Source organism: Hamadaea sp. NPDC051192, from assembly GCF_040682475.1.
In the GTDB taxonomy this organism is placed as follows: domain Bacteria; phylum Actinomycetota; class Actinomycetes; order Mycobacteriales; family Micromonosporaceae; genus Hamadaea; species Hamadaea flava.
In genome coordinates, this window is the sequence record NZ_JBFBAZ010000013.1 from 1 (window position 1) to 57,671 (window position 57,671).

Annotated in this window: 38 protein-coding genes and 1 pseudogene (1 of these 39 running past the window's edge); 16 read left to right on the forward strand and 23 right to left on the reverse strand. The window is 69.5% G+C overall.

Going from position 1 to position 57,671, the window contains the following annotated elements:
• From AB0M47_RS08150 to AB0M47_RS08165, 4 genes and pseudogenes are all read left to right on the forward strand, one after another.
• A pseudogene (locus AB0M47_RS08150) lies at positions 1–448 on the forward strand (hypothetical protein); the annotation flags it as partial.
• Positions 449–609: 161 nt separating this feature from the next.
• Positions 610–3,510, forward strand: a complete 2,901-nt coding sequence (locus AB0M47_RS08155) for an AAA family ATPase (protein ID WP_363410325.1) — start codon at positions 610–612, stop codon at positions 3,508–3,510.
• Between the two features lie 283 nt (positions 3,511–3,793).
• A complete protein-coding gene (locus AB0M47_RS08160) occupies positions 3,794–6,310 on the forward strand; it encodes a carboxypeptidase regulatory-like domain-containing protein (protein ID WP_363410328.1) in 2,517 nt (838 codons plus the stop codon).
• A complete protein-coding gene (locus AB0M47_RS08165) occupies positions 6,307–9,054 on the forward strand; it encodes a hypothetical protein (RefSeq protein ID WP_363410331.1) in 2,748 nt (915 codons plus the stop codon). Before AB0M47_RS08160 ends, AB0M47_RS08165 begins: the two co-directional genes overlap by 4 nt.
• A gap of 115 nt (positions 9,055–9,169) precedes the next feature.
• Here the strand turns inward: AB0M47_RS08165 and AB0M47_RS08170 are convergent, their stop codons facing one another.
• From AB0M47_RS08170 to AB0M47_RS08205, 8 genes are all read right to left on the reverse strand, one after another.
• Positions 9,170–11,047: a DUF2075 domain-containing protein gene (locus tag AB0M47_RS08170; protein ID WP_363410334.1), complete on the reverse strand. Its 1,878-nt coding sequence runs from the start codon at positions 11,045–11,047 to the stop codon at positions 9,170–9,172.
• 110 nt (positions 11,048–11,157) lie between these two features.
• Positions 11,158–11,514, reverse strand: coding sequence for a nucleotide pyrophosphohydrolase (locus AB0M47_RS08175; protein ID WP_363410337.1), 357 nt, complete (start codon positions 11,512–11,514; stop codon positions 11,158–11,160).
• Positions 11,515–11,653: 139 nt separating this feature from the next.
• On the reverse strand, positions 11,654–13,369 hold the full coding sequence (locus AB0M47_RS08180; protein WP_363410340.1) for a hypothetical protein: 1,716 nt from the start codon (positions 13,367–13,369) through the stop codon (positions 11,654–11,656).
• On the reverse strand, positions 13,366–16,785 hold the full coding sequence (locus AB0M47_RS08185; protein WP_363410343.1) for a DUF5682 family protein: 3,420 nt from the start codon (positions 16,783–16,785) through the stop codon (positions 13,366–13,368). The genes AB0M47_RS08180 and AB0M47_RS08185 overlap by 4 nt, the downstream gene beginning before the upstream one ends.
• Positions 16,778–17,926 (reverse strand): AAA family ATPase, encoded by a 1,149-nt coding sequence (locus tag AB0M47_RS08190; protein ID WP_363410346.1) that lies wholly within the window; start codon positions 17,924–17,926, stop codon positions 16,778–16,780. The genes AB0M47_RS08185 and AB0M47_RS08190 overlap by 8 nt, the downstream gene beginning before the upstream one ends.
• Complete coding sequence (locus AB0M47_RS08195) at positions 17,923–22,641, reverse strand: hypothetical protein (RefSeq protein WP_363410349.1); 4,719 nt, start codon at positions 22,639–22,641, stop codon at positions 17,923–17,925. The genes AB0M47_RS08190 and AB0M47_RS08195 overlap by 4 nt, the downstream gene beginning before the upstream one ends.
• Positions 22,638–23,504, reverse strand: coding sequence for a DUF4132 domain-containing protein (locus AB0M47_RS08200; RefSeq protein ID WP_363410352.1), 867 nt, complete (start codon positions 23,502–23,504; stop codon positions 22,638–22,640). Before AB0M47_RS08200 ends, AB0M47_RS08195 begins: the two co-directional genes overlap by 4 nt.
• A gap of 105 nt (positions 23,505–23,609) precedes the next feature.
• Complete coding sequence (locus AB0M47_RS08205) at positions 23,610–24,380, reverse strand: phytanoyl-CoA dioxygenase family protein (RefSeq protein ID WP_363410580.1); 771 nt, start codon at positions 24,378–24,380, stop codon at positions 23,610–23,612.
• Positions 24,381–24,443: 63 nt separating this feature from the next.
• Between AB0M47_RS08205 and AB0M47_RS08210 the strand changes: the two genes are divergently transcribed.
• Entirely contained in the window at positions 24,444–25,013 is a 570-nt protein-coding gene (locus AB0M47_RS08210) for a GNAT family protein (RefSeq protein WP_363410354.1), read from the forward strand.
• Between the two features lie 132 nt (positions 25,014–25,145).
• Here AB0M47_RS08210 and AB0M47_RS08215 read toward each other — a convergent pair whose 3' ends face one another.
• Positions 25,146–25,913, reverse strand: a complete 768-nt coding sequence (locus AB0M47_RS08215) for an alpha/beta hydrolase (protein WP_363410357.1) — start codon at positions 25,911–25,913, stop codon at positions 25,146–25,148.
• Positions 25,910–26,497 (reverse strand): TetR/AcrR family transcriptional regulator, encoded by a 588-nt coding sequence (locus tag AB0M47_RS08220; protein WP_363410360.1) that lies wholly within the window; start codon positions 26,495–26,497, stop codon positions 25,910–25,912. Before AB0M47_RS08220 ends, AB0M47_RS08215 begins: the two co-directional genes overlap by 4 nt.
• On the opposite strand from AB0M47_RS08220, the gene AB0M47_RS08225 reads away from it, so the two are divergent.
• The 5 genes from AB0M47_RS08225 to AB0M47_RS08245 all read left to right on the forward strand — a co-directional run bounded on the left by AB0M47_RS08225 (position 26,457) and on the right by AB0M47_RS08245 (position 36,301).
• Positions 26,457–27,545, forward strand: a complete 1,089-nt coding sequence (locus AB0M47_RS08225) for a hypothetical protein (RefSeq protein WP_363410363.1) — start codon at positions 26,457–26,459, stop codon at positions 27,543–27,545. The genes AB0M47_RS08220 and AB0M47_RS08225 overlap by 41 nt on opposite strands.
• A gap of 41 nt (positions 27,546–27,586) precedes the next feature.
• Positions 27,587–27,991 carry a peptidase inhibitor family I36 protein gene (locus tag AB0M47_RS08230; protein WP_363410366.1) on the forward strand — a complete coding sequence of 135 codons (405 nt, stop codon included), beginning with the start codon at positions 27,587–27,589 and terminating at the stop codon, positions 27,989–27,991.
• A 39-nt stretch (positions 27,992–28,030) separates the two neighbouring features.
• Complete coding sequence (locus tag AB0M47_RS08235) at positions 28,031–31,984, forward strand: SGNH/GDSL hydrolase family protein (protein ID WP_363410369.1); 3,954 nt, start codon at positions 28,031–28,033, stop codon at positions 31,982–31,984.
• A 132-nt stretch (positions 31,985–32,116) separates the two neighbouring features.
• The gene (locus AB0M47_RS08240) at positions 32,117–35,197 is read left to right on the forward strand and encodes a BTAD domain-containing putative transcriptional regulator (protein ID WP_363410372.1); all 3,081 of its coding nucleotides are present in this window, start codon (positions 32,117–32,119) and stop codon (positions 35,195–35,197) included.
• Positions 35,198–35,293: 96 nt separating this feature from the next.
• Positions 35,294–36,301 (forward strand): hypothetical protein, encoded by a 1,008-nt coding sequence (locus AB0M47_RS08245; RefSeq protein WP_363410375.1) that lies wholly within the window; start codon positions 35,294–35,296, stop codon positions 36,299–36,301.
• Between the two features lie 42 nt (positions 36,302–36,343).
• Here the strand turns inward: AB0M47_RS08245 and AB0M47_RS08250 are convergent, their stop codons facing one another.
• Both AB0M47_RS08250 and AB0M47_RS08255 read right to left on the reverse strand, forming a co-directional pair.
• Positions 36,344–36,613: a hypothetical protein gene (locus AB0M47_RS08250; RefSeq protein WP_363410378.1), complete on the reverse strand. Its 270-nt coding sequence runs from the start codon at positions 36,611–36,613 to the stop codon at positions 36,344–36,346.
• Between the two features lie 10 nt (positions 36,614–36,623).
• Positions 36,624–37,358: a TetR/AcrR family transcriptional regulator gene (locus tag AB0M47_RS08255; RefSeq protein WP_363410381.1), complete on the reverse strand. Its 735-nt coding sequence runs from the start codon at positions 37,356–37,358 to the stop codon at positions 36,624–36,626.
• Between the two features lie 62 nt (positions 37,359–37,420).
• On the opposite strand from AB0M47_RS08255, the gene AB0M47_RS08260 reads away from it, so the two are divergent.
• Positions 37,421–37,867, forward strand: a complete 447-nt coding sequence (locus tag AB0M47_RS08260; RefSeq protein ID WP_363410384.1) for a VOC family protein — start codon at positions 37,421–37,423, stop codon at positions 37,865–37,867.
• Between the two features lie 136 nt (positions 37,868–38,003).
• On the opposite strand, the gene AB0M47_RS08265 is transcribed toward AB0M47_RS08260, so the two are convergent.
• A complete protein-coding gene (locus tag AB0M47_RS08265; protein WP_363410387.1) occupies positions 38,004–38,234 on the reverse strand; it encodes a hypothetical protein in 231 nt (76 codons plus the stop codon).
• A 55-nt stretch (positions 38,235–38,289) separates the two neighbouring features.
• Positions 38,290–39,849 carry a nucleotidyl transferase AbiEii/AbiGii toxin family protein gene (locus tag AB0M47_RS08270; RefSeq protein ID WP_363410390.1) on the reverse strand — a complete coding sequence of 520 codons (1,560 nt, stop codon included), beginning with the start codon at positions 39,847–39,849 and terminating at the stop codon, positions 38,290–38,292.
• Positions 39,850–40,064: 215 nt separating this feature from the next.
• Here AB0M47_RS08270 and AB0M47_RS08275 point away from each other — a divergent pair, with 215 nt between their 5' ends.
• Genes AB0M47_RS08275 through AB0M47_RS08285 form a run of 3 tightly spaced genes read left to right on the forward strand, consistent with a single transcriptional unit; the run spans position 40,065 to position 43,170 of the window.
• A complete protein-coding gene (locus AB0M47_RS08275; RefSeq protein WP_363410392.1) occupies positions 40,065–41,942 on the forward strand; it encodes a glycoside hydrolase family 15 protein in 1,878 nt (625 codons plus the stop codon).
• Between the two features lie 48 nt (positions 41,943–41,990).
• Positions 41,991–42,602, forward strand: coding sequence for a hypothetical protein (locus AB0M47_RS08280; protein WP_363410395.1), 612 nt, complete (start codon positions 41,991–41,993; stop codon positions 42,600–42,602).
• Positions 42,603–42,639: 37 nt separating this feature from the next.
• A complete protein-coding gene (locus AB0M47_RS08285) occupies positions 42,640–43,170 on the forward strand; it encodes a hypothetical protein (RefSeq protein ID WP_363410397.1) in 531 nt (176 codons plus the stop codon).
• Positions 43,171–43,228: 58 nt separating this feature from the next.
• Here the strand turns inward: AB0M47_RS08285 and AB0M47_RS08290 are convergent, their stop codons facing one another.
• From AB0M47_RS08290 to AB0M47_RS08325, 8 genes are all read right to left on the reverse strand, one after another.
• Positions 43,229–45,019 carry a 5'-nucleotidase C-terminal domain-containing protein gene (locus AB0M47_RS08290; protein WP_363410400.1) on the reverse strand — a complete coding sequence of 597 codons (1,791 nt, stop codon included), beginning with the start codon at positions 45,017–45,019 and terminating at the stop codon, positions 43,229–43,231.
• Positions 45,020–45,140: 121 nt separating this feature from the next.
• Positions 45,141–45,374: a hypothetical protein gene (locus tag AB0M47_RS08295; RefSeq protein WP_363410403.1), complete on the reverse strand. Its 234-nt coding sequence runs from the start codon at positions 45,372–45,374 to the stop codon at positions 45,141–45,143.
• Positions 45,375–45,381: 7 nt separating this feature from the next.
• On the reverse strand, positions 45,382–47,118 hold the full coding sequence (locus AB0M47_RS08300; RefSeq protein ID WP_363410406.1) for a cation:proton antiporter: 1,737 nt from the start codon (positions 47,116–47,118) through the stop codon (positions 45,382–45,384).
• Positions 47,119–47,160: 42 nt separating this feature from the next.
• The gene (locus AB0M47_RS08305; RefSeq protein WP_363410409.1) at positions 47,161–48,738 is read right to left on the reverse strand and encodes a GMC family oxidoreductase; all 1,578 of its coding nucleotides are present in this window, start codon (positions 48,736–48,738) and stop codon (positions 47,161–47,163) included.
• Positions 48,735–50,705 carry a glycoside hydrolase family 15 protein gene (locus AB0M47_RS08310; RefSeq protein ID WP_363410412.1) on the reverse strand — a complete coding sequence of 657 codons (1,971 nt, stop codon included), beginning with the start codon at positions 50,703–50,705 and terminating at the stop codon, positions 48,735–48,737. Before AB0M47_RS08310 ends, AB0M47_RS08305 begins: the two co-directional genes overlap by 4 nt.
• Positions 50,702–52,102 carry a glucose-6-phosphate dehydrogenase gene (gene zwf / locus AB0M47_RS08315; protein ID WP_363410415.1) on the reverse strand — a complete coding sequence of 467 codons (1,401 nt, stop codon included), beginning with the start codon at positions 52,100–52,102 and terminating at the stop codon, positions 50,702–50,704. The genes AB0M47_RS08310 and zwf overlap by 4 nt, the downstream gene beginning before the upstream one ends.
• Before the next feature lie 3 nt (positions 52,103–52,105).
• Positions 52,106–53,404, reverse strand: coding sequence for an NAD(P)/FAD-dependent oxidoreductase (locus tag AB0M47_RS08320; protein WP_363410418.1), 1,299 nt, complete (start codon positions 53,402–53,404; stop codon positions 52,106–52,108).
• A gap of 91 nt (positions 53,405–53,495) precedes the next feature.
• A complete protein-coding gene (locus AB0M47_RS08325; RefSeq protein WP_363410421.1) occupies positions 53,496–54,146 on the reverse strand; it encodes a hypothetical protein in 651 nt (216 codons plus the stop codon).
• A gap of 71 nt (positions 54,147–54,217) precedes the next feature.
• Between AB0M47_RS08325 and AB0M47_RS08330 the strand changes: the two genes are divergently transcribed.
• Complete coding sequence (locus tag AB0M47_RS08330; protein WP_363410424.1) at positions 54,218–55,609, forward strand: cytochrome ubiquinol oxidase subunit I; 1,392 nt, start codon at positions 54,218–54,220, stop codon at positions 55,607–55,609.
• Positions 55,610–55,616: 7 nt separating this feature from the next.
• Positions 55,617–56,627, forward strand: a complete 1,011-nt coding sequence (gene cydB, locus AB0M47_RS08335; protein ID WP_363410427.1) for a cytochrome d ubiquinol oxidase subunit II — start codon at positions 55,617–55,619, stop codon at positions 56,625–56,627.
• Positions 56,628–56,638: 11 nt separating this feature from the next.
• Here cydB and AB0M47_RS08340 read toward each other — a convergent pair whose 3' ends face one another.
• A protein-coding gene (locus tag AB0M47_RS08340) for a tetratricopeptide repeat protein (protein WP_363410430.1) crosses the window boundary here: on the reverse strand, positions 56,639–57,671 show its 3' portion. The gene runs 689 nt beyond the window's last position; the window shows 1,033 of its 1,722 coding nt (coding positions 690–1,722); its start codon lies beyond the right edge, outside the window — the gene reads right to left on this strand; its stop codon occupies positions 56,639–56,641.

Sequence of the window (57,671 nt, forward strand, 5' to 3'; positions counted from 1 at the left end):
CACCCCCGGCTCCCGCATCACCGCCGCCATCCCCGCCATCACCCTCCTCCTGGCCATCGAAGTCCTCTCCCGCCAAGGCAAACCCAAACCCGAACCAACCACCCCCAGCCGATCCCGCAAACGGCCGACCGGACAACCCCCGGCCACCACCCCACCCGACCGGCCACGAGCCGCCAGCCGACCCACCGCCACCACCACCCCGACCCCACCACACACCCACGGCCAACCCCCGGCCACAAATACGCCACCAACAGCACCGCCACCCCCCAACGGCCACCCGCCCTCCTCCACAGCCCCGTCGCCCCGCCGGCGGCCACTACCGGTCAACACCGCAACCAAAGTGGCCAACCTCCTCGCCGACAACCCCCACGCCGACACCACCACCGTGGCCACCCAACTCGGCATCTCCACCCGCACCGCCCGCCGACACCTCGCCGCCCTGCGATGAAGCTCCAAGGCATACGTTGACCTAGCCGTCCGGCGACCGCGTTGGCCGGGCCTCGATCGGAGCAGTCACCGAACCAAGGACAACCGCCAGGCGCACGGAAGCTCGTCTGCGAGTGGCCGGGGGCTTCCGTTGACGGTGATCAAAGGGCAAGCTGGTGGATCATGGCCGGCTCCCACCCGATCGCCGCGCCCCGGCTCGTCGGCCGCGACCGCGAGCTGGCGGCGCTGCAGGCGTTCATCCACGGTGACGCCCCGCGCGGCGAGGCGTTGGGCGGCTCGGGCGTCGCACTGGTCGAAGGCGAGGCGGGAGTGGGTAAGTCCCGGCTGATCCGGGCTGCCCTCCCGACGTACAGACCGGAGGAGGAACACGGGCGGTACAGACAGGATGGGCCGCGCGTGCTGCACGCGGTCTGCCCGCCCTTCCGGGAACCGCTGACCCTTGGCACCATTGTGGACGCCCTCCGGCAAGCGGTCGACACCCCGCAAGGCCTGGAACTGACGCCACTCGCCGGCGCGCTGCGGCCCGTATTTCCCGAGTGGACGGATCATCTGCCGCCCGCGCCGGAGCCGGTCGCGGATCCGTCCGCGGCGCGACACCGGATGCTGCGTGCGCTGGCCGAGCTGCTGGCGGCGTTGGGCGTACGGGTGCTGGTGGTCGAGGACGTGCACTGGGCCGATCCGGCCACACTGGAATTCCTGGTGTTCTTGGCCGCTCGACCGGCCGCCGAGGTCGCGCTGGTCGTCAGCTATCGGCCCGAGGACGTGCCCCCAGACTCGCTACTGCGGCGGCTGTCCGCGCGCGCTACGCTGCGGCTCGAACTCGCGCCGCTCAACATCGCCGACACCGCCCGGCTGATCTCGTCGATGCTCGGCGGGGAACCCATCTCGCACCGTTTCGCCTCGTTCGTGCATGAGCGTACGGAGGGGGTGCCGCTGTCGGTCGAGGAAGCGGTCCGGCTCATGCACGCGCGCTCCGACCTCGTGCGCCGTGACGGCCGGTGGGTCCGGCGCCGGCTCACCGGCATCGCGGTGTCCGCGACGGTCCGGGACGCGGTCGGCGAGCGCGTCGACCGGCTCGATCCACAAGCTCGCCAGCTCTTGTACGCGGCAGCGGTGCTGTCGGCGTCCGCTACGGAGGTCGTCCTGACGCAGGTCGCTGGGCTGTCCGAGGAGGCTGCTCTCGACGCGACGCTGGCGGCGATGGACTCCGGCCTGCTGGTGGCCGACGAGCGGGGGCGGCTCGCGCACCGGCATGAACTCGCGGCGCGGGCGGTGCACGACGCGATTGCGATCCCGTGGCGTCGCCGCGCTCATGCCCGGGCCGCACAGCTGCTCGAATCCGTCGAGCCGCAGCCGTTGCTCCGCCTGGCCCGCCACCATCGCGAAGCCGGTGACGTCGCCTCCTGGTGCCAGTACGCCGAGCGGGCCGCGGCGCGTACGCTCGCCGCCGGTGACGAGGACGGAGCGGTAGGGCTCCTGCTCGACCTGCTGCTGCACGCGGAACTTGAGGTGCCGGTGGTGCTCCGGCTTGCCCGGATGATCCCGTTGAGCAGCGTCGCCGATCCGGCCCGCTACCGGGAGCTGGCTCGCGTACTGCAGAAAGGAGAAGGCGCTGACGCGGCGGGTGACCGGGCGGAGGCGCTGGCGTTGTCCGGCGAGGTGCTGTTCTACCTGCAGGAGTACGACGCGGGGCGGGCGGCCCTGGAGGCCGCGATGCCGGGGCTGGTGGATCGGCCGGCCGAGGCGGCGCGGGCGATGATGCTGCTGGCCCGGCCGCGTGGGCGCGGTGTGCCGGCGGACGCGCACCGGCGCTGGCTGGAGCGAGCGGCGCCGCTGACCCACGCGTTGGCGCCACCGGACCGGCTGCGGCTGGTGATCGCGAGCGTGACCGCGCGGCTGACCTTGGGCGACCCGGTGGGTTGGGCGGCTGCGGCCGAGATTCCCGACGCTCCGGCGACGCCCGATCTCGCGTCGCTGGTGACCGCCGGACAGCTCAACCTCGGCCACGCCGCTCTCACCTGGGGCCGGTACGCCGACGCCCGCGCCCGCCTCGAGCGCGCCCGAACGCTCGCGGAGCAGCACGAGCATCTGCTGCTGCACGACATGATCGTCACGACGCGGGCGCACGTGGACTGGTTCACCGGCGAGGACTGGGCGGGTCTGCTGCCCCGGGTGGTCGCGTTGGCCGGCGATCCGGCGTTGCAGCCCCTCACCCGCAGCGAGGCGACCGTCGTGATCGGACAGCTGACAGCGGCCACGGGCGATCCGGCGGCCGCGCGGGCGCAGTTCGCGGTGGCGATCGAGCTGGCCGAGCAGGCGGGCGCCGTCGATCATCTGGTCGAGCCGATGGCTGCCACCGCGCGGCTGCTGCTGCGTGCGGGGGAGGTCGGCGAGGCGGTGCGGATCTCCGGCGAGGCCGCGGAGATGATCGAGGACAAGGGGCTGTGGCTGTGGGCTGCCGAGCTGCTCCCCGTACGCCTGGACGCCCTGCTCGCCGCCGGCCGATTCGTCGACGCCGAGCGGCTGCTAGGGGAGTACGCGGCCGGGATTCCCGACGACGCCCCGGCCCAGGCGGCAGCGCTTCGCCTCGGCGAGGCGATCCTGCGACCCGATCCCGATGCGTTCGCCGCCGCTGCTGACGCGTACGCGATCGCAGCGCGGCCCTATGACGCATTGCTGGCCCGGGAACGGCAAGCACTCTGCCTCCTCGATCACCAGCGTGTGGCGCTGCTGGCCGAAACAGCAGAGGGCTTGCGCGCGCTGGGGGCGTCGACCGATGCCGCCCGGCTGCGGGAGACCGCCTCGGCTGTCACGCGAAAGACCCCGGTCGAACCGCGCCGGCGCGGGCGGCCCGGGTACGGGGATCGGCTGTCGCCGCGCGAAGTGGAGGTCGTCCGGCTGGTGGCGGCCGGGCAGACGAACCCGCAGATCGCCGAGGCGCTCACGCTGTCAGTGAAGACGGTCGGCGGGCACATCGAGTCGGCGATGCGCAAACTGCGGGTGTCGTCGCGTACGGCGCTGGCGGTCGCGGCCGTCGAACGAGATCTTCTCGGACCAGCGTAGGGCGGTCCGCGCCCAATTTTTCCGGGGCAGTAGCGGAATTAAACCCGGCATCTGCCGTCTCGTCACCTGCGGCGCACAAGCCAAGACTCAGTGCGTGAGCACCGACGACGAACCGGCACACGGTTCACCGCCACCACTCGCCGACGCCTCTGCCCCCACGCCGCCCGTATCGGAACCCCCTGCGTCTGATGTGGATTCCGCGGACCAGGGCGGGCACGACGACGAGTACGAGCCCCTGTGACGGCTGACCACCCCCTCGACGGCTGACGAAAGGCGTACCCCCATGTCACCACCCCTCTCCGCGCGGCGATGGATCGTCACCGCGCTGACCCTGACCCTCGCCCTCACCTCGGCGGCGGCCTCCGCCATCGCCACCGCTGCACCCGGCGGGACCCACGGAACCGCGGGCCTGTCCGCTGACCCGAGCGTGCGCGACCGCTACACCCCGGCCGACTGCAACCAGCGCACCGCCCCGCGGACCGCGCAGTGCTACGCCATGGTGCTCACCGGCACCGACCACAGCCTGCGGGCCGCCGCAGCCGACGGCCCGCCCGCGACCGCGCTCGGGCCGGCGGACATCCGCGACGCGTACAAGCTGCCCGACGCAGGGCAGGGGCAGACCGTGGCGATCGTCGACGCGCTCGGCAACTCCCACGCCGAGGAAGACCTCGCCGTGTTCCGGGCGCACTACGGGCTGCCCGCGTGCACCACCGCCAACGGCTGCTTCCGCAAGGTCGACCAGCGCGGCGGGACGGCGTACCCGCCGGACGACCCTGGCTGGGGGCTGGAGACCGCGCTCGACCTCGACGCCGTCTCGGCCGCCTGCCCGAACTGCCACATCCTGCTCGTCGAAGGCGACAGCGCCTCGGTCGACGACCTCGCCGCCGCTGTGGACACCGCCGTACGCATGGGCGCCGGTTTCGTGTCCAACTCGTACGGCGTACCGGGGGAGTTCGGCGAAGAGCTGCAGATCGACGAGCACTACACGCACCCGGGGACGGTCATCACCGCGTCCACGGGGGACACCGGCTACGTCGTGAACTACCCGGCGTCCAGCCCGGCCGTCGTCGCGGTCGGCGGAACCAGCCTGACCCGTGACGACTCCGCGCGCGGCTGGCACGAGGCCGCGTGGGGCAGCCCCGCCGGCGGCCCCGGAGCCGGGTCGGGCTGCTCGATCTACGAGCCGAGGCCCGCGTACCAGAACGGTGTGAACACGGGATGCGACCAGCGTGCGATCGCCGACATCTCGGCCGTCGCGGACCCGGCGACGGGTCTGGGGGTCTTCGACACGACGAACGGCGGCTGGCTGCAGGTCGGCGGGACGAGCCTGTCGGCGCCGCTGACAGCGGCCATGTACGCACTCGCCGGCCGCCCGGCCGCCGACAGCGACCCGGTGACGTTCCCCTACCACGACCCGCAGCAGTCGGCGCACCTGTTCGACGTGACCGACGGCGTGGTGGCCGACTGCGGTACGCAGCTGTGCCAGGCGGGGCCGGGCTGGGACGGGCCGACCGGCCTGGGCAGTCCGAACGGCGTCGGCGCGCTGTCCGGCGGACCGCACGGGCGCATCGCCGGCCGCGTGACGGACGGGGACGGCAAGCCGCTCCCGGGCGCCACCGTGAAAGCCGACCCCGGCGCGTACGCGACCACGACCGCGGACGACGGCACCTACGCGATCGACGGAGCGCTCGTCGGCTCCTACACGCTGACCTTCGACAAGTACGGCTACGGCGCGGTCACCGGCCAGAAGGTGACCGTCGCGGAAGGACAGACGGTGACCGCGGACGCGCAGCTGCGTCCAGTCGACAGCAGCATGCTCGCCGGAACCGTCCTGGACGGCAGCGGCCACGGCTGGCCCGTCTACGCGCGGATCACGATCGACGGCTACCCCGGCGGTGCCGTCTACACCGACCCGTTCACCGGCGCGTACACGGTCCGGCTCGTCAACGACCGGGACTACACCGTCCACGTGGCAGCCGTCTACCCCGGCTACACCGCTGATGCGGCTCCGGTGCACCTGGGCGGTGCCGACCTGCGCCACGACGTCCGCATCTCCGCCGACCTGACGGCCTGCACGGCCCCGGGCTACCGGTGGAACGGCTACGAGACGGGCTTCGCGAACCGTTCCGGCTGGAAGTCGCAGGGCTGGGTGTTCGACAACCCGGCCGACCGGTCGCCTCCGCCCGGCGGCGACGACACCTTCGCGCTCGCGTCGGGCAGCGGGGACGCGTACCTGACGTCTCCGGCCGTGAACCTGGCCGGGCAGTCCGCGCCGGAACTGCGGTTCGACAGCGCGTACTACGCCAAGGCCGTCCGGCAGCACGCCACCGTCGACCTCAGCGTCGACAACGGCCGCCGATGGATGACCGTCTGGCGCGCCGCCGACACCAACGTGCTCGGGGCGCAGACCGTGGCCCTGCCACAGGCCGCCGGGCGTACACAGGTCAAGGTCCGGTTCCACTACGAGGCGCGCGACGGCTGGTGGTGGGGCGTCGACGACGTCTTCCTCGGTACGCACTCCTGCGTCGCCGCATCGGGCGGCCTGATCGCCGGAGTCGTGCAGAACACCGGCCAGTCCGGAATCGACAACGCGACCATCGCCGGGCCGACCAGCCGGGCGCTGAGCGCGGCGTCCGACGATCCGGCGGTGCCGCACGGCTTCTACTGGCTCTTCGCGAACGGCACGGGAACCTACACGGCCGGCGCGCAGGGCTACACGACGGTGTCGGGCCCGGTCACGGCCGCGCCGGACAAGGTCACCCGCAAGGACTGGACGCTCACGGAAGGAGCGGCCCGATGAACCACCGCAGACAATCCATGAGGAGGGTGGGCGTCGCGCTTGTGGCGTCGGCGATGCTGGCGAGCGTCACCTCCGCCACGATCAGCGGCACCCCCGCCGCAGCCGCCCGATCCGGTGCGCCGCAACAGTTCACGGCCGCGCAGGCCGGAACCGCCCAGCCGGTCACCGTACCGCTCATCACCGGCGACTCCGTGCGGCTGAGTGCCGCCGGCAAGCCGACCGCAGCCGGAGGACGGGTCACCGCCACCGCCCAGCCGCGTCCAGGCGGCCCCACGATCAAGATCACCGCGACCGGGTCGGCCGGCGGCGTACAGCGGATCAGCGCGCTGCCCGCCGACGTCGCCCGGCTCGGCGCGGCGGTCGACCCAGGGCTGTTCGACGTCACCTGGCTCGCCGACCACGGCTACGCGGCCAAGGACGCCCGCCTCCCCGTGGTCGTCCAATACGCCAGCACCGCCAACCCGAACACCAACTTCCCGGGTGCGACGATCGCCAAGACCAACGCCGACCACACCGCCGAACTCGCCCTCGACCTGGGTCAGGCCGCTTCCTTCTGGTCCGCGGTCGCGCCCGGCGGGCGACTCGGCTCCGGCATCGCGCGCGTCTGGCTCAAAGATCACATCCTCGGGTACGCGACCAGTCCCGCGTACACCGCGACCTATCCCGTGACGGTGACCGTGCATCTGGCGGCCGACAAGGACCACCAGGTCTTCGCCTGCAACGCCGTCCGGACCACGATGTGCGTGATGGGCGTGAACCTCATGGGCATCACCGGCCCGGCCGCCGGTCAGGCCTTCACGGCCAACCTGCTCGGCTGCGCCGACATCGATCCGTGCACCACCTACGGGCTGCAGGCCAACGTGCCGTCAGGCACCTACTGGATCAGCGGCTGGGTGTCGTTCTACCACGACGCGTACGACCAGAACGTCCTGCTGGAGAAGCCGGAGGTGACGGTCGCGGGCGCCACGGACGTGGCCTTCGAGGTGGCCCAGGCCCGGCCGATATCGGTGCAGACGCCCCGGCCGTCCTCCACCTACAACGCGATGCTGCAGGACGCCCGTACGCTGCCGGACGGCCGCTACGCCTCCGACCTGATGTTCAGCTCGTACGGCAACCACCAGTACTGGGTGACGCCGTCCGACCGGGTCTCGACCGGGCAGTTCCGGCTCGAACTCGGCTGGGTGGGCGGGGTGACGCCGGTGACCATGGCGATCGCCGGCAAGGGCGGCCAGGCCCTGCACGCGATGTATCCGTCGTACGCCACCTTCCCCGGCTACCCGATGTACCGGCTGGCCACTCGCGGAACGGCCGGCGTGGTCGCGGCGGGGGAGGGGACCGAGGCCGACTTCGCCAAGGTCAACGCCCGCGGCAAGCTCGTCCTGCTGACCGTCGCCAACAGCACCGGCCTGCAGTGCTTCGGCGGTTCGCTGGGCGCGGTGATGGACTGGCAACTGCAGAACGCCATCCGCGCCGGTGCCGTCGGCGTCCTCATGGACCCGGAGACGCCGTCGGCGACGCCAGGGGAGTTCTGCGCCCTGCCGCTCCGCGGTGACTGGATCATCGGTCAGGACCCGACTCCGCCGATGCCGTTCGTCTCGGTGACGCCGTCCGACGCGGCCGCCCTGCGGGCCCGGCTGGCGAAAGGCGCCGTCAGCGTCGCGTACACCGACGGCGGCACGGCCACCGAGATCTACGACCTGAAGTTCTACGAGCAGGGCGAGATCCCGGCCGACCAGCGGTTGACCGTCCGGTCCGCCGACCTGACCCCGACCAAGGCCGTGTACCGGACCGACACCGCGCAGGACGTGCTGGACAGCCGGGTCACCTCGGCCTTCCAGCCCAACGAGTTCCTCACCGGCGGCGTCGCCGAGCCGTTCGCCGCACCCACGACCCGGACCGAGTACACCGGACCGATCTCCCCTGAACTCGTGCACCGCGACGAGCTTCAGAGCCCCGGCATGTACCAGAGTTCCCTGCGGGTGTACGCCGACACCAACCGGCGTACGCAGGAATGGGCAGCCCGCCCGTTCGTCCCCGGCAGCCCCGCCGAGGTCCCGGACGTGCTCGCCGCCCAGCCGGGCAGCTGGGGAACGACGCTGAACCCGGTGCAGCTGTGCTCCTACTGCCGCCAGGGGAACACGTTCTATCCCATCGGCTACATGGAATCCGACCGCTCCCTGTCCAGCGGCCTCTACGGCTACGACGCCGACTCGGCGCACCTCTACCGCAACGGCGTCGAAGTGCCCCAGGGCTCGGTCGCCGGCCTGGTCGCGTACACGCTGCCGTCGGAGAGCTCGGCGTACCGGCTGGCGACCGACTATCGCCTGTCGTCCTACGGCGAGGTGCACACCCAGTGGGACTTCACGTCGGCCGCCCCCGCGGCGGACCGGCCGGGCGCGGGCTCGATCTGCATCGGCACCCTCGTGTCAGAGTCGACCGACCCGTGCGCCGCTGATCCGCTCGTGTTCGTCGCGTACCACTTCGGTGACACGCCGGCGCGAGGCTTCACGGTCGAGGCGTACCACCAGGACCCGCAGGCACCCCGGATCACCGGAGTGCAGGTCTGGACGAGCACCGACGACGGCGCACACTGGACGTCGGCGACCGTGCGCAGCACCCAGGGCGGATACGCCGTCACGCCGCACGTGACAGGGACGGGTGCGCTGAGCGTACGCGTCGTGGCGGTGGACGCGGCCGGCAACCGCGTCGACCAGACGGTTCTGCAGGCGGTCCGCCTTTCCTGACCGTGTTCTGAGCGCCTCATGATCCGCTTGGATCAGGGAGATCTCTCCTTGATCCAAGCGGATCATGGGCTCTCGGTGCGGTCGAGCGGGACGAAATGGCTATCGTCGCGAGGACTCACCGAAGAAGCGAATGGAAGAACTTCTGAGTCTCTGGGTCCACCGCGTACACGTAGGTGCCTATCATCCCGCGCGTGAGCAGCACCTTGTATGTGTTCCGGATGAGCTGATCGGCCTCCGCGTCGGTGACACTCCGCTTGGCGATCGCCGGATCACGGGATTCTTTGCGCTGGGTGACCAACCGGCCATGCCGGGCAACCAGATCCGGGCCGATGATGACACCGTTCCAGTCGTACTCGAAACCCTGAGCTGTGTAGATGCATCCCACCTGGCCGAACCCGCCGTCGGCGGTGGACCAGAGCGCAGAGGGCGGCGCGTCGCCGACGGAGCGGTCGTTCTTGACGTTCCAGGGCCGGGACCAGCTGCCGATCCGTACATCCGGAACGAGGGTGTCGTCCTTGCGCGGGTCACTCCATGGCCAGCAGTAGCCAGCCGTCATGCGGGCACCGTATCCGCGACCAAGTTCGGTGCCGAGGGTGTGCTCCAGCTCGGTGGGACTGTCGGCGAGGCGTACCTCGAAGCGCTCGTCGGCTGTCCACTGTTCTGGCCCGCCGTCGGCCAGGCCGAGCAGGCGGTTGACCCACACCTCGTAACGGCGGCTGCCGCCGCAGCGGAATTGAGCGTCCAAGTCGACCTGCTCGACGGGCAGCCCGAGAGACTCCGCGTGACCGCGAATCGCCGACACCGTGCCGATTTCGCCGGGGCGTACAACTTGGTGTTCGTCGAGCAGGAAGACCGGCACCCGCGCCGCCGCTATCAGCTCGTCGATCTGCGGGCGGTCGGACCGCAGATCCCGCCGGGTGAACCGGCTGGTCGAGACCTGCCGGATGCGATGCGCTTCATCGCAGATCAGGACGTCCAGGTCGTTGCGCTCGGCGCTCATGAAGTCGTTGAAGTACTTGAACAGGCCCTTGACCCGCGTGGAGCCCTTGCCCACGTGCTGTCGCATGGTCAGCGTGAAGGACCGCGACCCGGTCGCGTGCAACGCGTGGCGGTTCTGCCGGTATAGCTCGCCCAGTACGGAGAGGGCGATCGCGCTCTTGCCGCTGCCAGGTCCGCCGGTGACGATCACGACCTGCTTGCTGTCCGCGCGCCGCGCCTTCTCCACCGCGGTTCGCACCAGCTCGTACGCATAACGTTGCTCATCGAGCAGGATGAACTGTTCCCGGTTCTTGATCTCGTCGGCGGCGACTGCCATGAGTTGTCTCGACGGGCGCACCGCGCTGGACAACAGACGATCCGCGGCCTCGTCACCGGGCTCCTGCGCGAACCGTTCCTTGAGGTACTCGAGGAATTCGTGTCGGCGGGTCTTGCTGAACAGGCGGACGCGGGGATGGTCTGCGCTCGACCGCAGATCGGCGACGTCTCGGTCGGCCGCATTGTGCAGGTACGCCACCCCCGCGACCGCATCTGCGTGGTGTTCGAGGGACGTCACGAAGTCGGTCAGGTAGTCGCAGTAGCCGGCCACCTGGGTGAGCGGGTTCAGTCGGCGCCCGTCTCCGCGAACGCCGTCGACCAGGGCGAGCTCCGGATTGTCCTCGTCAACCTCAGCGCGACTCCACTGCTTCAGTTCGACGATGAGAAACGAGTCCGCCCCCGTACGCCGATCGACTCCGGCGAGTACGACATCGGCCCGCTTGCTCGTCAGCGGCAGCTGATACTCGATCAGCATCTCCAGGTCGCCGAGCCCGGCGTCGACCAGGTCACCGGCCAGGACCGGAAGGCTGCGATCCCAGGACCGCACCTCGGACTCCGACGGACGACGCAACGTCGTCCTGCTTACATGCTCAGCGATCAACTCGCTCAGCCGCCGTTCGAGGGGAGACTCCGGAGACGAGGCGGCAAGACTCTTCGCCGTACGCCGCAGCGCGGTCACAGGCTAACCCCCAGGCAGCACGAATCATCGTGCGGTGGGGGGCGTGTCCGCAGTTCAGCGGAAGCCCGTCGGGCCGCATTTCCTCAGCAGGCCGCAGAATACCAAGCGCGTTAGGACAGTGGGGGAGCCTTGCGCGCCGACCCGTAGTGCGTCGCGGCGTCGTAGCGGCGTTCGTTCTCGTCGAGCTTTGCCCGAGCGGCGTCGAGGAGGTCCACGCCGAGGACGTCAGCCAGGCGCACGAGATAGATGAAGACGTCGGCGATCTCGCCGCGCAGCCGGTCGGCGGCCTTCGCATCAGTCATCACCTCGCGGGCCTGGTCGTCGGTGAGCCATTGGAGCTCCGCGAGAAGCTCACCCACTTCTCCGGCGAGGGCCATCGAAAGGTTCTTCGGCGTGTGGAACTGTTCCCAATCGCGAGCCTGAGCGAACTCGCGAACGCGACGGATGAGCTGGTCAAGATCGGACACACTTCACGATAGCGCCGCAGGGAACGAGGGTGACGTCTGTACCGGACCGGTGAATGTGTGCCGGTCGGCGATGTTGATCAGGATCTCCATGATTCTGGCGAGCAGGATGTCGATGCCTCAGTCGAGCTGTTCGATAGGACTACGGAGTTCCTCGCTCGCTCGTCCACGATGAGTGGATCAGTTCCCGCGTTGCCGCCTGCTCGTACACCGCCGCTGTCAGCCAGGCCCGCGCCAGGAGCTCCGCATCATGCGGGTCGAGACGGCCGAACGCGTCACGCGTACGCCGAACGCCGGCCGCGCCCAACTCCCGCAGAACCGCCGCGCCAGTGCCGAGGTGCGTACCGGTCAACCGATGCGCGTCTGTGCCGACTCCGGACAGCAGCGCTGCCCGTCCCGTGGCGACGACCCGCTCGAGGTGGTGGCGTACGAGGTGAAGGGGTGGCATCGGCGGCGGCTCGACCGGGCCGATGGGCGGAGTAGTAGCGCCGGGCAGGTCGGCCCGGGTCAGGTGAGTGGAGCCGAGGTCGATGTGGCCGCGGTGCCGGTCCGGTAGCCAGGCTGCGGAAAGTGCCAGCCCAGCGGCACGACGTGCGCTGAGGAAGCGGCCGATGAGGCGTACCCGATGGCCGGTGGCGTGGGCGGCCAGCTGCCGCAGGTTGGCGACGTAAGGCAGAGCAGGGTCGTCGTGTGGGGCGGTGACCGTAACCTGGACGCCGGTGGTCGTGACGAGGATCAGGCCGCCCCGGTCGGCACCGGCGACGATGCCGTCGAGGAACGCCAGGTCGTCGGCGGCGCGTCGGTCGTGCGTGGGCAGACTCGCGGCGGCCAGCCAGCGGCTGACTTGGTCTGTGATGGTGGCTTGCCAGAGCACGTCCAGTGCAGCATCGGACCAGGATGTGCCGGCCGTGGCCACCGCTTGGCGGGCCCGGCCGTGGCTGAGCCGGCCTGCCGAGGAGGCGTGGGCATTGACCGCGCGTAGGCCTGCTCGGGACAGGTCGTGGTGGCTCAGCCGGACCTCGCCGAGGTCCACCGCTGACGCCGGGCCGGCGATGGTGACGCCTGCGATCACCGGCTTGACGTCGGACACCACCCAGACCCGCCCCGTGGCGTCGGCCAGGTAGGTTGCCGCACCGGCGTGGCCGGTCGCTGCGCGGACCGGTTCGCAGAAGAGGCCGTAGAGGTGCAGGTCGCCGACGGGTTCGTAGTCACGTCGTGCCACGCCGAGCGCCGCACCGTCGCCACTGGCGACGCGGTGGCAGGTGACCAGGAGTTCGCGTACGCGATCGGTCACGTCACCGAGTCGGAAACGGGGATCGTCGCGCCGGGCGGCACGGATGAGTTCGACGGCTTCCACAGCTGCGGTGGCGGCCGAGTGGAGACCGTGGATGCGTGCCTGATGCACCGCGCGTAACAGGTCGGCCTGGGCCACCGCGCCGGTGCCGGAGATGCCCGCGGTGAGGAGCGCGGCCGCGGCGGAGCGGAGAATGCGGGCTGCCTCCTGCTGTGCTGTCGTCGTGTCGATGGCGGACGGAGGTGGAGGTTCGGCCTCAGGACTCTCCGTGGAGGCGGGAGTGGCCGCGCTGCCCAGGATCGGGGCAGCGTTCAGGACTGCCGCGCGATGTAAGCAGCGCGGCGCCAGCAGGCAGCTGCACACCGCGCGGTCATCGGTAGTCACCGGGGTGGTGAGCGTGACGGTCGTCTGCTCGTCCGGGCGGACGAGGACGGCGCCTGGCCCGGGCTCGACCGGCCAGCCCCGAGCCTGCTCGATCGCGGCGTCGAGGCGGGCGCGCAGCCGGGTGGGCAATACGGCGACGGCGGCGGCCGCGACTCCAGCGTCCACGGGCGGCAGGCTCATCGGACCTTGTCTCCGATCCACGACGCCAGTTCGGTCGGGCTGAGCGCGGCGATCGGCATGCCGGCTGCCACGAGTTGGGCGGCGACGCCGGTGGCGTACCGGGGACTGCCACGGTCGTCGAGGCTGGCGCAACCGAGGAGGATCGCGCCGTCGTCGGCCAGCGCGCGGGTGGCGTTCAGCAAGTCGCCGATGGGAAAGCCTTCTTCGAAGTCACTGATCGTGATCACCAGTGTCCGGCTGGGCACCGTCATGATCTGGCGGGCGTAACGCAGACCCGCCGCGATGTGCGTACCGCCGCCGACGCGGACCTCCAGCAGCAGCGACAGCGGGTCGGTCACCCGGTCGGTGAGGTCGACGACCTCGGTGGAGAACGTGACGAAATGCGTACGCAACGCGGGCACGCCGGCCAGCACACCAGCGGTCAGCGCGGCCCAGATCGTCGACTCCTCCATCGATCCGGAAACGTCGACGAGGAGGATGACCTGCCAGTCGACGCTGCGGCGGCCCGGGCTGCGGAACACAGGCCGGTCCGGGAGCACCTGCGGGCGTCCGTCGGCGCCGGTGCGTACGGTGTGCAGGTTCCGGCGCAGAGTCGCCGCCAGGTCGAGCCGGCCGGTGGGACGGTAGGTCGGCCGGGGCGTACCGATGCCGGTCAGGGCCGGTCGGATTCGCCGGGCCAGTTGGGCGGTCAGGTCGGCGGTGAGGCGCGCGACCAACGGGCGCAGTTTGGCCAGCCGGGCTTCAGGCAGGCCACCGGCCAGGGAGAGCACGGTGTGCAGCAGGTCGACCGAGGGCCGGACCTGGCCGGGGTCGGCGGCGAGGACCGCGTCGATCCGGCCGCGTTCGGCGGCGCGGGCGAGGACCTCGTCGCGGACGGCGGTGCCGAACAGGGCTTCGAGGTCGTCGAGCCACTGCCGCACGTCCGGGTACGCCTGCTCCCGGCCGCCGCCGCGACCGCCGTCCACCGTGTACGCGCCCTCACCTCGCCCGGCCCCGTACAGCTCGTCGAGGGCAGTGGCGATCTGACGGCGGCCGTCGCTCAGCTTGTCGGATTCGCGGCCGAGCAGCAGCTGCCACCGTTCCTGGGCGGTGATCGCACCCGCCGCCGGCTGGCTTTGCGTGGACTGCTGCGGGGCCGGTTCATGCGCTGCCGCTGTTGCGGAGAGCCCGAGGGCGGTCAGCGCGGCGAGTCCTGCCCGGTCGGCGGCGAGCCAGCCGGCCATCGCGCGGGGATCGGTCGGCAGCCGGTCGCCGATATCCCCATGCCGTTCGGACACGGTCGTGAGGAACCGGTCCCGGTCGGCGGGGCTGAGCGCGTCGAAGCCGCCGCGTAGTGCGGGCAGGCGCCGGACGAACTCGTCGTCGGACAGGCCGTCGACCGCTTCGACGAGCGGATCGAGCGGCGCCCCACCGGCCTGCAACAGGGACCCGGCGATGCTCAGCACGCCCCGAAGCCGTTCGCTCGCCTCAGTCCCGGGCAGGTCGATCCAGGACGCCACACGTGCGCCGAACGCGGCCGGGTCGTCGTGTCCGAGGAGGACGCCGACGGCCGCCGCGGCTCCCCGCATGAGTGGTGAGCCGTCCCGCGCAAGCGCGCCGATTTCGTGCCGCAGCCGTAGCAGGTTGCCCGCTTCGTCGGCGGCCTGCACCAGATCCCGCAGGGCGCGCGCTTCCTCGACTCGGGTCGAGCCAGCCAGGCCGGCGACTGCCCCGACGGCGGCGGCGTGCAGGTCCGTGCGTACATCAGCTGCGGTGGCGGGAAACTCGGTGAGGCCGGGAACGTGGCCGCGTTCGAGACGACGCAGCAGGTGTAGCGCTGCGACGATCTGCTCGATGGTGCCGCCGTGGCAGACGGCTTGGCGCACGTCGGCGAGGCGCCGGTCCACGAGCACCGGCAGCCCGCAGGCAGCGGCCGTGGTCAGACCGGCCAGGGCCTGTTCGGCGGTGGTGCCGCCGGCCTCCTGCTCGCGGCGTCGCCGGGCGGTCAGCATGCCCGCCGCAGCCTGATCCAGCGTGACACCGTGCAGCCCGGCGACGGCCAGGGCCGCGTCGACAGCGGGTGTCCACTCCAGACGCCAGGTAGTGGTCAGGGTTTCGTCTTGCGCCGTGCCGGTCTGGTCCGCGCCGGCGTACGGGGCGCCGCAGGCGGCCAGCCGATGTACGGCCAGGTCCCGGGCGCGATCGGTCGGTGAGCGCAGTGGGTCCAATCGAATCCGCCGGTACGCCAAACCAGGGCCGGGCAGCTTCAGCGCAGCGAGCTGCTCCTCGACCGCAGGACGCAGCCCGGTGACGGGAGCGTTCGCGGGCAGCCTTCCGCGTCGGTGCCCGACCAGGACCGTCTGCATGGCCCGGGCGACACCCCGCCCGCCACCGGTCGGTGAGCCCTGGGCGAGGACGGTCTGCAACGCTTCGACGAGTTCGCCCCGGCCCGGTGCGGGAAGCGACCGCAGCGCCGCCAGATCGTCGGCCAACCGGACGACCTCGGCCGCCTCCGCCGGACCGGCCGGTTGGCCATGCGTACGCAGATCGCGGGTGATCTCCACGGCGAAGCCGTGTGCGGCCGCGCGTACGCCGTCCGGGGTGGCCCCGCACGCGTGGACGGCCTGCTGCCACCGGGGATCACGGATGCCGGCCGGGTACCCGGATCGTGCGTCGAGAAGGTCGAACGTGTACGGCACAAGCGAGATCACGCTGCCCTCAGCGGGATTCGTGCCAACGCCAGTCACCGGACCGGACTCGGTGAGGGCCGGTCCGTCCAGTAACGCCGGGGCGTGGAACGCTCCGACGACAACGGCGATCCGGCCGGGCGTACCGGCGATGTGGCCACGCATGCACGCCTCCCGGCGCAGATCGAGCGGGTCGACGTCGGCTCCGGCGTCGTGACGTAGCGCCCACCCGGCAGCCAGAGCAGCCCGCCGGACAGCCTCCGGCCGGCTGCCAGGCGCGGCCGCCTCGACCCACCGATCCCACAGATCATCCCCGGCCCGGCCCGACAGGCCCTTGTGGATCGTCTGGCGCAGCGTCGGCCCATCCGTCTCCCCGCCGTCCAGCCGTGCCCGGCTCTTCCAGGCTGGGTCGGCCATCGGCAGATCGCAGCACACCACCGGTACGCCGGCCCGCTGCGCCCACCGCACGGCGGCCAGCTCGGGGCTGAAGTCCGCGAACGGGTAGAACGCGCGCGGACCGTCCGGCCCGGCGGCGGCGAGAGCGACCGGCGCGGCCGTGCCCGGATCGGCGAGCCAGCGTACCCAGTCCTGCATCTCGCCGGGCAGCTCGACCAGCACGGTCTGTGGGGCGAACTCGTCCAGCAGCGGTCCGACGGCGGCGGCGAGCACCGGCGAGTGATGGCGTACGCCGATCAGCTGCACCCGCTCGTGCCCGGCCAGCTCCTCGACGTGGGCCCGGACATCAGTCACCCAGCACGTCCCGGTGTTCCCAGAGCTGGCGCCACATCCGGGAGCCGCTCTCGGCCCGGCGGCGCAGCGCCCCGTCCCAGTACGCGAGCAGCCGGGCCGCGTCGGCCGGATCGTCTTTGCGTACCACGCCGAGCAGGTGGCCGGGCAGCAGCGACAACGGATCCGGCCCGGGCAGGTACGCCGCCGACAGGCCGAGCGAGGCGGCGACCGCGACCGCCTCGGCGGTGCTCATGACCGACGAGGGCCGTTCGACCTCCCAGCCTTCGGCGCTTTGCCCGGTACGCAGATCCCGGAACGCGATCACCAGCGTCTCCAGCACCGCTTCGTCGACCGTGAACGGCGCCCCGCCGCGCTCGACGGCCGCCCGGGCCTGCCGGGTGACCAGGGCGACCTCGGCGTCGAAGTCGGCGATCGGCGGCACCACCTCGAAGTTGAAGCGCCGCTTGAGCGCGGCCGACATCTCCGAGACACCCCGGTCGCGCAGGTTGGCCGTGGCGATGAGGCAGAACCCCGGGGCCGCGTACGCCACGGCTCCGTCCTGTCCGGCCAGCTCCGGCACGCTGATCCGCCGCTCGGACAGCAGCGACACCAGCGCGTCCTGCACTTCCGGAAGGCAGCGGGTGATCTCCTCGACCCGGGCAACCGCACCGGTGGCCATCGCCGTCAGGATCGGCGACGGCGTCAGCGAGTCGGCTGACGGGCCCTGCGCGAGTAGCAGCGCGTAGTTCCAGCCATAGCGCAACTGGTCCTCGCTGGTGCCTGCGGTGCCCTGCACAGCCAGCGCACTGGTGCCGCAGATCGCCGCCGACAGCAGCTCCGACAGCATCGACTTGGCCGTGCCCGGCTCCCCGACCAGCAGCAGGGCTCGCTCGCCGGCGAGGGTGACGACGCACCGCTCCACCAGCGACCGCTCGCCGACGAACTTCGGCTCGATGACCCGCTTGCCGTCCGGGCCCTCGACGGGCACGCCACCGGAACCGGCGACGAACGTCACCACTGCCCGTGGGGTCAGCCGCCAGCCCGGCGGTCGCGGCCCTTCGTCGGCAGCGGCGAGGAAGTCCAGCTCGTCGGCGTACCGGAACTCCGGCGGGTCGATCTGGCGGGCGGTCACGGGTTCTCCCAACGATGCGGCGGCGGTCATGGCTTGCTCGTCAAGTCCAGGTAGCGCGGTAGGTCACCGGCGGCGACCCGGTCCCACGCAGCGGTGAACAACCGGGGCAGCGACCGCGTCACCAGCTGCGCGTACCCGGTGTCCAAATAGAACGGCTGCTTCCAAGCCTCGATCGGATGCTTCGGCGGCTTGGCCGGCTGCCAGCCGCCCGGCAGGAACACCGGCCGCCCCGCACGTTCCCGCTTGGCCGCCACCACCAGGTCCGCCGCCAGCAACGCCTGCTGCGCGGCGCGCAGCTGCGCCGGCTTCCAGCGATTCCAAGCCAGCACCGTCTTGTCGGCGACGTCAGGCAACGCGAGCAGCTGCAAATAGTACGCAGCCGCCGCCGCGTCGAGACCGAAACGTTCGCCTACCTGGGCGACCACGGCGGGAACGCTGACCGCCGGATCGTGCGGATCGCCGTGTGCGCCGTCCGGGGCGGACACCACATCGTCGATCCAGTCCGACAACACGATCCGCAACGCCATCTGGGTCTGATGGTCGATGAAGCCGAGCGCCGGATCATCAGTTCCGCTCAGGTGCGCCGGCGCCAGGTGGTACGCCGTGTAGTGGCTGGTCGAGTGTCCGTCCACCAACGCCGGTCCGACCTGGGGTCGCTCATCGGACTGGTGCATCCCGTGACCGACGAGCAGATCCGGGTTACGCAGCCGGACGCGTACCAGCTCCAGTGCCGCAGGCAGCGCGGCCCGCAAGGGATCGTCCCAGCTGAGCCGGTGCGCCAGCCACGGCAGGGCGGTCGCGGCGGCGTGCAGCCAATGCATGTCGAAGGCCACTCCGGCCTTGGACACGGTGCTGAGCTGGTAGTAGGAGCCGGACGTGCTGCGGCCGTCGGTGGACAGCCAGTCGCCGGCCGCCGGCGCGACGATCGCCTGCAACAGGGCCGCCGCCTTGGCCTTGTCGATCACACGGGCCAGGTCGGCGACCAGATCCTCCGGGATGACGACCCGACGTCCGCGCAGCGTGAGCCAGATCTGGGCGACCGCGTCGACGTCCGGGCCGCGGTCCCACAGATCAGCCGGTTCGACCGGCAGCGCCGCGTCGAGCAGCCTGATGCGCTGCCGGGGCGCCAGCTCCTGAAGCGATGCGCGGGCTACCTTGGCGTGCGTCGCCGTGATGCCGAGGACGCCGCGCTGCTCCGCGGTGAGGAAGTTGGCCTCCCACCTGTCGATCCCCGGCAGCCCGGCGAGCAGCAACGTCGCCTCGGCGCGGGTCATGCCGGTGGCTGCCGCCAGCTGCTCGGCCGCCTCGGGCCGCCACGCCGCCGGACCCCGCTCGGCGAGCAGAGCGCAGAACTCGCGCAGCCGCGCGCCGGTATACCGGGCGGTGACGCGGGTTTCGGCGGCCACGGTGAAGCCGTCGGGAACCGCGAAGGTCCCGTCCGGCGAGACCTGGAGCGCGGCTCGCCGCCATTGGCTGCCATTGGACACGTAGCGCTGCTCGGTGGGGAACAGGACCGTGATCCGGTCCCCGTCGGTCAGCACCTCGACCGGATGATCCGCCATCCGGGAGTGGATCAGCTCCAGCACTCGCAGCGGCGGGCCGTCGCCGGCCAACGGCGTACCGGCGATCTGGGTGAGCAGGGCCGCCAACGCCTTGCGATTGCCGTCGCTGGTCGCCGCGCACCCAGCCCGCAGCGCGACCGCACCCAGCCCGGGCAGCAGCTGGGTCCATGCCGCCGAGACCGTCGGGATCGCCGGATGTGCGGCGCCCGCGAGCACCTCGCCGACCTGCGAGATCTGTTCGAGAGTCTCGTATCGGGCCCCGGACTGTCCGCTGTAGTAGTAGCTGCGGTGCCCATCGGTCAGGCCCTCCCAGGCCAGCCGCAACGCCTCGTCCGACACCTCCTTCACCACCGGCGACGGCGACGGCGCGGTCTCCAGATGAGCGGCGACGGTGGCGATGCGGCGGCGCAGTCGCACCGCACGCGCCACGACTTCGATGATCCGGCCGCGTAGCACCGGGTCGGTCACGGCCGACAGGTGGGTCGCGACGGTCGCCGTGACCGCGGCCTTGACCTGATCCGTTCCCGTGATCTCGTCGTCGACAGCCATCACCGCCGCCGCCGTGGCCTCGTCGAAGGCGCGCAACGCCGCCGAACCGGCCTCGTCCCGAGCGCGCAGTGCATGCCACCAGTGCAGCGGCGGCAGCGTCGAGGTCGGCTCGCTCGGCTCGGCCAGCAGGAAGCGGCCATCGGCTGTCCACACGCGAACGTGCTGCTGGTTATATGCACGGACGCAGGTCAGCGGCAACGGTTCCGTCGCGCCGGGTAACATCAAAGCGCCGACGAGGACCTCGGAGGTGCCGGACCCGGCAACGCTGGGCCGCCACTCGACTCGGCGTCCGTCGACGCCCTCACCGACGTGGGTACCGTCGGCGGTGCGAGTGACCCGCCAGCCGATCAGGCCGTCGCGCCAGCCCAGCGGCGAACCCGCGAACTCGGCGGGAGCGGGCCGCAGCTCGCCCGACTCGGGAACCGCCTCGGTGCCAGGCGTCTGCGTCATCGTGGCCGCGGCGAAGAACGCGGGTTCACTGATACGCCCCTCATCGCCCGTACGCGGATCGAACTCCCGCCATCGCCATCGGCGAATGTCGTCGCCGACCCATTCGCAACGCCAGTACGCCTGCCCGTCGCTCGCGACGGGATAGAGCACGTCGGCTTGGCGGCTGTCCCCGGCGTGCACCGGGCGGGCGCCGGTGGTGACACCACCGCCCGGAATCGGCAGCGGCAGGCTGCGTACGCCCCAGCCCATCGCCTGCGTCCGGGAATCGTCCTCGATCCGATCATCCGGGCGCGACGCCCAATAGAAGACGTCGTGGCCGTAGGTCTGCCAGCCGACCCGCAGCTCACCGTCGACGAGCCAGCAACTGGCCGAGGCGTACCCGGCCCGGGAGTGCGGATGCCCGGCCGGCGGATAACGGAACACGTGCTCGGTCGCCTGCCCGTCCGGAGTGAGCACATGCGCCGAGTGATCGTCGTGCACCACCAGGTTCGGCCAGCTCGCACCGATGCGGATGGCCTTCTTCGGCCGGGCGATCTCCTCGTACGCAGGCCAACCAAGCTCGGCCGGTAGACCGGCCCGCAGCGAGCGCGCCAGAACGGCGGGGACGTCGATGTCCAGCAGACGACGGAACGACTCCGGGGCTAAGGCCATACCGGTCGGCGACCACAGCGCGGCCAGCTCGATCAGGTCCTGGTCCAGCTCGGTGAGCGTGCTGCCACCCGCCCGACCGGTCTGCTCCTCGATCAGTCCGACGAGGACCTCTCGGATACCGCGGGCGCCGAACGCCTCCCGCAACGTGCTGTCCGGCAACGCCGGACTGGTCAGCGCCCGTCCGTCCCGCAGCCGTGAGATCGCTGAGCGTACGCCGCGCGCGAACGTGGGCCGCCAGGTGGGATCGGCGGCGATCGAGGTCAGATCTCGGCGGCCCGGGGCGCTGTCGGTCGCCCAGGAAGCCACGCCGAACTCAGGACGCGCATTGTGGTTCGGCATGCCGATCCGGACCGGCACGCCGGCGGCCAGGCACACGTCGAGGACGTCCAGGTCGGTGCTCCAGGGATTGACGGCCAATTCGGCCCCGCCCTCGGCGATCAGCCGTGGCGCCATCCGCTCCACGAGAGACAACAGCAGGACGTTTCGACGGCCGTTGCGCCGGCCCCGCAAGGTCCTCTCCAGCCACCGGCTCGCCGACCCCGGCCCGTCGGTCGCGATCAGATCGGCCGCCGCCCCGGACGCCTCCAGCAATTCCAGCCACTGATCGGTCATAGTCGTGCGCCAGCCCGGCGGCTCCGGGATGATGGCCACCAGCCGGGCGCGGATCTCCGCGTCACGCTTGCCCAGCCGGACGATGCTCTTGCGGTACGACTTCCACACCGACGGATGCGCACGGCCCATCGCCGGGTAGCCGAGCAACTGGCGTACGACCTCATCGGCCTCCCGCTCTGCGTCCAGGCCCGCGGCCTTCGCCAGCCGGGCAAGGTCGACGGCCATCGACGCGTGCGGGGCAAGCCCGCCGGCTACGCGACGCAACGCCAACGTCTTCACCAAGTCGTACGCTTCCGTGGCCGGGCGACGATCGGAGACACCGCGGGCGTACTCGCCCAGCATCGTCGCCGTCAGGGCACCGGCGAAGGCGAACTCCAGGTGCACATCGCGTACGCGCTCCTCGTCGATGACCAGTCCGTGCACCTGTTCGGCCCGCCGGGCGGCGGTGAAGCACGCGCCCGCCATCCGCTGATTGTCGGCAGCAACGAACGCGCGCCCGGCCTGCTCCCAGAACGTCGGCAGGAACTGCGGCGCCGCCGCACCGAGCCGGACGGCCAACTCCTCGTAGCCGTCGCGGGCGTTGCCGGGCTTGGACCGCGCGACCCGGGCCAGCTTCTCCATCTCCTTGACCAGCGCCAGCGCATGCCGCCCGTTCGCCGGATCGTGCACGAGCGCCCACGCGGGGAAGCCGAGCGCCTGGCGGCGGGCATGGCCGACCGGTACCGGGGCCGCCGCCTGAGTGAATCCGAGGAACTCCATGGTCAGGTCCTCGGATGGGCCGACGGCCGAGCCGATCAGCTGCACCACGGTCCGCCCGTCCAAGACCGGATGCCGGTACGCCCGCGCAGTGACGATGTCGGCCGCCGTGGACCGGGTCTTGCCGGGAAGAATCGCCCCGGCGTCCAGCAGCGCCTCGTTCATCGCTTCTCCTCTTCGACCACGCGGCCGGCGTACAGCGCGGCGGCCATCCGCAAGCCCTCCGACCAGGCGACCGGCGGCACATCGGCAATCGGTACGGCCTCCCCGGCGGCATCGGCGAACACCAGATCACCCGTCTCCGTCTCGTAGCTGGGATCGCCCTCACCGATCCACACTGACGCCACCACGACCGTGCCCGCCTCCCAGATTCGGCAGACCGCCGTACCACCTTGGACTCGGTAGCCCTGCGCGCCCGCCCGGCTCTGCACATGCCGCAGCTCCTTGAACTGCGCCCGCGCGTAGCGGGTCAGCTCGCGGCGTTGCTCCGCCTCGCTCTCCGGTTTGCGCCAGACTTCCCGGAACAGCTGCAACGTGCCCTGCTCGACACCGAGATCGGCGGCGAACTCGCGGAGGTCGTCCAGATCTGGCAGGCGCACCGGGTGGGGGATGGCGACCGTCTCCGTGGTGATGAACGCCGACTCGCCGTCGAGGTCGACCACGCCCAGCCCCTTGGCCTCATCGGCATCCCGCAGCAGTCCGGCAGCAGCCAGATCCCAGTCACCGTCGCGTACCGGGACGACGACGAGGTCGCGCAACGCCGCCCGCCACGACTCATCGGCCCACACCTGCGCCAGCACGCTCACCGGCACCGGCAACGAGCGGATCATCCACTGCTCGGCCTCGGTCCGGCAGGACGCCTCATGCCGACGCAACCACTCGGCGAGCTGGCGCAGCCCGATGACTGCCTCATGCTCCTTGAGCGCCTTGGGCAGACTCTTGAGCGCCTTACCCTGCGCATTGCGTGCGACGACCTTGCCCTTCTCCAGGGTTATCTCGTAGTCGGCACCCGCCGGTAGCCAGCCCATGGCCATCCCCTCGTCGAAACGTGAGGCGGATTGTGCCACCGTCGACCGACATTCCGTGCACGCGCAGGCCGGCAAGCCGTTGGGAGCCTTGCGATGGCGTCGAAGTCAGTCAGTTGTGGCTTGCAGCCACCGCTCGGGGTCTTGGCCGGCGACGAAGCCAAGGTAATCGCTGGCGAGCGCCACTCCGGCCAGACGCCGCAGCCCAGGTGACAAACGGCGTAGCCCGTCGAGCCCCGTGCCCAGGATGTGGTTGTCGGCCGGGCGAAGCCACGGCAGGACGTGTTCGCAAATCAGGGCTCGGCGCGTGGTCTCGGAGGTGTTGTGCCCGGCGGCGTGCCAGAGGCGCCCGCTGTACACCAGGGCACTGCCGGCAGGCATGACCGCCGGCACGAGTTCCGACGACTTCGGACGGCGGCCGTCGGCCCACAGGTGGCTTCCCGGTGCGATCAAGGTCGCGCCGTTGTCCGCCGTGAAGTCGTCGAGCGCCCAGATGACGTTGGTCTCCGCCTCGACGTCCCGGGGGAGCGGGTAGACCCCGGCGTCGAAGTGCAGCGGCTGGGTGCCCTGGCCCGGATCGACGGCTGACAGGAACAGCATGCCGAACTGGTAGACGTCGCCCAGCGACGCGGTGACGAGGTGGTGCACGCGCCGGTGGAGGAGCAGCGATTCGAAAGAACCGACCCGGCTCAGCAGCGAATAGACCCGCCGCGTACGCCGGCCGTCGAAGTCGTTGTCGCTCCAGCCGGTGCCGCGCAGCAGATCGTCCGCGTGGTTGCGGGCCGCGGCAAGCTCTGCCGCGCTCAGCAGGCTGTGCAGGACGACATAGCCGTCTTCCCGCAGCGCAACGAGATCCGAATCCGGGGCGCTGTCACGCATCTCCGTCACAGCAAGAGATCCTAACTGCTCGCCGGTACGGCGGGTTTCGTGTTGAATGAGCCGGTGATCAACCGACTAGCGCCCGCGGATCTGCGTGGCGGCGGTCTGCGGCTGCGGGTCTGGAAACCAGACGATGTCGATGCGCTGCTGCAGGGTGTCACCGACCCGGAGTATCTGCGCTGGAACACACACCCGACACCGGTCACGGACAAGGCAGCCGTCGCTGAGGTGCTGCGGGGACGGCGCGAGAAGTGGAAGCGGGGCGAGGCCGCGACATACTGCGTGACGGACGAGGCCAGCGGCGTCGTCGTGGGCGGCGTCGGCCTCGGATCCGTCCAGCCCGATCTGCGGGTCGCCCGGGTCAGCTACTGGGTGGCCGCCGAGCATCGCGGCCGGCGGATCGCCAGCACGGCGTTGACGCTGCTGACCCGGTGGGCGTTCGAGGACATCGGGCTGTACCGCCTCGAACTCGGCCACGCGGTCGGCAATGTGGCTTCCTGCCGGGTCGCGGAGCGCTGCGGGTACGCGACCGAAGGCACCCTGCGAGGTGCGATGTACGAGTCGCAGAACCGCGACGCCTTCCGCGACCTGCACCTACACGCGCGGCTGGCGATCGACCCGCCGCTGGCCTGATCGGCGACCGCCGGTCGCTGCGTTGGTGGAGTGGCCACCTGTTGAGCCCCACGACCGAGGCGCCGGCTAGACCCCAGCATCGCTGATCTCACGCTTGCCAACAGGGCAGAGGGCGCCTGGTTCGCAGCGTCCTCAGATCACGGCGTCGTCAACGAGGAAGGCCAGCGCGTCTCGGGCGAACCTCTTGTCGGTGAATGTGCCGCTGTGACTGATCCCCGAGTAGACCACGAGCCGGGCTCCGGGGATGCCTTCGGCGGTACGTCGGGCGAACTCGATCGGATATACGCGGTCGCGTTCGCCCTGGATGATCAATGTGGGTGCGGTGACGTCGGACAGCCTGTCGCACAGGTCGAAGCCGTCCTCGGCGTTGAGGACGGCTACCGCGTCGGTGCGGTCCTTGCGGCCGTCGGACAACCAAAGCAGGCCGGAGATCAACCGCTGGCCGACTGTGGAGGCGGTGACCACCGTGGCTAACGCCGGGCTCGGCCGTCTGCCCGCCGTCGCTCGCTCGATGTAGTTCCGCTGCGCGTGTTTGCCGATCGGCCCCAGGGTATGGGCCGTGCCGCCCAGCACCATGCGTTCGACGAGGTTGTCGTGGTCGGCGGCCAGTTGCAGCGCGATCGAGGCTCCGGTCGAGATTGCCAGGACGGGCACCGGGTGGTCGAACATCGTGGCCAGGCCGTCGGCGTACACCTGAGCTAGGCGGGTCATGGTGATATTCGCCGGCAACCCGGCTGGCCGGTTGACCACATGGACTGTGAAATGCCGGGCGAATGGGCGGACCATGCGGGTGGCGGACCAGCGGGCGAGGCCGGTGGGGTTGGCGGCGTCCGGTGTGAACATCAGGACGACCAGCGGCGGCCCGTCGCCGATGGTGAAGAACGGCAATGGGTCGCTCATTTCGCGATGATCCCTTCGACTACCGCGTCGACCAGGCGATCGACGATGGCGGGGTAGAGGTCGACGCCGAGATGGTCCCTGTGGAGCGGGGTCAGCAGCACGGCCCTGAGGACGCCGAGCGCGACCTGCGGGTCCGTATCGGTGTGCTGGGAGAGGAACGCGAGGACCTCCGCCATGGGCCCGCCGCCTGCGGCCGACATGCGCTGCGGGGTGAGTCTCTCCGCTACCGCTGTCATCTCCTCCGGATGTTCCATCAGCCGGCGATAGAGCGGATTGGCGTCGAGCTCGGCGAGTGTGGCGTGCAGAAAGCGCCGCAACGCGTCGCCGGGATCGGCGCCCAGTCGTAGGCCGTGGTCGATGACTCGTTGCCGGACCTGGTCCGTTTGCCGCAGCGCGGCTTCGAAGTAGAGGTCCTCCTTGGAGGAGAAGAACGCGTACAGCGAAGTCTTGGCGATGCCGGCCGGTGCGGTCAGCTCCGCCAATGTCGTCTTGCGTAGTCCCTGTGCGGCGAACAGGCGTGTCGCGGTGTCAAGGAGCCGTTCGATGATGCGGGTCCGCTCAGCTTCGGTGAACGCCGGGGGCATTGCGACTCCATATGAACAGATCGAAAATACGTTCACAGAATACCTCGGCACGGCCATGTCAGCAATTTGTATGGCTGCGTGCAACTGGATGTATGGCGGTCTGGCCGACGCTGGCTTCCTCGCTTCGAGCTGGGAAGGAGTGAACGGCATGCCTCTGCGTCGCTGGGTCGTCGGTGCGCTTGTGGTGGCGCTTGCCGGGTCGGTGCTCGTCTTTGTCCGTGCGCAGTCGGAGGCCGCTGAGGCCGGCGGTCCGCTACGCGATCTGACGTCCGGCGAAAGCGACACTCTGTATGCCGCCGAAGACGTTCTGCTCGCCGAATGCATGCGCCGGCGCGGGTTCTCGTACGAGCCGCAGCGGCTCGACCCAGGGCCGCAGCGGTGGAACCTGCCGTACGTCGTGGATGACGTCCAGTGGGCTCGCTCGCGCGGGCTTGGCCTCACCGACCCTGCCCAGGTGAGCGCGGCGCGGCGGGCGAACCCGAACGAACGCTATCTGCAGTCGCTGCCCGACGATCAACGGCAGGCGTATTCGACGTCGATGTTCGGAGCTGCCCCGCTGGGCATGGCGGTCCGGGTGCCGACCGGAGTCACCGTGACGCAGAACCCGAGCAGTTGCCGGTCCAAAGCCCAGGACGAGTTGTACGGGGATGTGCGGGTGTGGTTCCCCGCCCGGGCGGTCGTCGAGAACCTGCCCGCCCGATACCTGCCTCAGGTGCATGACGATCCTCGGTTCATCGCCGCGCAGCGAGCTTGGTCGGCTTGCGTCCGTGAGGTGGGCTATGACGTGACAAGCCCAGCTGAGCTGCGCGCTGCAATCGACCCACCCGCCGAGGATCAGCTGGATCCCAGCCCCGGCGAGGTCGCCGCTGCAGTCGCCGAAGCGACCTGCGCGCAGCAGACCGGGTTCGGTGCGATCGCCCGCGCGGTTCAGGACGAACGCCGGGCTGAGGTGCGCCGCGAGTTCCAGTCCGACGTCGACACCTACCGCCGACTGCGGCTGGCAGCCCTCCCGAGAGCCACCAAGATCGTGGCCGCCCTCGGGTCGTGAACTTCATCGCCATCAGGGCGGTGACGCACAAAGGAGATCACATGCGCAAGACGATCGTGGCCGGTGTCATCACGGCGTTCCTGGCCAGCTTCGCCGTGGCCACACCAGCCCAAGCCGGCGACGTCATCGTGGTTCCGCGTAGCTGCCCGGCCGGATACTTCTGTGCTTATCAGTTGGCCGACTTCGATGGGTTGATGTGGAAATGGGCCGGCGACGACAGTAACTGGGGCAACAACTACAGCGGCGGCCTGTCGGCGTCGAACCGGGCGACGTCGGTCTTCAACAACGGCACACCCTGCTACAAGTGTGACCACGTCATCGTGTTCGACGAGGCCGGATACGAGGGCTACCTGGGCTGGTTCGCTCCGGGCGAGGCGGTGTGGAACCTGCCGGACTATCAGGACAACAAGATCGAAGCGCACGAGTGGGGCGGGGCGGTCGGCTGATCACGCTGTCTGACACGACCAGGCCCAGGAGCGCGCATCGTGCGTAGAAAACTCGCGGCTGGTGTCGGTTTGGTGCTGCTGGCGCAACTGCTGGCAGCACCTCCGGCGGCGGCTCAACCATCGACCTCCGACCCGGCATCGCCGGGCGCGACCAACTCAGCCCCCCGATCCGACGTGGCACCGGCCGACCGCGGCCGGATCCTCGGCGGCCGGTGGCGGTCCTCGACCGACCTGGCCTGGACCACGTCCGGCGACGCCACCGGCTTCCACCTGCTGGTGGCCCGTGCCTCCGATGGGTATGCCTGGCGGACCGCCGCCACCCTCGCCGAATCGGGGTTCGACACCGACATGTGGATCGGCAACGCGTGCGTCACCGCCTCCGGCCGCCGGGCCGTGGTCGTATACGCCCCGCGTTCGTTCACCAACCGGGCCGACCTGTTCGACCGCGGTGGGTTCACCGCCGTGGTGGATCTGATGACCGGCGCAGTGACGAAGCTGGCCCGGCTGTCCACCCTGGCCTATTTCAACCCTGGCTGCGGAGCCGGTGAGACGGCGGTGCTGACTCAACTCAGCGGCGACCCCGACGACACCGGCGAAACCCCGGCGCGTACGCGGCTGACCGTCGTCGACGCCGCCACCGCGACCATGCGGACGCCCGTCGACGTGCCTGGCGAGCTGACCTCGGCCGTTCCGGCGGCGAACGGCATAGCCGCCGCGGCCGCCGGCCAGCTCGTGTCGATCACCGCTGCCGGAAAGGTGTCCACGATCGCCGCCGCATCCGGCGTACCGTTCCACCTGACCGCCGATTCGGGCGGTGGCATCGCCTACGCCGAACGCGGCCAGCAGGAATCCATGCGGGTCCGGCGCGCGGTGCCCGGAAGCGGCCGCGCACCAGCGACGCTGGCGACGGGCCGGCTCGGCGAGGTCGGGCTCGCCGGCGCGGGCGGCAAAACGTATCTCACCGGCAGCCCGCGGCAGGTCAACGGGCTGCCGCCATCGATCCGCAGAGCCAACACCGCCGCCGGCGCCGGCGTCTCCACCCAGGGCCAGCTGGCGGTCACGCAGACGATCTGGGCGGGCAAGGCCGACCCGAGGCTGGCCCCAGCGGATCCCGACATGCCCCGGACAGTGCGTATCGGCGCCACCAGCCTGGTGACCGGCCAGACCGTGACGTTCGGAGTCGGACCCGCCCGGCCGGCAACGCAGCCGGCCACGATCAGCCCGAAGCTCGCCGGTCCCGGAACCAGCCGTCGAACTGTCGCCGCGACGACTTCGGACCCGGTCGACCAGGACCGGTGGTGCTCGGTGCCCCGCAACAACCGGATCTTCCAGGTGCTGCAGCCCAAGCCACGTCAGGTGGAGTGGGCGATCGACCAGGCGGTCACCAGCTCACTGACCGTCCAGCGCCCCACCAACTGGATGAACCTCGGCATGCCCGCGTACACACCCCAAGGCATGTTCCCGAGCATCGACCTGCTCGGGGGCGGGCGCGTCCACGCGCAGATCATGCTGGGCATCGCCGCCCAGGAGTCGAACATGTGGCAGGCCTCGCGCCTGGCCGTCCCCGGGGTGACCGGGAACCCGCTGATCGGCAACTTCTACGGACTCGACATCTACGACGACGACATATACGACGACTGGGACATCCGCTGGGAGGAGGCCGACTGCGGCTACGGCGTCATGCAGGTCACCGACGGCATGCGCCTGGCCGGGCACGAGAAGCCCGGCGAAACCGCTCTGGCCTGGACCAAACAACAAGCGATCGCGGCCGATTTCGCGGCCAATGTGGCCGCCGGTCTGCAGATCCTGCAGTCCAAATGGAACCAGACCCGTGCCGCCGGTCTGGTCGTCGGCAACGGAGACCCCGCCGGGTTGGAGAACTGGTTCTTCGCGGTCTGGGCCTACAACAGCGGATTCCATCCGAACCTCGGCGACGGCTCACCGTGGGGCCTCGGGTGGGCCAACAACCCGGTCAACCCCCGCTATCCCGCTGATCGGTACCCGTTCATGGAGACCTCCTACGAAGACTCGGCCCACCCGCAGGACTGGCCATATCCGGAGAAGGTGATCGGCTTCGCCGGGCATCCGCCGGACCTACCGGAGTCGGCCGAACGCGACAGCATGACGTTCGTCTCCGGGTTCCGGCCCGCGTGGTGGACCAACGTGGCCCACCGGCTGTCGGCCAAGCCGGTCGTCGACCAGTTCTGCGCCGCCGTCAACGACTGCTATCCAGGTCAGCTGTTCCTGCCCAACGACCCGGGAGAGCCAGACGACCCGGACGACGGGACGATCGGCGAACCGGCGGGACCGTGCGCGCATAAGAACGCGAGAGGCTACTACGACCTGATGTGCTGGTGGCATCTGCCGACCCAGTGGAAGAGCGATCCCGCCACCACCGGCCGGGAGCTGCTGCGCTTCGACCCTGGATACGAATACCAGGACAACGCCACCTCGTTCCCGCCGAAATGCCACCGAGAGGACCTGCCCGCCGGTTCGCTGATCGTCGACGACGAACCGGCGTCGACGCCGAAGATGCGTACCTGCGGCAACCTGTTCAACGACGCCGGAACGTTCACCTTGTCCATCCCGCAGGACACCACCGGGCACTACCGGGCCAAAGTCGACCTGCACCAGCTCGGCGGCGGATTCAACGCCCACTTCTGGTTCGCCCACACCCACCGTGCCGACGACATGGGCGGCTCCATGAAGATCACGGGCACCTGGAACTTCAACCAGGTCCTCAACGGCTGGGGCCGCGTCATGGTGCACATACCCGACCACGGCGCCCACACCCAGCAGGCCAAATACGAGATCGACACCGGTGGCGGATTCACCTCCGACCGCTACCGCGTCATCCTGCAGCGGATCCGATCGAACACCTGGGTTCCGCTCGGCGCTTTCAAGTTCACCGGTCTGCCCAAGGTCCGCCTCTCCACGACCACCCAGGACGGCATCGGCGACGAGGACATCGCCTGGGACGCGGTCGCCATCCAGCCGCTGAGCGTCAAACCCACCAACCAGATCGTGGCCCTCGGCGACTCCTACGCGTCCGGAGAAGGCGCCGGCGACGACGACGTGCCCGCATACCCCTACTACCCGGAAACCGATTTCAAACTGGTCGACAACGGGACCGACGCGTACCAGAACGCCTGCCATCGATCGAAGAACTCCTGGTCGCGGCTGGCGCAGATGCCAGACTCGACGGCCACCGTCGGGCTGCGAACAGACCAGTGGGACGGCACCATGGACTATCACCTGCTGGCCTGCTCGGGAGCCAGGACAGAGAACCTGCTGCCGTACTACAGCGTCCCAGCGGCTCAACGTCCAACCAACGAGTTCGGCTTATACGGTCACGGCCAATACAGCGAACTCTCGCAACTCGATCGCGGCTTCCTCGACGAGAACACAACCCTGGTCACGCTGTCCATCGGCGGCAACGACGCCCGGTTCTCCGACATCGTCAAGCAATGCATCTACGGATCGCTGCCGGAGCTGGGTGACTCATGCTTCACCGCCACCCTCGAAGGCGACTCCAACATCCTCTACTACGTGTCACCCGAACGGATCCGGGGCCCGGTGAAGGAATCCATCCACACCGTGCTCACCGAGATCCACAAGAAGGCACCCAACGCCCAGATCCTGCTCATGGCCTATCCGAAGTTGTTCAGCGACCAAGACGACCACTGGTGTGTCGACGGCATCAGCGACATCGAGGAGGGCTGGCTCGGCGAACAGGCCGCACTCATCCAGACCGAATTCACGAATCTGGGACAACAGATGCAGACCGAAGGCGTACCGGTCCGCGTCGGACAGCCGATCGACTACTTCCTCGGCCGCGGGATCTGCGCTTCGACCCCGGCGATCAACGGAGTGATCGTCGACCAGACCCGAGGCGAGAGCGATGATCTGACGTCCCAGCAGTCCTTCCATCCCAACCTACTTGGAGAGCTCACCTTTGCCGGCGTCATGACCCTCGCCGTCGACGACATGTGACTCCATCGTCGACCCGTGCACGGAGGGTGCGGCAGGCTCGATCTGCCGCACCCTCCCTCGGCCTGAGTTCTCCGCGAGCCGCACGCTTGCGGCAGTGCAGGACAATGACGCGCCTGGGGAGGTCCTTGGCGTATGCGATTCCGGTTGCTCGGTGGTGTGGCGGCGTACTGCGGCGATGAGCCGCTGACGTTCAATCGGCGTCGGGAACGCGGACTGCTCGGCCTCCTGCTGCTGGCCGCCGGGCAGCCGGTGACCATGGATCGCCTGATCGACGTGTTGTGGGCCGAGCCGCCTGAGCACGCCCGCCGCACCATACACAGCCACGTCGCCCGGGTACGCGCTGCGCTTCGGCAGGCCGACCCGGCCATCACGCTGACCGCCGTGTCAGGTGGATATGCGCTGGCCGTCGCCCCCGACGCCGTCGACGTTCACCGGTTCCGGAGCATGGTCTCGCAGGCGCGGGAGGAAGCCGACCCGGGTACGCGTGCCGAGCGTCTCGCGGCCGCCTTGGCCGTCTGGACAGGCGAACCGTTCGGCGAGGATCTGCCGGCACTCTGGCGCTCGCGCCTCGGCGCCGATCTGCGAGCGCTGCGGGACTCCGCCGAGGAGCAGTGGCTCGCAGCACTGCTGGAGGCAGGACGAGCCGATGACGCGCTCGTGCCTCTCGCCCAGCTGATCGCGGCAGATCCCGGCAACGAACGGCTGACGGAACTTCAGATGACGGCCCTCTACCGGACCGGCCGGAGAACGGAGGCGCTGGGCGCATACAGCCGCGCCCGGGGATGGCTGCAGGAACATCTCGGGCTCGATCCCAGTCCTGGTCTGCAAGCTGTCCACCAGGCCGTGCTGCGCGATCATCTACCGGTCGAGCGGCCGAAGCCGACGGAGGTCCCCCGGCAGCTTCCCGCCCCGACCACCGGCTTCGTCGGCCGCGACCGCGAACTGGCAGACCTCGGGAAGGCCCTCGGTCAGGGCGAGCCCATCGTGATGATCTTCGGCAGCGCCGGGATCGGAAAAACCACCTTGGCCACCGAGTTCGCACAACGCCACGTCGAACGCTTCCCCGACGGCCAGATCTTCCTCCCGCTGCAGGGGCACGGGCCTACCACGCCTCGACCACCAACTGATGCGCTGGCGATGGCGTTGACGGCGTTAGGCGTACGCCCGACGGACATCCCGGGCGACGCAGAGCCGGCCGGCGCGATGCTCCGGACGCTGCTAGCGGGTAAACGCGTGCTGCTCGTCCTCGACGACGCGGTGTCTGCGGAGCAGGTCCGGCCGCTGTTACCCGGCTCGGCGGGCTGCCTCACCGTGGTCACGAGCCGGGGCCGGCTCGCCGGGTTGTCGGCCAGTCACGGCGTATATCGGATCGCGTTGCCGCCGCTTCCCCAGGCAGAAGCGCTGTCGCTGCTCAGCCGCCACGTCGGTGCACAGCGGATCGCTGCGGAACCCGAGGCGGCCGAATCGGTGGCACAACTGTGCGCGTACCTGCCGCTGGCCATGCGGGTGGCCGCCGCGACGCTGGTGTGCCATCCCCTCTGGACAGTCGCCGACCTGGCCGCCTCGCTCCGGACAGATCCCCTCGGCGCCCTCGAGATCGACGGAGAAAGAGCCGTGCACGCCGCGTTCGAGCTGTCCTATCGGCGGCTCGATCCGCAGACCAGGCACCTTTTCCAACTCCTCGGCGTGATCAGGTGCATCGACATCGGCGTGCCTGCCGCCGCCGCACTCACCCGCGATTCGCCCGAGCTTGCGGCACGGCGGTTGGACCGGCTGGCGGAGGCGCACCTGGCTGAGGAGCATGCGTCCCGGCGGTACACGATGCACGACCTGCTGCGCGCGATAGCTCACGAACGGGCCGAGGCCGAGATCTCACCGGACGAGTCGCGCTCCGCCCAGCATCGACTCGCCGACTGGTACGCCGCTCGATCCGCAGCCGCCGCCACGGTCGCGTTCCCGGGCATCCAGCGGTTGCCAGAGCAGGCAGCCTGGGCGATGAAGTCCGATCAGCAATACGCCGACCAAGCCGAGGCGCTGAGGTGGTTCGACACCGAACGGGCGAACCTGATGGCGACAGTCCTGGACTGCGCCGCAGACGGCCCACGGTCGCATGCGTGGCTGATCGCCGACGCTATGCGTCCTTACCTCCAGTTGCGGGTGGACGTGACCGCGTGGACGACCGTCGCACGTGCCGGGCTGGACGCCGCCCGGGCGGAGGGGGATGCGATCGGTCAGGCGGCGGCCCTCCTGAGTCTCGGGAGCTCCGGCCGCTGGAGCGCCTCCTATGACGAGGCGTTGGCCCAGCTCGACGCCGGAGCGCGGTTGGCCCGGGAGGCCGGCTGGCCCGGTGGCCTTGCCACGATCTACAACAACGCCGCTATCCTGCGGCTGGAACAGCGAGACGCATCCGCCGCAGCCGACCTTTTCCAGCAGGCCGCTCAGCTGTACGAGGAGATCGGGGATCAGAGCGGTCTGTCCCGCGCGGTGGGGAATCTTGCGCTGGTCAGCAAGGACCTCGGCCGGCTCCGGGAAGCGATCGAGTACATCGAGCGGGCATTGAGCCTGCCCTGGCGGTCGACCGGGGCCGGCGTCCCGCTCAACAACCTGGCGAACCTCCATCGCCTGCTCGGCGACTTGGACACCGCCCACCGGTACGCCACCGAAGCGCTCGTGGAGTACCGCCGTGAGGACAGTGCCCAGGGTGAGGCAGTCGTGCACGACACGTTCGCTCTGATCGCTCGGGACCGTGGCGATCTGGACACGGCGCTGGACCTGGCGCAGACCGCGTACGCGCTCCTGCAGCCGACGCCGATCCCACGATTTGTGATCGACGTCCTGAACACGATGGGGACTGTCTACACCGAACAGAATCGGCCGGCTGAGGCGTTGGACTGGCATCGCCGGGCTGTTGAGACCAACAACGGTCAAGTGCGCTACCAGGACATTCAGGCTCACCTCGGACTGGCGACGGCGTACTGGCGGCTCGGCGACCTCGAGATGGCCGAGTCCCATGCACGCCAAGCGCTCGGGCTCGCCCGTGACGCCGGATTCCCCCTGTGGGAGGGCGACGCGTTGATCTCCCTGGCCGAGATCAGCGCCGACCTCGGCGAGCAGACCACCGCTCAGGCGTACGCAAGCCAAGCCTGGGCCATCCACCAGCGAACCGAAAGCTGCTCGGCGCGCCGCCGGCTGACGCGTTTCCTGCCGCTGTGAGCAGGGCTGTCAACCAGATGGCAAGCCCCGTGGCCAGCTGACCCCCGCAGGCTCTCGGATCTCGGGCAGGCAGCCCGATCCGCAGAGGAGGTTCCTGTGAGAGGACCAGCATTGTCGATCAGCCGACGGGCGATGTGGTGGCTGGCGTTGACGGCGCTCGCGGTCGCGGTCTTGCTGACCGTGCCCGCGTTCGGGAAGCCGGCGCTCGCCGCGCCGTCCGGTGACCGGATCAGCCGGGCCGAGGTGGTCTCCCGGCTGGAGGACTGGGTCTACCGGGATGTCTGGTACAGCCAGGTCAACAAGTCCGTGACCGATGTCGACGACACCAACCACAAGTACCGGCCGGACTGCTCGGGGACGGTGCAGATGGCCTGGCACATGGATCCAGACTTGTCGGTCTGGACGGGCAACCTCGAGAGCTACACCAACGACATCGCCTGGGCCGATCTCAAGGCCGGCGACATCCTGCTCAACGTCGGCGCCGGTCATGTCGTGATCTTCCATCGCTGGGAGAACGACGCGCACACCCGGATGAAGATCTTCGAGGCGCAGGACTACGGCATCCAGGTCCTGACGCGGGTGGTCGACAAGAGCGAATTCTCGGCATTCGACGCCCGGCGGTATCCCAAGATCTTCGACGGTGTCGCCGGGACCGAGATCGCCAGCCCCGACACCACGGGTTGCAACTACGACTACGTGGAAGTCGTCCACCTCACCGGCCGCAAGAACGTGAGCCTCGCGACCTACAGCTGCTCGTACTACAACAGCGACGAGGACTCCGTCGGCGGAATGCTCGTCGTCAAGTGGTGGCCGTACACGGGCGGCGACGACGACAGCGACGTCATAGACACCGCGAAATTCGACGGCTTCTATGTGCATCCACAGTTGCAGCTCAACGACATCACGAAGAAGGAGGGCAGCTGCAACTTCGAGAACAACATCGACGAGAACGCCTCGGGAACCCGCGGCTGCCTGATCACCATCGCCGGGCCGACGTCCGGGACCTGGACCCTCGACGGCTGGTTCAACTACGACGAGAACAGCGACGGCATGGGCTACCAGGGCCCGCGGTACATCACGGGCAGCCCGGAGAAACACCTCTGACGGCTGCCGCCGACACCGCCTTCCGCCTCGGCGGAAGGCGGGTCACAGTCCGTCGACGAAGCGCTTCGCTTCCCGCATGGACAGACTGGTGTGCTTGTGGACCAGCTGGGCAGCCTGCATGGCCTGCCCATTGGCCTTGAGCGCCGAGGCCTGGGGCGACCAGGGCTGCGCCTCGATCGCCTCGACGGCCTGCTTGGCGGCCTCGAGACTGACCCCCGGGTTGTGGTCGAGGTAGACCTTGACGGCCTGGAGCTTCTTGCGCTGGGCCAGCAGCAGGGTGATATCGGCGATCGTTTTCTGGTCGAGACTCACCCGACCGACCTTACTGGACGCCGTCGATATCCGGGCTTGTCCATTCTTGTGGCGTCGGGGAAAGCGAGGTCGGCGTTCCTGTGGACCTGCCGAATACCTCCGGCGGGGGCAGTAGTTCGCGTTCGAGCGCTTCGGTGAGCCAGGCGCGGTATCGCCGGGCACTCCAGCCGCGGTGGCGTCGGAGTAGCTGGTGCATGTGCGGCGAGCTGAGCGCGTACAAGATGTCGGCCGCGCTCATCGGGTCCAGACCCGGCCGAAGTGCACGATGAGCGTCCAGCGCCTGGGCGAAGGCGAGCATGACCTCGTGGTGGGCGCGGGAGCCGGCGTCGGCGGCGGCGCGCATGTCCGGGTCGGCGCCGGCCGCCTCGACGCTGATCATGATGAGGTCTCCGGCGCGGTCCAGCAGGTCGCTGCCGTACGCGACGAACAGCTCGATCGCCTGCCGGGGATCGTCTGCTTCGTGGGCGGCGATGATCTCGGGTCGTTCGGCGACCCGGATCGGCTGCTCGTCGCCGACTGTCGCCACCGCGAGGGTGTGCCCGAACAGCTTCGCCTTCGTGGGGAAGGCGTCGTAGAGGGTGCGCTCGCCGACGCCCGCGTCCGCGGCGACCTGTTTCATCGTCGTGGCGGTGAAACCTTGGGTCGTGAACAGCCGTCCGGCGGCTTCGCGGATGCGCTCACGGGTGACAGCGGCAGCGGCGGCGCGTGCTGGGGACCGATAGGGCCTCTTGACGGGTTCGGCCATGAGGCGCATTCTACAGATATTAACCGCAGTTGTACTGCGCCCAATTGGCTCGGGGGTACGCGATGACCACGCCCGTCCTGTCCGGCATTCACCACATCAAGATCCCGGTCACCGACCTGGCTCGCTCGGTTGCCTGGTATGGCCAGGTCTTCGGGTTCCAGACGACGATCGAATTCCCCGATGCCGACGGCGTCGCCCGCGGAGTCGCCGGCACCGCGCCCGGGTTGGGCGACACGATGATCGCCTTCCGGGTGAACCCGACGGCTGCCGAAGGATGTCAGGGCTTCGATCCGGTCAGCTTCGCCGTCGACGGCAAGGACGACATCGAAGCCTGGGCCGCCCGGCTCGACGAGTTGGGCGTACGCCGCTCACCGGTGATCGAGGCGTCGATCGGATGGCTGCTGGTCTTCGACGATCCGGATGGTCTGACGCTGCACCTGTACTCGTGGGCCGGACACGGCATCGACCAGTCGCACCGGCCGGGCTACGGCCGACCGGCTGCCCCTTGAGTCGGAGCCGCGATCCCGCAAGACGCGCCTGATCAACTCTTCCATCAACCAGCGACGGATGCCGACCGGCCGTCATGCGGCCTGTCGCTATGGTCCGCCCTTGCCCGTCGTCCGCGCACTGAAATGGAGCTTGGTCTCACTCCTGTGAAGGAGGCGTCGGCGGCATCGTTCCAGACGCCGGTGGCGCGGGCGGGTAGGGCGGCTGCGCTACCGGCGGATACGGTGCCTGGCCGGCGGATTTGCCCTGCTTGCGCGTGAAGTGGACGATGGCCCAGATGACTCCGCCGACAATGGCGAGAACGACCACGAGGCAGCAGACGAGGCCGGCGATTCTGCCGAGTGAGTATCCGGCGTCATAGGGATCCACCGAGGCATCGTACAAGCAAGATCTTCCGCCGTGGGGTCCGTCGAATGTCGACCGCTCAGCCCGCGAACGACCGGTCCAGCGCGCGAGCCAGCCGCTCCTGCCACTCGCGGGCGTCACCGCCCACGCCGGGGTACTCGTCGGCGAAGTTCTCCCAGTCCACGTCCCATCGCAACACCGACGCCGCGGTGAACCCGTCCGGCTCGACGCCCGCGCCGGACGGCGCCGTGCGCAGCACATCCCGCACCAGATCCAGCGACACCGTCGTGTGTTCCGCCAAGAGCGCGGCATCCAGCAGGTCCTTGCCCTGCGGATACATGTCCGACTCCAGCCACAAGAGCTTCCAGGCCAACGCCAGCTCCGGCGGTGCGCAAGCTACATCCACCCCATGAACGTGTACGCGTTGCGCAGCGACCGGCATCGGCTCGCCGAAGACGAAGTCGACCTGGACTGTCCCGCGGGGCAGGTCGGTAGCGAGGAAGGGGAAGGTCAACCGCCGGCCGGGCACCCGGTCGTAGGTCCAGATGTCGACGGCCGCGACCTGCTCGGCGTGCAGACCAGGGCCGGGGTCGGCGCGTACTGCCTCGACGATGTCGGCCAGCATCTGGTCGGCGGACGGGTCGTTCGCGCGGAAGTCGGCGGGGACGACGACGAAGTCGAGGTCGCCCGGCTCGCGGGCCGCGTCGCCCAGCCACGCCCGCAGCGTCGTGCTGCCCCGCAGCACCAGATGGTCGGCCCAGCGGGAAGCGGCGATCAGGGTCAGGACGTGCGCGGCTGACTCCCGCCGGGCCGCGCGCCAGCGGGCGTCGACCGTGCGGTCCTCGAACCTCGGCTCGCCGGCCCGGTACGCGTTCGCGTAGTGCTTCAGCGCGGGGTCGAACGCCGCGCGCTGGTGGACCGTCAAGCCGTCTGCTGGAACCGGCAGGTAGGTCGGCGGATAGGCGACCTCTCCCTCCGGCGCGTGCCGATGCGCATCCTCGTACGCACGGTTGTAGAAGTGCGGGGCCTCGGTCAGCCAGCCGTCGTCGTAGGCGAGGCGGGAGTCTTCGAAGACGTACTCCGCCTCGACTTCGACGATCTCCTCCGACCGCGTACGCAGAGCGGCTAGCAGGGCATCGAGCTGCTCCCGTGCTCCGCTGCGCCCGACGCCGAAGCAGCGCTGGGTGACGAAGCGCTCGTGCCGGCCGTCGTCGCGGTGCCGTCGGGCGTTGCGGGACAGGCGTGCCCCGAACGGCTCCACGAGCTGGGTCAGTTCGATCAGCCGGGTGGCGGACGCGTCCGGCAGCAGCAGTTTGACGTGGTGTTCGAAGTAGCGTCCGGCCGGCTCTCGCCGCGCCTCGTCGTCGGTGTCCGGCACGCCGTCATTCCAGGGCGCACCCTCGACCTTCGTACGGAAAACGTACAGCTCGGCCTTGGAGAGGATGCGGTGCCACCGGGTGACCAGCTTGTGCTGGGCTTTGAGCGTACCCGTGCTGGAAATGGTGATCATCGGCTGCGACTGCTGGCCGCCGCGATCGAGCATGATGTGCGCGAATTTCGCGCCGTGGCGCTGAGCCACCGCGGCGGCTCGCCCGAGGTCGTAACCGACGGTGAGGTGGATCTCGAACGCGTTCGCCATGGGCACGACGATCCCACAATGCCTATGGATCTTCAGCCCCGTGGCCTGGGCGAATCCACGCAGTCCAGGCCGGGGACATGGGAGAATGAACCATTGCCGTGGGTGGCGGGACGACGTGGTCGTGGCGTAGCCGCCCTGGTCGGCCGCGCGGTTCCGCGCAAGATCGAGCTGCCGGACATCGCCGAACTCAGACAGCTGGTGGGGTGCGGATCAGTATGAAGACGCTGCAGATGATGGAGGCGGAGCGGGCGATCGGCACCGGGGATTATGTCCCGATCGCCGAGCATGGCCTGATCGGCAACCTGCGTACGGCGGCGCTCGCGGACACCTCCGGAGCCATCAGCTGGTATTGCCCCGGGCGTTTCGACGCGCCCAGCGTGTTCGCGAGCCTGCTCGATCCCGATCGCGGGGGACTGTTCCGGATCGCGCCGATCGGGGAGGAATGGACGGCGCGTCAGCTGTATCTGCCCGACTCGGCGGTGCTGGTGACCCGCTTCCTCGGCGAGCAGGGGGTCGCCGAGGTCGTCGATTTCATGCCCGTCACCGGTCGCGCGACCGACACGATGGATCTGCTGGTCCGGATGGTCCGGGTGGTACGCGGCGAGGTGCGCCTGGACGTGCGGTGTGCGCCGCGGTTCGACTACGGCCGGGCCGACCATTCGCTGGCGCACGACGGCGAGTCGGCGGTCTTCCGGGCCAGCGGCCGGGCGGTACGCATCGACAGCGACCGGAAGCTGATGCCCGACGGCGAGGACATCACCACGGTTCTGGACATGGTCGCCGGTGAGCAGGCGTGGTTCGCCGTGAGCGGTGGCGTCGACGAGCAGGTTCCGCGCCGGGTGACCGCCGCCGAGGTCGACGGCCGGTATCGCTCGACGCTCGACTGGTGGCACCGCTGGGTGAGCGCCAGCACCTATCGAGGGCGGTGGCGGGAGACGATCATGCGCTCGGCGATCACGCTCAAGCTGCTCACGTACAGCCCCACCGGGGCGCTCGTCGCCGCACCCACGGCCGGGCTGCCCGAGCAGATAGGCGGTGAGCGCAACTGGGACTACCGGTACGCGTGGATCCGCGACGCGAGCCTGTCCGTGCACGCGCTGCTGCGTCTCGGATACGTCGATGAGGCCCGCCGGCTGTTCCGGTGGCTGTCGGCCCGCCCCGGCGGCGTCGGCGGTGCCAACGGCGGCCCGCTGCAGATCATGTACCGGGTCGACGGCTCGTCCGACCTCGACGAGCACACGCTCAGCCACCTCGACGGGTATCGAAGTTCACGGCCGGTCCGGATCGGCAACGGCGCGGCGCATCAGCTTCAGCTCGACATCTACGGCGAGATGCTCGACGCGATCTGGACGGCGTACAAGGGCGGGGCAGGCCGGCTGGGCACCAGCGGCTGGGAGCGGTTGTGCCGACTCGCCGACTGGGTCGCGGCCCATTGGGACCAGCCCGACGAGGGCATCTGGGAAACCCGCGGCGGGCGCAAACACTTCGTGTACGCCAGAGTGATGTCCTGGGTCGCCCTCGACCGGACGATCCGCCTGGCACGAGAGCTGGGCTGGCCGGCCGAGACGACGGGCTGGACAGCGGCCCGCGACGAGATCCACAAACAGGTCATGTCCCAGGGCTGGAATCCGCAGCGGCAGTCGTTCGTGCAGGCGTACGGCAGCGACGTGCTGGACGCCGCGCTCCTGGTTATGCCGCTGGTCGGCTTCATCTCCGACACCGAGCCCAAGTGGCTGTCCACGCTGGACGCGATCGGCGACGCGCTGGTCTCCGACAGCCTCGTCTACCGCTACGACCCGCTCGCTTCCCCCGACGGCCTGCTCGGCCACGAGGGAACGTTCTCGATGTGCACCTTCTGGTACGTCGAGACGCTCGCCCGCGCCGGCCGGCTGGCCGATGCGCGGTTCGTGTTCGAGAAGATGCTGACCTACGGCAACCACGTCGGGCTGTACGCCGAGGAGCTGGGCCTGCACGGCGAGCATCTCGGCAACTTCCCGCAGGCGTTCACGCATCTCGCACTGATCAACGCCGCGATCACGCTGAACGACTTCCTCGACATGCCTGACGAGCGGCGGCCGGCCGAGCTCGCGTAACGGATACGGATGGACTTCCCGGGAGCAAAGTGGCAGACTCCCGTGACCGTGACGACGCCCATCCATCCGCAGAATCCGCCGGCCGCCTATCCGACTCCCGGTCAGCAACCGCCGCCGCAGTACGTCCAGTACACCCTCGGCACGGCGAAGCTGAGCAAGAAGTTCGGCACGCTCGGCACGGTCGTCTGGATCATCCTCGGAGTGGTCCTGGTCATCGGTGGCGTCGTGTCCGTGGCGATCCACAGCATCGTCCCTATCGGACTCGCCGGGGCCGCCGCTGTGATGGTGCTGCTGCGCCGCTTTCTGCGACCCGGCCGGACCGGCGTGATCGGCAAGCAGGCGATGGGCACGATGACGATCGGCGTCCAAGGCATCGCGATCGCGAACGTCCAGGGACGAGCGAACAGCTTCGCCTGGAACGAGATCGACGCTGTCGGCGTACTGCGCTGGAAGCAGAACATCGTGTTCCGCAGCGGCTCGGCGCGGGTCGCCCAACTGTTGCCCCCGATGCGCCCGGGCGTCCCGGTGTACCTGCCGATCTCGCTGATCTACGTCGAGGCGCCGGACGACGAGGTGATCAACGCGCTGCGCTACTTCGGCGGGCAGCGGTTCGTCGGTGTCGATCTGGCGAACAACGCGCTGGACGGGTATCGCGGCTGAAGAGAGTCCGGCCGTGCGATCCTCGTAGACTCCACCGGTGAGCGAGCCCGACACATCCGTCGAAGCGAAGCGTTCGTCCCCGGTTCTTCCGGGCGTCCTGGCGCTGGTGGTCTTCGCTGCTTTGTGCTGCTGGGGCGCCTGGGGTCAGATCTCGATCTCAGCCCGGTCGAAGGACCCTCGCGAGTATCCGCGCAAAGACCAGGGGCTGCACATCACTTACGGCGGCGGAGATCTGGAGGACGACCTGTTGCCCCGGTACGCCGTCAAGCTCCCGTGCGACGTTCAGGACCTGCGCTGGGGCAACATCGAGGACATGGGCTCGGCAGGTTCCCTCTATCTCCGCTTCGACACATCCTCGACCTGCCTGGACGAATTCCTCCAGGACAACCAGCTACAGCCGACGGCGGCTGGGATGCCGACCGTGTCCATACCGGAGGAATATGGCTGGATCATCGGCTCCGGCGATGACATCTACGGTGCGAGCCCGACAGAGCACGTACGGACGAGCGTCGCGATCCATCGAGGCGGGCAGCGAGCCGCCGCCTACATCGTGGCGGTATACACGTAGCTCCTGCTGGGGCGGAGGGCCGGGCGCTCGTTGAACGCCCGGCCCCACACAGGTTCGATCAGAAGACCGGTACGCCTTCGCGCACCAGCCGCCAGTTCGGCGTGAAGAAGTCGGCCGGGTCGATGGCGCCCTTGGCCTGCGCCCAGTCGATGAGCAGCTGGCGGATCTCCTGCTGCTCGTTGTAGACCTGGGTCTTCACGACGCCGGGGAAGTTGCCGCCGCCGCTGCGCCGGTAGTTGTTCACCGCGATGACGAACTGGTCGCCGTCGGCCACCGGGGTGTCGGTGCCCCCGTGGGTCAGCTTGGTGATGCGCTGCCCGACCGGCTTGCTGATGTCGATGTCGTAGTCGACGCCGGACAGGGTGTCGTAGTTGTAGTCCGGCACGGTCGACTCGTTGATCGTCTCCGGGTCGACCGCCGCGCCGACCGCGAGCGTGCGGAAGTACTTCGCCGAGTACTCCAGGTACGCCCGCACCTCGGCGCCGCTGATCAGCACGGCTTCCAGGGTGTTGTCGTAGATGTAGAGCCCGGCGACGTCCTTGATCTTGACGTCGCCGGCCGGGAAGACCGCGGTCCGGCTGAACGGGGCAGCGATCGACAGCACCGGCAGGGTGGCGTACTGGGTGCTGGCCAGGGCCGTCGCGACCGTGTCGGTCTGGACCTTGTTGATGTAGTCCAGGATCGCGGTGTCCTTGTACCGGGACTCGGCCGCCGACAACTCGACCACCGACCGGGCCACGACCTGGTTCACGTACGCGACGGTCTTGTTGTGCTGGGCGCGTACGGCGGCGAGCACCGCGGGATCCTCGACGACGGTGTTGGTGTTGAGCATGGTGGACTGCTTGCTCGTGATGCGCCACTCCCCATGGTCGCGGCTGAGCGTGAAGTCCATCCGGGTGAGCCGCTGGCCCCACTTCGACGGCTCGGACAGCAGGACCTGCTCGCCGCTGATGTCGTTGGTGACGAAGCGCTGCACGATCTCGTTGTGCGCGTGGCCGAACAGGATCGCGTCGATGCCGGGCACCTGCTGGGCGATCAGCGCGGCCGGGTTCTCGTTCGGCAGCTCCGGGCCGTAGCTGGAGGTGCCGCTGTCGCCGCCGTGCGCGGAGACCAGGACGATGTCGGCGCCGCGCGCCCGCATGATCGGGACCCACTTCAGGGCGGTCGCGACCATGTCCTTGAAGACGAGCTTGCCCTCGACGTTGCCCCGGTCCCAGATGGCCACACCCGGGTTGGTCAGGCCGAGGATGCCGACCCGCAGCGTCGGGGCGCCCTTGCCGAGATCGACCTTCTTGATCACGTACGGCAGGAACGCCGGCTGGCCGGTGGCGGCGTCGACGGCGTTGGCCGCGAGCGCGGGGAACCCGAGCTGGCTGATCCACAGGTCCAGCAGCGGCAGGCCGTAGTTGAACTCGTGGTTGCCCAGCGTGACGGCGTCGTAGTCGATGATGTTCATCGACCGCGCCATCGGGTGCGTCTCACCCGTGGCGGTGATCGGCTCCTGCTTGGCGTAGAACGTCGCGAGCGGGGTGCCCTGGATCGTGTCGCCGGCGTCGAGCACCAGCGTGGCCTTGCCCCGCCGCTCGGCCCGGATCTGGTTGACCAGCGTGGCCAGCTTCGCTACGCCGACGTCGTTGTGCGCGCTGTCGTCGTATTCCTTGTCCTTGTAGTAGTCCCAGTTGTAGACGTTGCCGTGGATGTCCGACGTGCCGAGCAGGGTGAGGTCCCAGCTCTTGGTCTTCGACGAGTCGGCGTACGCGGGAGCCGCGCCGACGAGGGGGGCCGCGGCGACCGCCGCGGCGGCGGCGAGAACCTGGCGCCGGGACGTGCCAGTGGGGGGAGTCTGCATTGCGCGCCTTTCCTTGTCGATCTTCGCGCTGAGAGCGCTATCGCACCCTAACGAGCGATCAAAGGGCCCGCGACCTCGGCCTCGATCCGTCATCGGCCGGTCACCGCCCGGCCGGACGTGGTTAACGCGGGTACGCCGATGGGCGCGGCGGGCGTACGGCGTCTGCGGTGGCGGAGAGGCCGGCTTCGGTCAAGGTGAGGGTGAGTTCGCCGTGCCGATGGACGTCGTCCGGGTCGTCCCAGGTGTCGGGGTCGGCGAGCAGCCGGTCGAGGTCCAGCCGGGCGATCGCCGCCTTCGCGCAGCTCAGCAGGTCGCGTTCGGCCTTCGGCAGGGCATGCCAGTCAACCGTGGTCACGCCGCGATCATGTCAGGCGGGGTCGGCGAGCATGATCACGGTGTCGCCCGGTTCCTCCTCCGGTACGCCGTCGTGCGTGACCGGATCGAGGCGGCCGTCGTGGCGTACGCGAAACAACGGTTCGCCGGCCGTGGCGTCGACGGTGATGCGCTGGCCTTTTGCGTACCGCCGGATGATGCTGTCGCGAGTGAGACCGGGGCCGAACAGCGGAGGCCCGCCGCCGGCGGACACTGCTTCGCTGTCTTGAGCGGGAGCGAGGCGGTGGACCGGGCCCTCGACGGAGCCTTGGAGCAGGGTGGCCGCGAGGTTGTTGAAGTCGTCCTCGTCGGTCAGGAGCAGGACGGTCGTGACGCCCTCGATCTGGGCGGCCGGGTCGTTGACGTCGGAGAGCAGCTCGCCAGGGGCCAGTTCGAGGCCGGCGTCGCGGATGGCCTGCCGTTCGGCGTGACGGCCCGGCCCAAAGCAGGACCTCCAGCCCGAGCTGGCGCAGCGTGTGGGCCAGGTCGAGGACCCAGGCCTGGCCGCCGACGAGCAGGGGATGGGCTCGGGCGGTCCGGACGACCCGCAGCAGGCGGGCGGCGGGCGCCGCGGTGAGCCCATAGAGCGTGACGGTCATGACGATGACGAGGAACGTGGCGGGAAGGATCTTCTGGGCGCCCGCGAATCCCTGACTGACCAGCGACGGCCCGAAGGTGGCGGCGGTGGCGGCCGCGACGATGCCCCGCGGCGCCATCCAGCCGATGAAGGCCCGTTGCCGGGTGGGCACGTCCGTGCGCAGCGTCGACAGGTACGCCACCAGCGGCCGGACCACCAGCACCAGCCCAGCCGTGACGGCGAGCACCGGCAGCACCAGTCCGCGTAACGACGCCGGGGTGACGGTCGCGGAGATCCCGACGAACAGCACACCGATGATGAGCTGGACGAGGGTCTCGAAGAACGGCTGGCGGCCGGAGAGGTCGAACGCCTTCATGTTGGCCAGGGCCAGGCCCATGACGACGGCGGCGAACAGCCCGCTGTCGTCGCGGACGGCGTCGCAGACGGCGGCGACGCCGACGACGACGGCCAGTTGCGCCAAGGTGCCCAGGGTTTCGCCGAGCCGCAGGCGGTTCAGTGCCAGCCACAGCAGGCCGGTGCCGACGGCCGCGCCGAGCAGCCCGAGCAGGAGACTGCCGCCGAAATGCGCCAAGCCGGCGATCACCCGGTCCTCACGGCCCGCGACGACGCCGTGGAACACCAGCGCGCCGAGGATGCCGCCGATCGGATCGACCAGGGAGCCCTCCCAGGCCAGGATGTGCTGGAGCCGGTCGGCCGGGCGTACGTGGTTCAGCAGCGGGCCGACGACGGTCGGCCCGCTCACCACGAGGATCGCGCCGATCATCAGCGCGGCCTGCTTGGACATGCCCAGCAGCCACGCGGTCAGCAGCGCGCCGCACACCCCGGTGAGCGGTACGCCGATGATCAGCAGCCGCCGGACCACCCGCCGTTTGTGGCCCTGTAACCGGCTCAGGGACAGGGCGCGGCCGGCGTCGTAGAGGATCACCGCCACCGCGAGCGACACCAGCGGCTGATACGCGCTGCCGAGCAGCTTCTGCGGGTTGACGACGTCGGTCAGGGCGCCGGCCACGAAGCCGCTCGGCAGCAGGACGATGAGCGCCGGAATGTGTACCCGGGACGCGAGGATCTGCGACCCGACCGCGAGGACGAGGATCAGGCCCACGCCGAGCAGGACTTGATCGGTCGTCACGTCAGGCCCCTCGCGACTCGCTCCGGCGGTTCGTCTACTCGGCTACGCGGCGGTGGCCGTCGCCGCCGACACGCCCATGCGGGCCAGCAGGTGGTCTCCGACCCGCAGCGCGTTGGCCATCGCCGTCAGCGCCGGGTTCACCGCACCGATGCTCGGGAAGAAGCTGGTGTCCACGACGTACAGGTTGTCCAGCTCGTGCGCCTTGCAGTCGGCGTCGAGCACCGAGGTCTCCGGGTCGTTGCCGAACCGGCAGGTGCCCGCCTGGTGCGCCACCCCGGCGATCGGGATGTCGGTCTTCATGTACGCGAACCGGTGCGCGAGGTGGTCCTCATGCATGCCGAGGTGCTTGAGCATCGACTTGAGCTGGTGGAAGAGCCGGTCGGCGGCGGTGCTGTTCGACGGCTTGTACGTCAGCTTCACCTGCCCGTCGGAGGTGAGCGTCACCCGGTTGTCCGGCGTCGGCAGGTCCTCGGTCGACAGCCAGAAGTCCACGGCGTGGTTGGCGATGTCGTTGAGGCTGAACTTCGGCGCGAACTTGGTCTCCAACGGCTTCTCGCCCCGATACATGGCCGGCCGCGACTTGCCGATCATCTGGATGTTGCCCATCGGGAAGTCGAAGCCGGGACCTGAGAAGTAGAAGTCGTTGACCCCCAGCGTCTTCTGGAAGACGGTCGGGTTGGGCTCCCGCGACAGCGCCAGCACCGCCTGGCTGTCGTGATACATGTAGTTGCGGCCGACTTGGTCCGACCCGTTGGCCAGGCCATTGGGATGCTTGTCGGTGGCCGAGCGCAACAGCAGCTTCGCCGTGTTGGCCGCGCCGCACGCGACGACGACGATGTGGCCCTGGTAGCGCTCTTCCTGACCCTCGTGCTCCACGATCACGGTCGTCACCGTCTTGCCGCTCGGGTCCGTCTCCAGGCGTACGGCCTCGGCGTTGGTCAGCATCTCCACGTTCGGCTGCGTCAGCGCCGGGCGTACGCCGAACACCTCGGCGTCCGACTTGGCGTGCAGCGGACAAGGGAACCCGTCGCAGCTGTCGCACTTGACGCAGACGCTGTACGGCCGGTTCGACTCGGTCAGCCGGACGCCGCAGGGCGCGTGGAACGGATGCAGCCCGGCGGCGGCCAGGTCGTCGGCCAGCTGCTGGATCCGCGGCTCGTGCGCGACGGGCGGGAAGGCGTACGGAGCGCTGGCCGGCGGTTCGGTCGGATCCTCGCCCCGGCTGCCGTGCACCTGGTACATCTGCTCGGCGGCGGTGTAGTACGGCTCCATGTCGGCGTAGCTGATCGGCCACGCCGGCGAGATCCCGTCGTGGTGCTGCACGACGCCGAAGTCCTTCTCCCGCAAGCGATACAGGGCCGCGCCGTAGAGCTTGGTCGCACCGCCGACGTAGTAGTGCACCTGCGGCTGGAACGCCTTGCCCTTGTGGTCGTACCAGGTGTCGGGCGAGATGTAGCGGTTGTCCATGAACACCGCGGCGTCGTCCCAGTTATCGGGTTCGCGAGGCAGCCAGGAGCCGCGTTCGAGCAACAGGATCTTCTTACCGGACGGGGCGAGTTTCGCGGCGAGCGTTCCGCCGCCGGCGCCGCTGCCCACGATGATGACGTCATAGATGTTCATGAGATCTCCTGGACCATTTCGGAGAGGATGATGCGCCCGGCCGCCTCGATGAGGGCCAGGTGGGAGAAGGCTTGCGGGAAGTTGCCGAGGTGCCGTCCGGTCTCGGTGTCGAACTCCTCGGCGTACAGTCCCAGCGGTGAGGCGATGCGGAGCAGCTTCTCCATGAGATCGCGAGCACGCTGCGTCTCGCCGATGGTGGCCAGCCCCGACACGAGCCAGAACGAGCAGATGAGGAACGTGCCCTCCTTGCCCGACATGCCGTCGTCGGTCTCGTCCGTCCGGTACCGCAGGACGAACCCGGCCTCGGTCAGATCCTCGGCGATCGCCTCGACCGTGGCGTGCAGGCGCTCGTCGCTCGGCGGCAGGAAGTTGAACATCGCCGCCAGCAGCGTCGACGCGTCCAGCGCGTCGGTGTCGTAGTGCTGGCGTAGCACGCCCTTACTCGTCACCCCATGTGCGAGGATGTCCGCGCGGATCTCCTCGGCCGTCTCGTGCCACTGCGTGGCCAGCTTCGGGTCGCCGCGTACCTCGGCCAGTTGCGCGGCCCGGTCGAGCGCCACCCAGCACATCAGCTTCGACGAGACGTAATGCTTGGGATCGCCGCGCGCCTCCCAGATGCCCTGGTCGGGATTGCGCCAGACCTTGCTCGCGCACTCGGCCTGCGACTGCACGATCGGCCACAGCCGCCGGGGTAGACGCTGACTGCGGCGGGTGTGCATCAGGATCGAGTCCAGCACCGCGCCGTACACGTCGTTCTGCTTCTGGTTGTACGCGGCGTTGCCGACGCGTACCGGGGCGGCGCCGGCGTACCCGGTCAGGTGCTCCAAGAAGGACTCGGGCAGCTCCCGGCGGCCGTCGATGCCGTACATGATCTGCAGCGAGCCGTCGTCGGCCGGTTCGAGGTCGGCGACGAACTGCATGAACTCGTCGGCCTCCCAGTCCATGTTGAGCCAGTGCAGCGCCTGCAACGTGAACGTGGTGTCGCGGATCCAGGTGTAGCGGTAGTCCCAGTTCCGCTCGCCGCCGGGCGTCTCCGGCAGCGACGTCGTCAGCGCGGCGACGGTCGCACCGGTCGGCATGTAGGTCAGGCCCTTGACGGTCAGCGCCGAGCGCTGCAGCATCTCCCGCCACCGATGGTCGGGAATGCGGGAGTTGGCCAGCCAGGCGCGCCAGAAGTGACCGGTGGCGTCCAGCCGGGCGGTCGCCTCGGCGTAGTCGGGCGGGGTGTAGCCGTCCTCCCGCCAGGACAGGGCGCAGAAGGTCCCCTGGCCCTCCTCGAGCACATGCCGGCCACGGACGCGGTCGCCTTCCACGCCCAGCTTCATGTCGGAGCCCAGCCGCATCCGGAAACCGGTCGCGTCCGCCTCGGCCACCTTGAGGTTGTCCTCGGCCAGCTGCCACGTGGCCGGCTGGCGGCCGTAGTCGAGCACCGGCTCGCAGACGATCTCGACCTCGACCCGGCCGCTGATGCACACCGCTGTGCGTACCAGCAGGTGATCGGCATCCTCGTCGACCGGCGGCCGAGTGTGCGGCGTGCTCTTGTCCTCCTCATGCCGCGGGTAGATCGTCAGGGCGTCGCGGACCAGCAGCCAGCCGGTCGGCGTACGCCAGGTCGTGGTGAGCACGTGCGAGCCTGGCTCGTATTGGCGCGCCACAGGATGGTGGACGCCGTAGGGGCCGAACCGGAAGTTGCCCGCGCCGCGGTCGAGCAAACTGCCGCAGATGCTCGGCGAGTCGAACCTGGGCACGCACAACCAGTCCACTGAGCCGTCCGGTGCGATGAGCGCGCCGGTGTGGCAGTTGGACAGGAAGGCGTAGTCCTCGATCGGCGGGAACGGCGAGGGCGCGGCGGCGCTCTGCGGTTCCGTACCGGCTTGGACTCCAGTCGGCTTGACCTTCTGATCATGCTTGGGCTTGTTCCGCGTCGCCGCCTTGGCAGCCTGCGTACGGTCTTCGACGGTCGTCATTTCGCACCCCACGGTGTGTGCCAGCCGCCGAAGTCGGCGACCAGTTGGTCCGCCGCGTCCGGACCCATGCTTCCCTGCGCGTACGGGTGGACGGGCGGTGGGGCGTCGAGCAGCGGCTGCATGATCCGCCACGTCTCCTCGACGCCGTCCTGCCGGGTGAACCGGGTGCTGTCGCCCACCATCGCCGCGTGCAGGAGGACTTCGTAGGGCGTCGGGCCCTCGCCGCCCTGCTGGCTGAACTCGACGTCGGCGGTGACCGGCTGCGGTCCGGGCGCGTCGCCTCGCCGGCCCTGGAATCGGAACCGCACTCCGGTGGTCGGGTCGAGCTTGACGACCAGCTGGTCGGCCTCCGGCGAATGGTCCATCGGCAGGTCCAGGCCGAGCTTGGGCGGCCGCTTGAACACGATCCGGAACTCGGTCTGCGTCAGCGCGAGGCTCTTGCCGGTACGCAGGAAGAACGGGACTCCGGACCACCGCCAGTTGTCGATGTCGAGCCGCAGCGCGGCGTACGTCTCGGTGGTCGAACCGGGCGCCACGCCCTTGACGGACTGGTAGCCGTCGCACTGGCCGCGGACATAGTGCGCCGGATCGGCCGAGGAGACGGCCTTCCACAGCGCCGTCTGGGCGTTCTTGAGCGTGTCAGGGTCGCGTCCGGCCGGCGCGTCCATCGCACCCGCCGACAGCAGCTGCATCAGGTGGTTGACCACCACGTCGCGCAGCGCGCCGACGGGATCGTAGAAGTGGCCGCGATCGGCGACGCCGAAGTCCTCGGCCATGGTGATCTGCACGCACTCGACGAAGTTGCGGCTCCACACCGGTTCGAACAGCGAGTTGGCGAACCGGAGGAAGATCAGCTCCTCCATGCCCATCTTGCCGAGGAAGTGGTCGATGCGGTACAGCTGCGGCTCCGGGACCCACTGGTGCAGCTCGGCGGCGAGCTGCTTGGCGGAGTCGAGGTCGTGGCCGAACGGCTTCTCCACGACGACCCGGCCGTCGCGGATGATGTCGGCCTTGGCCAGGTTCTGGATCACCATGCCGAACAGCGACGGCGGGGTCTCCAGGTAGTACACCGGCGTACGCGCGCCGCCGACGGACTTGGCGATGTGCGCGTAGGTGTCCGGCTGGGAGAAGTCCCCGGCCTGGTAGGACATCCGGCCGAGGAGACGGTCGAACACCTCCTCGTCGATCTTCTCGCCGCCGCCGGCCACGTCCTGCCCTTCGATCGCCGCGCGGGCGTGGTCGCGCAGATCCTGCTGCGTCCAGTCGTCGACGGCGACGCCGACGATGGGGCAGTCGAGCAGGCCTCGCGCCTCCAGGCGGTACAGGGAATGGAAAGTCATCACCTTGGCCAGGTCACCGGTAATGCCGAAGATGACGAAGATGTCGGCGTTGCCCATAGCTCAGCCCTTCTGATTCCAGTCGATGCGCGGCATGTCGATGCGCGACGGCTCCAGCAGCGAGGCCGTCCGATGGTGTGGGCGGACGTAGAAGTCCTCGGCCCAGGCGAAGAAGGCCTTGAGTTCGGCGCCGATGTTGCCCAGGAGTTCGGCGTGCACGCCGAGCCAGGCGGCGAAGGCGACGCGGCCCTGGATCTCGTGCCGGTGCGCGCCCATCTCCGCGACCGCCGCCTTGCGGCCGATCATCGCCATGATTCCCTTGTCGCGGTAATGGAACGGCCGGGCGGGTTCACCCTTCGTCAGCCGCAGGATGTTCTCGCCGGCCCAATGGCCAGCCTGCTGCGCGACGCTGCCGAGCTGCGGCAGAACCTCGTCGCCGTACGGGATGTTGGCCAGGTCGCCCAGCGCGAAGACCTTCGGGTGACCGGACACCGTCAGGTCCGGCTCCACGTCGATCCGGCCGCCGCGGCCTTGCGCCAGCCCCGCCGCACCGGCGATCTCGGCGGCCTGCTCGCCGCCGCCCCACACGACCAGACGCGTCTTGAGGACCGTCCCGTCGCCCAGCTCCACCTGATCGGCGTCGACTTGCTTCACTGGTACGCCTAGGCGCAGCTTCACCCCACGGCGCTGTAATTGGCGCGCCGCATAGGATCCAGCTTCGTCGGAGAAAGCCGACAGGAGGCTGTGCCCGAGATCGACCAGGATGACCTGAGCGGCTCCAGGTGGCACGTCCGGATACACGTGCGGCATCACGTCGTGCACGAGTTCCGACAGCGCTCCGGCCGTCTCGACGCCGGTCGGCCCGCCGCCGACGATGACGAACGTCAGCGCGCCGTCCTCGATCAGCTCAGGTTTGGCGGACACGTCGTCGAACAGCTGGACGATCCGGCCGCGTACGTGGCGGGCGTCCTCGACGCTGTAGAGCGGGAAGGCGTGCTCGGCGGCGCCGGGCGTATGGAAGAAGTTCGGGCGGGCACCGGCGGCCAGCACGATGTAGTCGGCCGAGACCGTTTCGCCGCCGTCGAGCGAAATGGTCATCGCGTCCGGATCGACCCCGGCGACCTCCGCCTTGCGTACTCGCACGGCGCCTTTGCCGTGGAAGAGACGGGCGAGGTCGAACCGGACGTCCTCGAAGGTCAGTTCGGCCGTGGCCACCTGGTACAGCAAAGGCTGAAACTGGTGGTATCCGGCGCGATCGAACAGTTCCACGTTGATGCCGGGCTCACCGGCTAAACGTTTGGCGCAGGCGACTCCGGCGAATCCTCCGCCGACGATCGCCACGTTAGTGGTTGTCGCGTCCATGAGATCCCCGTGATCTGTGTCGGGGCCTTAGCCCACCCGGCAATTCTGCCGGGGTGGACGGGGTCGGGGGCGCGAAAGGAGAAAGTCCTTCTTACTTGGGTTTTTCCGAGCTGTTGAGACAGTTGGCCGGGGTGTCGTCACCGGCGACGACGAAGTCCTGGCAGGTGACGACATGGTTGTTGAACTGCCCGGTGAGCACGCCCGCGATGGCGACCACGACCACGATGCCGGCGCTGGCCAGGCGCAGGCGCAGCGTCGACAGCTCGAAGTACTCCGGCGCGACGATGCGCGCCACTACCCACATCGTGATCGGCAAGGTCACGAGGACGACGCTGATCAGCGCGACATCGACGACATGGTAGACGGAGTGCCAGCGTCCGCCGATCGGGACGATCAGCCGCCAGGCGACCCAGATGAGCGGGACCGCGAGGATGGCCAGCATCCACCGCCGCACGGTCAGGTGTCTGCGCAGGACGAGCGCGCCGAGCAGCAGGACCACGCAGACCACGAAGATCTGCAACAGCCGGTAGTAGAAGACCGTGTGGTACGCCCCCAGCGCGAACGCCAGGTCCCAGACCACGAGCGAGATGGCGATGGTCGTGGCGAAGAATCCGCGCAGTTCGCCGGGCCGCCCGTCGGGGTGGCGGAATCCGGTCAGCAGGTCGTCGTCCGCGGCGGGGTGGTACTTGACGGGCGGCGGGAGCATGCCGCCGTTGCGGGCGTCGCCGGGATTGCGGGACATTCTGCCGGACCCTTTCGGGAGTGTTAGTCCAATCCGAACTTTAAGTCCGCTAAGTCCACCATACTGAGCCGATGTCGAACGTAGATCTCGCGCGAATCCAGTTCGCGATGACGTCGATCTACCACTTCCTATTCGTGCCGGTGACGATCGGGCTCGGGTTTCTGACCGCGGTCCTGCAAACGGTGTGGCACCGGAAGGGTGAGGCGGCGTACCTGCGGCTGACGAAGTTCTTCGGGACGCTGCTGATCATCAACGTCGCCGTCGGCGTGGTCACCGGGCTGGTCCAGGAGTTCCAGTTCGGCATGAACTGGTCGGCGTACTCGCGGCTGGTCGGCGACGTCTTCGGCGCACCGCTCGCCATGGAGGGACTGGCCGCGTTCTTCCTGGAGGCGACCTTCCTCGGCGTCTGGATCTTCGGCTGGGGCAAGCTACCGCGCCGCCTGCACCTCGCGACGATCTGGCTGGTCGCCCTCGGCTCCGCGGGATCGGCCGCCTTCATCATGGCCGCGAACTCGTGGATGCAGCACCCGGTCGGCTACCAGACCAACCCCACCACCGGCCGACCCCAGCTCAACGACATCTGGGCGGTGATGACCAACCCGGTCTTCCTCTGGGGGTACGCCCATGTGCTGCTCGCCGCGCTCGCGACGGCGGCGGTGGTCATGCTCGCCGTGTCGGCCTGGCACCTGCGTAAGAAGTCCCACGTGGAAGTCTTCGCCCGCTCGGCGAAGCTGTCCCTGGCGGTCCTCGTCCCGACGATGTTCCTGGCCATGTTCGTCGGCAGTGAGCTGGGCGTCGTCGAGGCGAAGTATCAGCCCATGAAGATCGCGGCCGCCGAGGCGCAATGGGAGACCTGCCAGCCGTGCTCGTTCTCCGCGTTCCAGATCGGCGGTGGCAACAACGACCAGAACCCCACCAAGATCATCGCCATCCCGCACCTGCTGTCGCTGCTGGCCACCAACACCTGGAACGGCCAGGTCATCGGGCTCAACGAGGTCAACGCCCAGTACCAGCAGCAGTACGGCCCAGGTAATTACGTGCCGAACGTGTTCATTCAGTACTGGTCGATGCGGGTGATGGCGTACGCGGCCTCGCTGGTCCTCCTGCTCGGTCTGTGGGGTTTGTGGCTGATCCACCGCAACAAGCTGGAGACGTCCCGGCGCTTCCTCTGGCTGGCGGTCTGGTCGGTTCTACTGCCGTTCGCCATGAACACCGCAGGCTGGCTGCTGACCGAGAACGGCCGCCAGCCGTGGATCGTGCAAGGCATCATGCGCACCGCCGACGGGGTGTCCCCGTCGGTGGGCACCACCTCGATCGTGGTCAGCCTGATCGTGTTCTTCCTGCTCTACCTCGTGCTCGCGATCGTCGACCTCGTCCTGATGCTGCGGTACGCCCGGCGGGAACTGCCCCCGGCGCCGGCCGAGCCGGTCGACGAGCCGCCCGTCCCCGTCGGGATCCAGTGAGGCACTCATGACTCTGGTCAACGTCTGGTTCATCATCATCGCGGTGCTGTGGACCGGGTTCTTCGTCCTGGAAGGATTCGACTTCGGCGTCGGCATCCTGCACCGGTACCTGTCCCGCGACGAGCCCGACCGGCTGACGGTCATCAACACGATCGGCCCGCTGTGGGACGGCAACGAGGTGTGGCTGGTCGTCGCGGGAGCCGCCATGTTCGCGGCCTTCCCCGGCTGGTACTCCACCATGTTCTCGGCGTTCTACCTGGCGCTGGCGCTGATCCTCGTCGCCCTGATCCTGCGCGGGGTGTCCTTCGAGTTCCGGGGCCGCGATCAGAGCCCCCGCTGGCGGACGACATGGAGCATCCTGCTGACGGCCGGCAGCATCGTCGCGCCACTGCTGCTCGGCGTGGCGCTCGGCGGCCTGCTGCACGGCCTGCCGATCGGGGCGGACCAGGAGTACACGGGCGACTTCCTCGACCTGCTCCAGCCGTACGCCCTCTATGTCGGCGTCACACTGCTGGCGCTGTGTGTGCTGCACGGCGCGACCTTCATCGCGCTGAAGACGACCGGCGGCGTACGCGACCGGGCCAAGCGCCTGGCCCGCCAGGTCGCCCCGTTCGTGGCCGCCATCGTGGCCGTCTACGCCATCTGGACGCACATCGTCGCCGACAAGGGCGTCCTGCCGAACCCGATCGAGATCGCGGCCATCCTCGCCGTGATCGCCGCGGCCTGGTTCGCCGGGCAGGGCCGCGACGGCTGGGCGTTCACCCTGACGACCTTCGTCATGGCCGCCGTCGTCGTCTCGATCTTCACCGAGCTGTTCCCGCGCGTCATGGTCTCGACCGGCGGCGCCGGAACGGATCTGACCGTCTCGAACACGGCGTCAGGCAGCTACACGCTCAAGCTCATGACGGTCATCTTCATCCTCATCTTCCCGGTGGTGGCGGCCTACCAGGCGTGGACCTACCACACGTTCCGGCAGCGGCTGAACCGCACCGAGTTCGAGAACGCCACCGAGGAGTGACCGGCCCAGGCCTACTGATGAGCCGTTTGAGCCTGGCAGCGGTTCAACCCCGAACGCAGGTCGCGGCGTAGCCGGGCGTCCAGTCCCGGCATGGCCAGCGCCGCGGTCAGATCGGCGGCGGCCTCGTCCCAGCGGTCGAGCCGCATGAGCGCGGTGGCGCGGTTGTAGCGCGGCTCGACGGCGGCCGACAGTGCCACCGCGCGATCGAGGTCGGCCACGGCCGCGGCGGCGTCGCCGCGTTCGAAGCGGACGGCCGCCCGGTTCGTCCACGCCTCGGCCAGGTCGGGGTCGGCGTCGAGGGCCTGGGTCAGTAGATCGTCGGCCTCGTCCAGCGCGCCACGTTCCGACCGGATCAGGCCCAGGGTGCACAGCAGCGCGGGTTCGTGCGCCCGTTCGGGCGGAGCCGAGCGTACGCATTGCTCGGCGGCGGTGAGGTCGCCGCGGGCGAGGTCGAGGTTGGCCAGCGCCACCCGGGCGTCGAGGTGACCCGGATCGATGGCGAGAACCCGCCGCAGGTCTTCGCGCGCCGGCCCGCTGCGTCCGGTTTCCTCGTGCAGCGTCGCGCGGTTGTAGTACGCCTCCGGCAGGTGCGGCCCGAGCCGGATCGCCGTCGCGTAGTCGTCGAACGCGGCGCTCGTACGCCCGGCGGCACGGTGCAAGGCGGCCCGGTCGGCGTAGTACTCGCAGTTGTCAGGATCGAAAGCGACGACGGCGTCGAGGTCGGCCAGCGCCTGAGCAGGGTCGCCGAGGGCCAGGTGAACCTGCGCCCGGTTGTGCAGCAGCCGGGCGCGATCCTGCCGGCGCTCCTCGGGTCCCAGGACAGCGGCCAGCTTGGCCAGGCCCGAGGACACCAGCTCCAGCGCCTCGGCTGCGCGGCCTTCGCGACTGTCCAGCAGGGCGATGCCTTGCTCGTAGAAGACGGCCGACACGACGCGCTGCCGTTCGTCGGCGATGCCGTCGGCCAGGTGCAGCGCCTGTTCCAGCCATTTCCGGGCGGCTGCCGGGTTCTGCTGCGCCGCAGGCAGGTGGCGCGCGTACAGCATG

What these genes read in the sequence shown, in the direction of transcription:
- AB0M47_RS08155 (WP_363410325.1), top strand. Translation starts at nt 610, where the DNA reads ATGGCCGGCTCCCACCCGATCGCCGCGCCCCGGCTCGTCGGCCGCGAC.
- AB0M47_RS08160 (WP_363410328.1), top strand. Translation starts at nt 3,794, where the DNA reads ATGTCACCACCCCTCTCCGCGCGGCGATGGATCGTCACCGCGCTGACC.
- AB0M47_RS08165 (WP_363410331.1), top strand. Translation starts at nt 6,307, where the DNA reads ATGAACCACCGCAGACAATCCATGAGGAGGGTGGGCGTCGCGCTTGTG.
- AB0M47_RS08180 (WP_363410340.1), bottom strand. Translation starts at nt 13,369, where the DNA reads ATGAGCCTGCCGCCCGTGGACGCTGGAGTCGCGGCCGCCGCCGTCGCC.
- AB0M47_RS08190 (WP_363410346.1), bottom strand. Translation starts at nt 17,926, where the DNA reads ATGACCGCCGCCGCATCGTTGGGAGAACCCGTGACCGCCCGCCAGATC.
- AB0M47_RS08195 (WP_363410349.1), bottom strand. Translation starts at nt 22,641, where the DNA reads ATGAACGAGGCGCTGCTGGACGCCGGGGCGATTCTTCCCGGCAAGACC.
- AB0M47_RS08200 (WP_363410352.1), bottom strand. Translation starts at nt 23,504, where the DNA reads ATGGGCTGGCTACCGGCGGGTGCCGACTACGAGATAACCCTGGAGAAG.
- AB0M47_RS08205 (WP_363410580.1), bottom strand. Translation starts at nt 24,380, where the DNA reads ATGCGTGACAGCGCCCCGGATTCGGATCTCGTTGCGCTGCGGGAAGAC.
- AB0M47_RS08215 (WP_363410357.1), bottom strand. Translation starts at nt 25,913, where the DNA reads ATGAGCGACCCATTGCCGTTCTTCACCATCGGCGACGGGCCGCCGCTG.
- AB0M47_RS08225 (WP_363410363.1), top strand. Translation starts at nt 26,457, where the DNA reads ATGATGCGGGTCCGCTCAGCTTCGGTGAACGCCGGGGGCATTGCGACT.
- AB0M47_RS08220 (WP_363410360.1), bottom strand. Translation starts at nt 26,497, where the DNA reads ATGCCCCCGGCGTTCACCGAAGCTGAGCGGACCCGCATCATCGAACGG.
- AB0M47_RS08230 (WP_363410366.1), top strand. Translation starts at nt 27,587, where the DNA reads ATGCGCAAGACGATCGTGGCCGGTGTCATCACGGCGTTCCTGGCCAGC.
- AB0M47_RS08240 (WP_363410372.1), top strand. Translation starts at nt 32,117, where the DNA reads ATGCGATTCCGGTTGCTCGGTGGTGTGGCGGCGTACTGCGGCGATGAG.
- AB0M47_RS08255 (WP_363410381.1), bottom strand. Translation starts at nt 37,358, where the DNA reads ATGGCCGAACCCGTCAAGAGGCCCTATCGGTCCCCAGCACGCGCCGCC.
- AB0M47_RS08260 (WP_363410384.1), top strand. Translation starts at nt 37,421, where the DNA reads ATGACCACGCCCGTCCTGTCCGGCATTCACCACATCAAGATCCCGGTC.
- AB0M47_RS08270 (WP_363410390.1), bottom strand. Translation starts at nt 39,849, where the DNA reads ATGGCGAACGCGTTCGAGATCCACCTCACCGTCGGTTACGACCTCGGG.
- AB0M47_RS08275 (WP_363410392.1), top strand. Translation starts at nt 40,065, where the DNA reads ATGAAGACGCTGCAGATGATGGAGGCGGAGCGGGCGATCGGCACCGGG.
- AB0M47_RS08290 (WP_363410400.1), bottom strand. Translation starts at nt 45,019, where the DNA reads ATGCAGACTCCCCCCACTGGCACGTCCCGGCGCCAGGTTCTCGCCGCC.
- AB0M47_RS08305 (WP_363410409.1), bottom strand. Translation starts at nt 48,738, where the DNA reads ATGAACATCTATGACGTCATCATCGTGGGCAGCGGCGCCGGCGGCGGA.
- AB0M47_RS08310 (WP_363410412.1), bottom strand. Translation starts at nt 50,705, where the DNA reads ATGACGACCGTCGAAGACCGTACGCAGGCTGCCAAGGCGGCGACGCGG.
- zwf (WP_363410415.1), bottom strand. Translation starts at nt 52,102, where the DNA reads ATGGGCAACGCCGACATCTTCGTCATCTTCGGCATTACCGGTGACCTG.
- AB0M47_RS08320 (WP_363410418.1), bottom strand. Translation starts at nt 53,404, where the DNA reads ATGGACGCGACAACCACTAACGTGGCGATCGTCGGCGGAGGATTCGCC.
- AB0M47_RS08325 (WP_363410421.1), bottom strand. Translation starts at nt 54,146, where the DNA reads ATGTCCCGCAATCCCGGCGACGCCCGCAACGGCGGCATGCTCCCGCCG.
- AB0M47_RS08330 (WP_363410424.1), top strand. Translation starts at nt 54,218, where the DNA reads ATGTCGAACGTAGATCTCGCGCGAATCCAGTTCGCGATGACGTCGATC.
- cydB (WP_363410427.1), top strand. Translation starts at nt 55,617, where the DNA reads ATGACTCTGGTCAACGTCTGGTTCATCATCATCGCGGTGCTGTGGACC.